This is a genomic window from Pantoea sp., from assembly GCF_032114055.1.
In the GTDB taxonomy this organism is placed as follows: Bacteria; Pseudomonadota; Gammaproteobacteria; order Enterobacterales; family Enterobacteriaceae; genus Pantoea.
The window spans coordinates 163,209-220,879 of record NZ_DAMCTB010000004.1; the positions used below are offsets into that span (position 1 = coordinate 163,209).

34 protein-coding genes and 1 tRNA gene (1 of these 35 only partly in view) are annotated in these 57,671 nt (G+C 58.5%); 17 read left to right on the forward strand and 18 right to left on the reverse strand.

Annotation, left to right across the window (positions count from 1 at the left end):
• The first annotated feature begins 975 nt into the window (after window positions 1–975).
• Window positions 976–3,828, forward strand: a complete 2,853-nt coding sequence (rcsC, locus tag RT657_RS09070; RefSeq protein ID WP_313653922.1) for a two-component system sensor histidine kinase RcsC — start codon at window positions 976–978, stop codon at window positions 3,826–3,828.
• 47 nt (window positions 3,829–3,875) lie between these two features.
• Here rcsC and rcsB read toward each other — a convergent pair whose 3' ends face one another.
• From rcsB to RT657_RS09085, 3 genes are read right to left on the reverse strand one after another with little or no spacing between them, the layout of a single operon-like run.
• A complete protein-coding gene (rcsB, locus tag RT657_RS09075) occupies window positions 3,876–4,526 on the reverse strand; it encodes a response regulator transcription factor RcsB (protein WP_313653924.1) in 651 nt (216 codons plus the stop codon).
• Window position 4,527: 1 nt separating this feature from the next.
• The gene (rcsD, locus tag RT657_RS09080; protein ID WP_313653926.1) at window positions 4,528–7,185 is read right to left on the reverse strand and encodes a phosphotransferase RcsD; all 2,658 of its coding nucleotides are present in this window, start codon (window positions 7,183–7,185) and stop codon (window positions 4,528–4,530) included.
• Between the two features lie 19 nt (window positions 7,186–7,204).
• Window positions 7,205–8,359, reverse strand: a complete 1,155-nt coding sequence (locus RT657_RS09085; protein WP_313653928.1) for an MFS transporter — start codon at window positions 8,357–8,359, stop codon at window positions 7,205–7,207.
• 735 nt (window positions 8,360–9,094) lie between these two features.
• Between RT657_RS09085 and RT657_RS09090 the strand changes: the two genes are divergently transcribed.
• The 5 genes from RT657_RS09090 (at window position 9,095) to ompC (ending at window position 34,152) form a co-directional block, all read left to right on the forward strand.
• On the forward strand, window positions 9,095–27,103 hold the full coding sequence (locus tag RT657_RS09090; protein ID WP_313653930.1) for an Ig-like domain-containing protein: 18,009 nt from the start codon (window positions 9,095–9,097) through the stop codon (window positions 27,101–27,103).
• 649 nt (window positions 27,104–27,752) lie between these two features.
• Window positions 27,753–29,108 (forward strand): TolC family outer membrane protein, encoded by a 1,356-nt coding sequence (locus RT657_RS09095; protein ID WP_313653932.1) that lies wholly within the window; start codon window positions 27,753–27,755, stop codon window positions 29,106–29,108.
• A gap of 16 nt (window positions 29,109–29,124) precedes the next feature.
• Window positions 29,125–31,269, forward strand: coding sequence for a type I secretion system permease/ATPase (locus RT657_RS09100; protein WP_313653934.1), 2,145 nt, complete (start codon window positions 29,125–29,127; stop codon window positions 31,267–31,269).
• The gene (locus RT657_RS09105; protein ID WP_313653937.1) at window positions 31,266–32,435 is read left to right on the forward strand and encodes an HlyD family efflux transporter periplasmic adaptor subunit; all 1,170 of its coding nucleotides are present in this window, start codon (window positions 31,266–31,268) and stop codon (window positions 32,433–32,435) included. Before RT657_RS09100 ends, RT657_RS09105 begins: the two co-directional genes overlap by 4 nt.
• Before the next feature lie 598 nt (window positions 32,436–33,033).
• Window positions 33,034–34,152, forward strand: a complete 1,119-nt coding sequence (ompC, locus tag RT657_RS09110; RefSeq protein WP_313653938.1) for a porin OmpC — start codon at window positions 33,034–33,036, stop codon at window positions 34,150–34,152.
• A gap of 17 nt (window positions 34,153–34,169) precedes the next feature.
• Here the strand turns inward: ompC and RT657_RS09115 are convergent, their stop codons facing one another.
• The gene (locus RT657_RS09115; protein WP_313653940.1) at window positions 34,170–34,361 is read right to left on the reverse strand and encodes a hypothetical protein; all 192 of its coding nucleotides are present in this window, start codon (window positions 34,359–34,361) and stop codon (window positions 34,170–34,172) included.
• Between the two features lie 149 nt (window positions 34,362–34,510).
• Entirely contained in the window at window positions 34,511–34,621 is a 111-nt protein-coding gene (locus tag RT657_RS09120) for a response regulator (protein ID WP_199559966.1), read from the reverse strand.
• A 168-nt stretch (window positions 34,622–34,789) separates the two neighbouring features.
• Between RT657_RS09120 and apbE the strand changes: the two genes are divergently transcribed.
• From apbE to RT657_RS09135, 3 genes are all read left to right on the forward strand, one after another.
• Entirely contained in the window at window positions 34,790–35,839 is a 1,050-nt protein-coding gene (gene apbE, locus RT657_RS09125; RefSeq protein WP_313653943.1) for an FAD:protein FMN transferase ApbE, read from the forward strand.
• Window positions 35,839–36,480: a DNA oxidative demethylase AlkB gene (alkB, locus tag RT657_RS09130; protein WP_313653947.1), complete on the forward strand. Its 642-nt coding sequence runs from the start codon at window positions 35,839–35,841 to the stop codon at window positions 36,478–36,480. The genes apbE and alkB overlap by 1 nt, the downstream gene beginning before the upstream one ends.
• 95 nt (window positions 36,481–36,575) lie before the next feature.
• The gene (locus tag RT657_RS09135) at window positions 36,576–38,228 is read left to right on the forward strand and encodes a multidrug ABC transporter permease/ATP-binding protein (RefSeq protein ID WP_313653948.1); all 1,653 of its coding nucleotides are present in this window, start codon (window positions 36,576–36,578) and stop codon (window positions 38,226–38,228) included.
• Between the two features lie 155 nt (window positions 38,229–38,383).
• Here the strand turns inward: RT657_RS09135 and RT657_RS09140 are convergent, their stop codons facing one another.
• The 5 genes from RT657_RS09140 to RT657_RS09160 form a co-directional block, all read right to left on the reverse strand.
• On the reverse strand, window positions 38,384–39,100 hold the full coding sequence (locus RT657_RS09140; protein WP_313653949.1) for a 4'-phosphopantetheinyl transferase superfamily protein: 717 nt from the start codon (window positions 39,098–39,100) through the stop codon (window positions 38,384–38,386).
• Window positions 39,101–39,171: 71 nt separating this feature from the next.
• Window positions 39,172–39,375 (reverse strand): hypothetical protein, encoded by a 204-nt coding sequence (locus tag RT657_RS09145; RefSeq protein ID WP_111138729.1) that lies wholly within the window; start codon window positions 39,373–39,375, stop codon window positions 39,172–39,174.
• 439 nt (window positions 39,376–39,814) lie between these two features.
• Window positions 39,815–39,891 (reverse strand) — tRNA-Pro (locus RT657_RS09150).
• 73 nt (window positions 39,892–39,964) lie between these two features.
• Entirely contained in the window at window positions 39,965–41,719 is a 1,755-nt protein-coding gene (gene yejM, locus RT657_RS09155) for an LPS biosynthesis-modulating metalloenzyme YejM (RefSeq protein ID WP_313653950.1), read from the reverse strand.
• A gap of 22 nt (window positions 41,720–41,741) precedes the next feature.
• Window positions 41,742–41,969, reverse strand: a complete 228-nt coding sequence (locus RT657_RS09160) for a YejL family protein (RefSeq protein WP_111138780.1) — start codon at window positions 41,967–41,969, stop codon at window positions 41,742–41,744.
• A 158-nt stretch (window positions 41,970–42,127) separates the two neighbouring features.
• On the opposite strand from RT657_RS09160, the gene yejK reads away from it, so the two are divergent.
• On the forward strand, window positions 42,128–43,132 hold the full coding sequence (gene yejK, locus RT657_RS09165; RefSeq protein ID WP_313653951.1) for a nucleoid-associated protein YejK: 1,005 nt from the start codon (window positions 42,128–42,130) through the stop codon (window positions 43,130–43,132).
• Window positions 43,133–43,251: 119 nt separating this feature from the next.
• Here yejK and rplY read toward each other — a convergent pair whose 3' ends face one another.
• Both rplY and RT657_RS09175 read right to left on the reverse strand, forming a co-directional pair.
• Window positions 43,252–43,536 (reverse strand): 50S ribosomal protein L25, encoded by a 285-nt coding sequence (gene rplY / locus RT657_RS09170; protein ID WP_111138735.1) that lies wholly within the window; start codon window positions 43,534–43,536, stop codon window positions 43,252–43,254.
• Between the two features lie 154 nt (window positions 43,537–43,690).
• Window positions 43,691–45,445, reverse strand: coding sequence for a DEAD/DEAH box helicase family protein (locus RT657_RS09175; RefSeq protein ID WP_313653954.1), 1,755 nt, complete (start codon window positions 45,443–45,445; stop codon window positions 43,691–43,693).
• A 155-nt stretch (window positions 45,446–45,600) separates the two neighbouring features.
• On the opposite strand from RT657_RS09175, the gene rsuA reads away from it, so the two are divergent.
• From rsuA to RT657_RS09190, 3 genes are all read left to right on the forward strand, one after another.
• Window positions 45,601–46,320 carry a 16S rRNA pseudouridine(516) synthase RsuA gene (gene rsuA / locus RT657_RS09180; RefSeq protein ID WP_313653956.1) on the forward strand — a complete coding sequence of 240 codons (720 nt, stop codon included), beginning with the start codon at window positions 45,601–45,603 and terminating at the stop codon, window positions 46,318–46,320.
• Between the two features lie 30 nt (window positions 46,321–46,350).
• Window positions 46,351–47,547, forward strand: a complete 1,197-nt coding sequence (locus RT657_RS09185) for a Bcr/CflA family multidrug efflux MFS transporter (RefSeq protein ID WP_313653958.1) — start codon at window positions 46,351–46,353, stop codon at window positions 47,545–47,547.
• Window positions 47,548–47,834: 287 nt separating this feature from the next.
• Entirely contained in the window at window positions 47,835–48,155 is a 321-nt protein-coding gene (locus RT657_RS09190) for a hypothetical protein (protein WP_313653960.1), read from the forward strand.
• Here the strand turns inward: RT657_RS09190 and RT657_RS09195 are convergent.
• The 6 genes from RT657_RS09195 to yeiP all read right to left on the reverse strand — a co-directional run bounded on the left by RT657_RS09195 (window position 48,142) and on the right by yeiP (window position 54,115).
• A complete protein-coding gene (locus RT657_RS09195) occupies window positions 48,142–48,501 on the reverse strand; it encodes a hypothetical protein (protein ID WP_313653962.1) in 360 nt (119 codons plus the stop codon). The two genes, RT657_RS09190 and RT657_RS09195, sit on opposite strands and share 14 nt — an antisense overlap.
• A gap of 365 nt (window positions 48,502–48,866) precedes the next feature.
• The gene (locus tag RT657_RS09200) at window positions 48,867–50,444 is read right to left on the reverse strand and encodes a cyclic di-GMP phosphodiesterase (protein WP_313653963.1); all 1,578 of its coding nucleotides are present in this window, start codon (window positions 50,442–50,444) and stop codon (window positions 48,867–48,869) included.
• Between the two features lie 219 nt (window positions 50,445–50,663).
• Window positions 50,664–51,239, reverse strand: coding sequence for a bifunctional murein DD-endopeptidase/murein LD-carboxypeptidase (mepS, locus tag RT657_RS09205; protein WP_313653964.1), 576 nt, complete (start codon window positions 51,237–51,239; stop codon window positions 50,664–50,666).
• A 511-nt stretch (window positions 51,240–51,750) separates the two neighbouring features.
• Window positions 51,751–52,458, reverse strand: a complete 708-nt coding sequence (locus RT657_RS09210) for a phosphatase PAP2 family protein (protein WP_313653965.1) — start codon at window positions 52,456–52,458, stop codon at window positions 51,751–51,753.
• 43 nt (window positions 52,459–52,501) lie between these two features.
• A complete protein-coding gene (locus tag RT657_RS09215) occupies window positions 52,502–53,470 on the reverse strand; it encodes a GTP-binding protein (RefSeq protein ID WP_313653966.1) in 969 nt (322 codons plus the stop codon).
• A 72-nt stretch (window positions 53,471–53,542) separates the two neighbouring features.
• Window positions 53,543–54,115: an elongation factor P-like protein YeiP gene (gene yeiP, locus RT657_RS09220; RefSeq protein ID WP_313653967.1), complete on the reverse strand. Its 573-nt coding sequence runs from the start codon at window positions 54,113–54,115 to the stop codon at window positions 53,543–53,545.
• Window positions 54,116–54,278: 163 nt separating this feature from the next.
• Here yeiP and RT657_RS09225 point away from each other — a divergent pair, with 163 nt between their 5' ends.
• From RT657_RS09225 to fruA, 4 genes are all read left to right on the forward strand, one after another.
• Window positions 54,279–54,533, forward strand: a complete 255-nt coding sequence (locus RT657_RS09225; RefSeq protein ID WP_313653969.1) for a YkgJ family cysteine cluster protein — start codon at window positions 54,279–54,281, stop codon at window positions 54,531–54,533.
• Between the two features lie 273 nt (window positions 54,534–54,806).
• Window positions 54,807–55,937, forward strand: a complete 1,131-nt coding sequence (gene fruB / locus RT657_RS09230) for a fused PTS fructose transporter subunit IIA/HPr protein (protein WP_313653970.1) — start codon at window positions 54,807–54,809, stop codon at window positions 55,935–55,937.
• The gene (gene fruK / locus RT657_RS09235) at window positions 55,934–56,872 is read left to right on the forward strand and encodes a 1-phosphofructokinase (RefSeq protein ID WP_313653971.1); all 939 of its coding nucleotides are present in this window, start codon (window positions 55,934–55,936) and stop codon (window positions 56,870–56,872) included. Before fruB ends, fruK begins: the two co-directional genes overlap by 4 nt.
• A 16-nt stretch (window positions 56,873–56,888) precedes the next feature.
• A protein-coding gene (fruA, locus tag RT657_RS09240; RefSeq protein WP_313653972.1) for a PTS fructose transporter subunit IIBC crosses the window boundary here: on the forward strand, window positions 56,889–57,671 show its start. 936 nt of this gene lie beyond the right edge of the window; 783 of the gene's 1,719 nt are visible here — the first part of the coding sequence; its start codon is at window positions 56,889–56,891; the stop codon falls past the right edge of the window.

Below are 57,671 nucleotides of genomic sequence, written 5' to 3' on the forward strand. Positions count from 1 at the left end.
CTGGCGTGGACGCTTTGCTCTTCGGGCATGGCGGGTCTTTCTGTTTCAGGCTTTTATATCGCTTTAAGAGGGCGGTTCCATACGGTCCGGGGCGGGGGATGAGGTGCTGTGAGCCGGGTGGTGCCGAAAGGCCCGCCACGCCCGATCGCAAAGGAGGCTCGCATCCCTGCGGATCGGCCACGCCATCCCTGGCGTGGACGCTTTGCTCTTCGGGCATGGCGGGTCTTTCTGTTTCAGGCTTTTGTATCGCTTTAAGGGGCCGGTTCCAGGCGGCCCGGGGCGGGGGATGGGATGCTGTGAGCCGGGTTGTGCCGAAAGGCCCGCCACGCCCGATCGCAAAGCAGGCCCGCATCCCTGCGGATCGGCCACGCCATCCGTGGCGTGGACGCTTTGGCTTCAGACGTGGCGGGTCTTTCTGTTTCAGGCTTTTGTATCGCTTTAAGGGGCCGGTTCCTGACGGTCCGGAGCGGGTGATGGGATGCTGTGAGCCGGGTGCTGCCGAAAGGCCCGCCACGTCCGATCGCAAAGGAGGCCCGCATCCCTGCGGATCGGCCACGCCATCCCTGGCGTGGACGCTTTGCGCTTCGGGCATGCGGGTCTTTCTCGTTGAGCTTTGGTGTCGCTTCAGGTGGGTTGGCGTATTGAGAAGGACTTGCAGTTGATGTGAGAGGGGATGAAGCACTTTGAGCCGGGTCTTTCTGGTTGTCGCTTGTGTGCCGCTTTCAGTAAGCCGGCTTTGGGCGGATCGTTCTCGTTTCAGAAGTCGCGTCGCTTTATATTGTTATAAATGGGTGTCTGTTACAGGGGCAGAAGCGACTGCCTGATGCAGACGTTAACGATGTTGTTACGCTGTCCTAAAAACGTCTCAAACCACCTGCTAAGCCTGCGGCTGGCTGGCTTTTTACGCCCGATAAAGCTAGTGTATGAGCATTAAAAATCGACGATGCGACTAACCTTGCCAACTGCGAGTTACCTTTGAAATATCCTGTCTCTTTCCGCACTACGCTTCGCATCTCGCGTTATCTTTTCCGCGCGCTGGCGCTGCTAATCTGGACGCTGGGCGCTGTTCTGACGGCGTTTTACATTATCAGCGTGCTGCATAATAAAGAGACGCAGGTTCGTCAGGAGTTTGCCAGCAACTACGGCACAATACAGTGGTATGTACGTCATTCAGCGGACATGGTACGCGAGCTGAAATATATCACTGAGAATCGCTTAACCAACGCCAGCAGCGGGCTGGACGTGCTGACAGGCATCATGCCGGGCAAAGCCACCCAGCCACAGTTTACGCCGCTGTTTTCCGATGGCGACTGTACCGCGATGAGTAACACCTGGCGCAATTCGCTCGACTCCCTGAGTTATTACATCAATTACTGGAAAAGTAACTTCGCCTCGTCGTATGAGCTGAACCGGGTGTTCTTTATCGGTGGCGAGAGTCAATGTCTGGCCGACTTCACCATCGGCAGCAGCAATGCCGACCGGGAGCGTAGTCTGAAATCGCTGCGTGAAAATGTGCTGCGCTACCGCAACAGCAGCGAGGAAGATCGTCGTAACCCGATGTACTGGATCAACAGCAGCGCGCAGCCAGGCGTCGGGACCTTTTATATGATGGTGCCGGTTTATGTGGCAAATAAGTTACAGGCGCTGCTGGGTGTTGAGCAGAATATCCGGCTGGATGAGTTTATTCAGCCTGGCAGCCTGCCTATTCTCGCCTCGATTACGGATGAAAATTATCGGCCGCTGCTGAATTCGCGACGTGGCGGACTGGGCTTCTCGCTCACTAATCTGCCTGATGATAAAACCTGGTTCGGCTACCTGAACGGGTATCGCCAGCTGGTGCTGAAAAAGCCACTGCCGCCTTCAGATCTCAACGTGGTCTGGTCAATCCCGACCGACGCGATGGTGGATCAGCTTAAGCTGATGATCATTAACGCGCTGCTGCTTAATATTTTCAGCGCCGTGATCCTGATTACTCTGGCCTGGATATTTGAGCGCCGGATGTTCCTGCCGGCGGAAGAGAATGCCCATCGGCTGGAGGAGCATGAGCAGTTTAACCGTAAGATTGTCGCTTCAGCGCCGGTCGGGATCTGCATTTTACGCACCAGTGACGGCACCAATATTCTGAGTAACGAGCTGGCGCACAACTATCTGACGCTGCTGACTCAGGAAGACCGACTGCGGCTGAATGAAATTATCGGCGGACAGCAGGTTAACTTTGTCGATGTGCTGACCGGCAGCAATACCAACCTGCAAATCAGTTTTGTTCATTCGCGCTATCGTAACGAGAACGTGGCGATCTGCGTGCTGGTTGATGTCTCGGCGCGTGTGCGGATGGAGCAGTCTCTGCAGGAGATGGCCCATGCGGCAGAGCAGGCCAGTCAGTCAAAATCGATGTTCCTTGCCACGGTCAGCCATGAGCTGCGAACGCCGCTCTATGGCATCATCGGAAACCTTGATCTGCTGCAGACCAAAGAGCTGCCCAGCGGGATTGATTCGCTGGTGACGGCGATGAATAACTCCTCCAGCCTGTTGCTGAAAATCATCAGCGATATTCTCGACTTCTCGAAAATTGAGTCGGAGCAGCTGAAGATTGAGCCGCGTCCATTTGCTCCGCGGGAAATTGTCACCCATATCGTCGGTAACTATCTGTCGCTGGTGGTAAAAAAGCGGCTGACGCTCTACTGCTTTATTGAACATGATGTTCCGCAGGTGCTGGATGGCGATCCGCTGCGCCTGCAGCAGGTGATTTCGAACCTGCTCAACAACGCCATCAAGTTCACGCACACCGGCTGTATCATTCTGCACGCCTATGTGGAGCAGGGCTATCTGGCGTTTCGCGTGCGTGATACCGGTGTGGGGATTTCGGCCAAAGAGCTGCCTCGCCTGTTTGACCCCTTCTTCCAGGTAGGGAATGGCGTGCAGCGTAATTTCCAGGGCACCGGGCTGGGGCTGGCGATCTGTGAAAAACTCATCAATATGATGGATGGTGATATCGAGGTCGACTCCGAGCCGGGCATGGGCAGCCAGTTCATCGTGCGCATTCCGATCTACAAAGGGCAGAAGCCGTCACTGCTGCTGCTGGAAGATTTGCAGGACAAGAAGGTCTGGCTGGCGATGCGCAACGACTACCTTGCTGCTTTCATTACGCGGCAGATCCAGCAGCAGGGCATCCAGGTGGCGGAGTACAACGGTAAGCCTGACCCCGATGATGTGGTGATGACCGACTACGATTTCGTACCCGATATGCCGCTGCGTGCGCTGGTCACTTTTGATGGATCGCATGTGGATATGCCGCGCGAACGTCAGCCCGGACACTGGGTCCACTCGACCGCCACGCTGCATGAGGTTCCGGCGCTGCTGGCACGCATTTACCGGATTGCGCTGGGACAGGATGCGGCGGATGCACTGCTGCTTGCCGTGCCGGTCGAAGAGAAGGTGCATAACGATGACATCATGGTACTGATTGTCGATGATCATCCCATCAACCGTATGCTGCTGTCGGAACAGCTGGGCACGCTGGGCTACCAGGTGAAGACCGCGCAGGATGGCGTCGATGCGCTGAATGTCCTCAGCCGAAATGAGATTGATATCGTACTTACCGACGTCAACATGCCCAATATGGATGGTTATCGTCTGACACAGCGATTGCGTCAGCTGGGCCATCTCTTCCCGGTTATCGGTGTCACGGCGAATGCGCTGGCGGAAGAGAAACAGCGTTGTATGGATGCGGGTATGGATAACTGCCTGTCGAAACCGGTGACGCTGGATGTGCTGAAAGGTTCGCTGGCGATCTATGCAGAGCGGGTACGTAAAACGCGGGCAAAATAGGGCAGGAGAGGAGAGAGACGGTACGGCTGTACCGTCTCCTGAACGCGTTACTCTTTTTCGACCTGCGTCTGGCTGACAGAAGACAGGTAGTTCAGCAGTGCGATATCGTTATCCACGCCCAGCTTCATCATTGCTGATTTCTTCTGGCTGCTGATGGTTTTGATACTGCGGTTCAGTTTTTTGGCGATTTCGGTCACCAGGAAGCCTTCAGCAAACAGACGCAGCACTTCGCTCTCTTTGGGTGACAGACGTTTGTCGCCGTAACCGCCCGCGCTGATCTTCTCCAGCAGTTTTGCCACGCTTTCCGGCGTATATTTCTTGCCTTTCTGCAGTGCAGCCAGTGCTTTTGGCAGATCCGTTGGTGCGCCCTGTTTCAGCACGATCCCTTCGATATCGAGATCCAGCACGGAGCTAAGGATCGCCGGGTTATTGTTCATGGTAAGAACAATAATCGAGAGGTCAGGATAGTGACGTTTGATGTATTTAATCAGCGTGATGCCATCGCCATACTTCTCACCTGGCATAGAGAGGTCGGTGATCAGGACGTTAGCGTCAAGTTTGGACAGATTGTTAATTAGTGCTGTTGAGTCTTCGAACTCACCTACAACGTTGACCCATTCAATTTGTTCCAGAGACTTTCGGATACCGAAAAGGACAATTGGATGGTCATCGGCAATAATTACGTTTAAGTTATTCATCTTATTGGTTACCTTGCTGCAGCAGTTGATTGACGTAAGCGTCAATATCACTGGTGGTATTTTTAATGTCTGAATCGTCACACACTTTAATGTGGTGTTCTAACTCTTCACAAAGCTGTTTGCCGGGCGTCAGATTGAGCATGGCAAACACGCCCTTCAGGCGATGCGCTGTCTGAGCAAGCGAAGCGTAGTCCTTTTCCGCCGACTCAGTATACAGTCTCTTCACATCATCCGGTACTGTCTCCGTAAACAGCTGGAAATAGCCGCCGCTCATCAATGGCGTGGCTGCGTCGTCTTCCGTGTCATTATCCATCACGTCATACGACAGTTGCTTCTCAATCAGGGCCAGCAATGCATCAAGCAGCGCATTGCTGAGATTGAAATTAACCCGATACTGCTGGTCATTGAGTGCATGATGCCCCAGTTCATCCTCTGCCAGCAGCAGCGCCCAGCCGCTGAGCTTCTGGGGATCGTCGGTGACCAGCACATCGTGATCCTGACCGGAGATACGCTCGTCGGGCGTCAGACAACGCGCTCCCCAGTTTTCCAGATGGCGGCAGACGATCTTATGCACGTCCTCTACGGTGATCTCCACCAGCGCGGTCACGCCATCCAGAATTTTTTCCTCTTCTTCTTCCTGCTTCTGCTCCAGAACCAGCGGCAACTGCATATTGTAGCGCGTGCCGATATCCGCTTTCGCCACAATATCGAGGCTGCCGCCCATCTGTTTGCAGAGCTGCTTGCACAGGAAGAACGCCATACCCGACGCCTGTCCGTAGCGATCCTGACTGGTGTCACCCAGGAACGGGAAATCAACGTTAGCCAGCTCATCCACCGTCAGTCCGGCTCCGGTATCAACCAGTTCGATGAGCAGTCTGTCGGGCTGCTTTTCTGTCGTCTTCACTTCCAGGGTGATTTTTCCCCAGCGGGTGGTTGTCAGCGCATAGTGCATCAGCGTGGTCAGCACCTTGCGCAGGGCGCGACGGTCGCCGAAGCGCATCTCGTCGTTCGCCAGATGGTTATTCACCACCAGCGACAGCCCCTTGCGGCGCATCAGCGGCAGGCTCTCCAGCGCGATCTCATCCAGCAGCTCCTGGAGGTTGAAGACGGTCGCATCCGGTGACCAGTCGTGCGCCTCCAGCCGGTTCAGCAGAACGATATCATCCACCAGTCGCACCAGTCCCTGGCTCTCATCGAGCAGATCCAGCACGGTTTCATCTGCGTCACGCTGACTCAGCTGCACCAGCTGGGCGACCATCTTCTCCAGCGGCTGATTCAGTGCATGGCCCAGATTATGCAGCAGTTGCTGCCGCATCTGATGGTTGCGATCCAGCACCTGTTGCGCCTTCTGCAGTTTTTTGTTCACCAGCAGCTCGCGATCCTGATCGCGCATCATAAACAGCTGCGTATGGGGCGACAGCACGCTGCGGGCGTGGCGGATCTCATACACTTCGTTGTTGATCGTGGCCTGGAGCACGCCCTGGTGCTGGTCGGACATATTGATAATCTTCTGCAGATTAAGATGCGGCAAAAGATGTTCGGCAATTTTATTGCTCAGCAGGGTGCGGTTGCTGGCAAAGTCATAGACCAGCAGCCCGACCGGCAGGCTGGCCACAATCTCTTCATTCAGTATCCGCAGCGAGTCGAGTTCCGCGCTCTGGTTTTCACTGGGACGCAGCGACTGCTGACGCAGCAGCACGATCCCCGCCAGCGACAGCAGGAACAGGAGCAGGTTAATCAGCAGCGGCCAGAGCAGATTGTAGAGACTGTCGAGGATCAGGCGGGTAATGGGCACCTGATAGACCAGCTGCAGCGAGGTGCTGGGCAGGGTCGCCGTGATCTCAATATTGGGGTTAACCAGCGAAATGCGGGTATTTTCCATCTCCTGCTGGTCACTGCTGCTGGCAGGCAGGGTGCTGTCCTGACGCAACTGGAAATTCTCCAGCGGCATGTTTTGCGGAATCAGGTCGTTAACCGGCAGATCAAAGGCGACCACTGTTGCCAGATGGCCCGGCTGATTAAAGGTCGTGCGCAGCGTAAAGTAGTGGTCGTTCTGAAAAGCGAGATGGCGCAGCGGCGAGAAACTTTCCCGTTCATCCAGCGCATTGGCCTGCTGCAGCATCTCCGCGCGGCGTCCATCAACCATGGAGTTGATAGCACTCTCTTTATAACGCGTCGCCATGTCTTTCAGCGGCAGGGTCGAGATCATAATCAGGCTGTTATCCTGACCGTTGAGAAAGTACATAGACCAGGTGGGATTTTCCGCGCCCCATAGGGTGTCGAGATAGTTCGACATCCGCATCGTCATATCCAGCGTGCTACTGTCGTGCGAGCCGAAAATCAGCGCTTCGGTTTTACGCCGGGTTTTTTCCAGGTAATAGACATCAGGACGCAGTCGCGTCTCCTGCAGATTGCTGCCGGGTGTCGCTCCCGCCGCGCTGGTGGAGAGATTTTCATAGATCTGCCAGGTCGCAAAGCGATAGGCGTCAATGCGCTTCTGCACGTCACGCGCCAGATCGTCCATGGCATACCGTTTTCCGGTGAGCCAGGCATTCACCGAGTTGTGCACCATGAAGCCCAGCGCCAGCAGGAGCACCAGATTGAAAACCACAAAAAAGCGGGTGACGTTGCCGGAGGTCAGTGGAAACTTATACAACATAGCGTGTCAGGTACCTGAATTATCGCGCAACTTTTCGCGCACTGGCGGCTACCGCTAACAGCAACAGGGCAATCACTAAAAATGCACCACTGAGGCTGATCCATTGCGAAATGAATCCGATTAAAGCCGGACCTGAGAGAATACCCGCATATCCCAGCGTTGTCATGGCAGAAATCGCCAGGTTCGCAGGCATATCCCGTTGATTACCCGCAGCATTGAACAACATCGGTACCGTGTTAGATAAACCAAAGCCGACCAGCAGGAAGGCGAGCAGGGCGATCGCCGGCCAGGGCAGCCAGACGGCCAGGCTCATGCCCACCGCCGCAGTCAGCGCACCCGTCAGCATCACCGGATAGCGGCCAAATCGTGAAATGACTTTATCGCCACTGAAACGCCCCAGCGTCATCGCTACCGAGAAGATCGCATAACCCAGTCCTGCATAAGCTGGCGTCATGGCCGGATTCTGCAGCAAAAGTAGTGCGCCCCAGTCCAGTACGGCGCCTTCTGCCAGGAACAGGATAAAGCAGAGCAGGCCAAGAAAGGCGACCCAGCCGCGCGGGATCACCAGCCAGGGCTGATCGGGCTGGTGCAGACGCTCATTCATCAATACCGGCAGTCGCCACAGCAGCAGTATCAGCATGACTGCCATGACCACCAGCGTGGCAGCCAGCGGGGTAAAGGACTGGCTCAGCAGCAGACTGACCGTACCTGCGCCCAGAATCCCGCCCAGGCTGAAAAAGCCGTGAAAGCCGGACATCATGGGTTTTCCGGCGGCCTGCTCGACTTGCACCGCCTGATAGTTCATCGCCACATCCAGCATGCCCAGCCCGGCACCAAACAGCATCAGCGCCGCCGCCATGACCAGATGCGAATCTGCCGTGGCCAGCAGCGGCATCATCAACAAAACTAACAGCGTCGAGAAGGCCATCACCCGGCGGCAGCCGAACCGCGCCACCAGTGTGCCAGTCACCGGCATGGCGGCAAGCGACCCGATTCCCAGACAGAGCAGCAAAGCGCCCAGAGAGGCGCCGCTGAGCTGCAGGCGATCGCGGGCAAAGGGAACCAGTGGTGCCCAGGCGGACATGCCTAACCCATTGACCAAAAAAATGGTGCGCGTGCCCCAGTTCAGGCGGCTCTGCTGTTTATGTTGTTGTGCAGCGTCCAGTGCGGTCATAGGTCAGATTCATCAAAGGTAAAGCGGAAAAGTGTAGCACTGGCCGTGAGTCAGGGGCCCCTGCACCTCTTATAAGACGTCGTGCAGCCACATCGAATAAACCATAAAACCGGGAGTTTACCGACTTTTACTGCGTCGCGAATTTTTTCCAGAACTTTCCTGGCATCGGGCAGCTTTGCGAATAGCGACTTAACACAAATTTCCTGCTCGTTTTTAACGGGTTGCTGTCGAACTGCCTAAACAGCGCCACGAATAAATGCTGGCTGACTCGCATATTTAGCAAATTTTTTTTAGCGCTATAAAGTTCCTGAAACGCTGCTTTTTTCATCTTTCAGCATCATTTATGGACACATTCAGCAATAAATTGACATGAAAAAACAAAGACGAAGCGCGTTTTCAGAAAATGATTTTCCGTTCCCTGCTTATGTAAAAAGTATTAAATCATAATAAAATCTGCACATTGAAATTGATTTTTCATCCAGCTACGTTAAAAATCAATCTGTCAGAACCGGTACGTCCCCCGCGAGTCTGCAAGAAAAATTCAAACAAAAGTAGCAATACCTCCCGGTTATAATCGGGTCTTTGCCATATTTTTGCTGTGCTGTTTCTCTGGTCACCAGGTGGATATGCCTTCCTTTTCCGGGAGGGTAACCCTAATGTGAAAATCATAAGCATAAAAATAATTTATGTTTTTTGATTCAGTATATTAGCCAATCTGGTGGAATAGAGGTTAAAATGGCAGAACTCACGCAAACCCGTGTCGACATCATCTCGCGCGAAAATGGCACACTTATCTCACAATCAGTTAGCGGTTCATCCCAATCCATTAACCTCACCGAGCCCAGCGTCGTACGTATCAATGGTACACGCGCCGTGGTCACCCAGTATGAGCGCCAGGGCAACGATCTGGTTCTGCACATGCGCGACGGCAGCACCGTTCGCTATCAGAAATTCTTCCTTGACGATGCCGATGGCCAGCATAGCGAGCTGGTATTCGACGATGGCGTCAATCCGCCGGAACATGCGCTCTTCCCGCAGACTGCCGAGGGAGCTGAGCTGGCCTCCAGTTCGGTCACGCCAACCTATGAATCTCTGGACAGCGTAGAGCCGCTGCTGCTGGCCGATAACACCAACACCTCGATGGGCGTGATCACGGCGGGCGGTCTGGGCGTGCTGGGCTTAGCCGGGCTCGCCGCGGGCCTGGGCGCTGGTGGCGGCGGGGGTGGCGGCGGTGGCGACGGCGGTGGCACCGATCCCGGAACCCCGGTGACGCCAGGCACACCTTCCATCACCCTGAACACCTTTGCCGGCGATGGCGTACTGGATAACGCCGAGAAAACCCTCGATCAGGTGGTGAGCGGGACCACCAGCAATGTCGAAGCGGGCCAGATTGTCACCGTGACGCTGGGCGGCCAGACCTATAACACCACCGTCGGGGCGGACGGCAGCTGGAGCGTCACGATTCCGGCCGCTGCTCTGGCGGCACTCCCGGCGGGCAACACGACCATTGATGTCAGTGTGGCCAACGGCGCGGGCACGACAGCGAGCGGCAGCCTGCCCGTCACCGTGGCCGCACCCGATCCCGGCACGCCCGCAACGCCTGCCATCAGCCTCAATCCCTTTGCCGGCGATAATCTGCTGGATAACAATGAAAAAACTACGCCGCAGACCCTCTCCGGCACTACCAGCAACGTCGAGGCCGGACAGATCGTAACCGTCTCGCTGGGCGGGCAGACTTATAACGCCACCGTTGCCGCAGATGGCAGCTGGAGTGTCTCCATTCCGGTCGCCGCGCTCTCCGCGCTGGCCGCAGGCAGCAGCACCATCGCCGTCAGCGTCACCAGCGCCGCCGGCACAACGGCGTCCGCTACCCTGGGCATTCAGGTGCAGGCACCGGATACTACGCCAGGCGTACCCGCCCTGACCATCGCCCCGTTTACCGGCGATGATGTGCTGAGCAACGCTGAAAAAACCACGCCGCAGACCCTCAGCGGCAGCACCAGCAACGTCGAAGCCGGACAGATTGTCACGGTCACGCTGGGCGGACAGAGTTACAGCAGCACGGTCAACGCAGATGGCAGCTGGAGCATCACCGTGCCTGCCGATGCGCTGGCGGCACTGGCCGCTGGCACAGTCACCGCCACGGCAACTGTCGCCAGCCAGGCGGGCACCATTGCCAGCGGAAGCCTGACTTTCACCGTTGAGGCGCCGGTGACTCAGCCGGGTACGCCGGTTATTACCATCGATCAGTTTGCAGGGGATGACATCCTCAGCAACAGCGAGAAGAACAGTGACCAGTTGCTGAGCGGCAGCACCGCCAATGTGGAGGCGGGGCAGATTGTAACTATTACGCTGGGCGATCAGACTTACAGTGCGGTAGTGGATGCGCAGGGCAACTGGCGTGTCACGCTCTCGTCTGCGGCGCTGAATACGCTGGCCGCCGGATCGGTTGCAATCGCTGCCGTTGTCACTAATCAGGCAGGCACGCAGGCCAGTGAAAACCGTACGATTAGCGTCGACACGCCAGTCGTGACGGGGCCGCCAGCGATCACGCTGGATGATTTCACTGGCGACAATCAGCTGAGCAACGCGGAGAAAAGCACCGACCAGACCGTGACCGGCAGCACCAGCAACGTGGAGCCGGGTCAGCTGGTGACGGTAACCCTCGGCGGACAGAGTTACAGCGGCACCGTGGACGCGCAGGGTAACTGGAGCGTGACGCTGCCGTCGGCGGCCCTGAGCGCCCTGGCAGCAGGCACGACGACCCTGACGGTATCGGTCAGCAATGCGGCCGGTGACACGGCGACCAGCAGCCTGCCGCTGAATGTCGAGGCCCCGGCTACACAGGCGGGCGATCCTGTGGTCACTATTGGTCAGTTTGCCGGGGATGACATCCTGAGCAATGACGAAAAAGGCACCAACCAGACGCTCTCCGGCACCACCACCAATGTCGAGGCGGGCCAGACGGTGACCGTCACCCTGGGCGGGCAGACTTACCTCGGCACCGTGGATGGCAATGGAAACTGGAGCGTGAGCATTCCGGCCGCCGCGCTGGAGAATCTGCCTGCAGGATCCAATGCGATCGCCGTGTCAGTCAGCAACGCCGCGGGCGTTATCGCGACTGAAACCCGCGACATTGCGGTGGAAGCCCCGGCAACGCAGCCGGGCGAGCCAGACCTTATCCTGGATAGCTTCGCCAGCGATAACCTGCTGAGCAACGATGAAAAAGCGGTCGGGCAGGCGGTCAGCGGCACAACCACCAATATTGAACCCGGCCAGATTGTCACGGTTACCCTGGGCGGGCAGACTTACAGCACCAGCGTGCAGAGTGATGGCCGCTGGAGTGTTACGGTGCCCCCCGAAGCCCTCAATGCGCTGGCGGCAGGCGGTACCACGCTGACCGTGACAGTCGCGAACGCGGCGGGTGACAGCGTGACTGCCACACAGCCGATTACCGTCGAGGCCCCGGCAACGCAGCCGGGAGCCGCCACCCTCACTATCGACGCTTTTGCCGGAGATGACATCCTCAGCAACAGCGAGAAAGCCAGCGATCAGCTGCTGAGTGGCGCCACGACCAATATCGGCGAAGGCCAGCAGGTCACCCTCACCCTGAATGGAGAAACTTTTACGGCCACGGTTGGCGCGGATGGCCGCTGGAGCGTCACCATTCCCGCCAGTTCGCTGGCGGCGCTGAACGCCGGAAGTGCGACCCTGAGCGCCACGGTCAGCGATCAGAGTGGCACGGCGGTCAGTGAAACGCGTGACTTCCTGGTTGAGGCCTCGGGCACCGCGCCTGACGCGCCGACCCTGGTGATTAATGCTTTTGCCGACGACAACATTCTGAGCAACGACGAGAAGCTGGAGGCGCAGGCGGTCTCCGGCAGTACGACTAACGTCGAGGCGGGCCAGCTTGTCACGGTGACGCTGGGCGGTCAGAGCTACAGCGGTACGGTCAACGCCGACGGCAGCTGGAATATTGCCATCCCGGCGGATGCACTGGGTGCCCTGGCCGCAGGGACGGCCTCCCTGGTGGCAACGGTCAGCAATGCGGCGGGCGAGACCGTCAGCAGCAGCCTGCCAATCACCGTTGAGGCGCCGGTGACCCAGCCGGGCGAGCCCGTTATCACCATTAATCAGTTTGCCGGTGATGATGTGCTGAGCAACGATGAGAAAACCAGCGAACAGCTGCTCAGTGGTACCACCTCGAATGTCGAGGCCGGTCAGATTGTGACGGTCACACTGGGTGACCAGACCTACAGCGCCACGGTCAACAGTGATGGCAGCTGGAGCCTCAACGTCCCTGCCAGCGCACTGGCTGCCCTGGCGGCGGGGAGTGCGACCATCACTGCCAGTGTTACCACGCTGACCGGGGTTGTGGCGAATGAAGATCGGTCGATCATAGTAGAGACCCCGCCACAGCCGGGCGTACCAACGGTCACGATCGCCGTGTTTGCCGGTGACGACCTGGTGGACAACAGCGAGAAAGCGCTGGATCAGATTCTCTCCGGCAGTACCAGCAATGTTGAAACGGGCCAGACAGTCTTCATTACGCTTGGCGGCCAGAGCTACAGCAGCACGGTCAATGCAGACGGCGACTGGAGCGTGTCGATCCCCTCTGAGGCACTCAGCGCCCTGGCGGCAGGCATCACTACCATTGCGGTCAGCGTCTCAACAACGGCGGGGCTGCAGGCTACCGACGGCCGCGACATCAATGTTGAGCCAGCGCCAGGTCAGCCGGGCGTCATCACAATCACTGAACCTGTCAGCCTGGATGGCTTCCTCAATCTGCAGGAGCTGAGCAGCGACCTGGTTATCAATGGCTCTGCGGTCGGCATCAATCCGGGGCAGGCGGTACAGGTTGATTTCAACAACAACACCTACAGCGCCGTGGTGAACAGCAATGGCTTCTGGAGCGTCATCGTGCCAGCGGGCGATCTGGCGGGGATCACTGACGGCATCAAAGTGATTTCGGCGACCGCTACGGACACCAGCGGCGCTCTGCTGACCGACGCCGCCCAGCTGAACGTGGTGGTGAACACGCTGCCACAGATTACGCTCGCGGAGAGCGCCATCAGCGATGGCATTCTTAACCAGCTGGAGGCAGGCAGCGATCTGCTGCTCAGCGGCAGCACTGGTAAAGCCGTGGCGGGCCAGCAGGTTGAGCTGCAACTCAACGGCAAAACGTACAGCACTATTGTCAATGATGACGGAAGCTGGAGCCTGTCGCTGCCGGCCAGCGATCTGGCTTTACTGCCGAAGGGCGCCAACAGCCTGACGATCGCCGCGATCGATGAGGCGGGCAACCGCGTGGACGATACGCTGAACTTCAGCGTCAACACGCTGCCACCCACGCTGATTGTCGGGGAGATCGCGGGCGGCGATGGCATCCTTAATAACCCTGAAGTGGCGGCAGGTGTGCCGGTCAGCGGTTCAGGTGCCCGGCCAGGCGAGAGTGTTTCTGTCTCACTAAACAATCAGACCTACACCGCCACCGTGGATGCAGACGGGAACTGGCAGGTGAATCTGCCTGCCTCTGCACTGCAGGCGCTGGCGGATGGCAGCAGCTATCCGCTGACCGTTACGCTGACTGATGCCAGCGGGAATACGGCTTCGCAGACTGAGAATCTGACGGTCAGCACACAGCTTCCGGTAGCGACCGTCAATGCGCCGGGCGGTGATGGCGTACTGACAAACAATGAACTGACGGTGCCGCTGCAGATCAGCGGGACCGGTCAGCCGGGCGACAGCGTGCTGGTGACGCTCAATGACAAAACCTACAGCGCCCTGGTGGATGTTAACGGAAGCTGGAGTGCCACTGTGCCGGTTGCCGATCTGGCTACGCTGCCGAATCAGACGCTGCCCGTAACGGTCACGGTGACCGATCCGGCCGGAAACAGCAGCACTCAGAGCACCGAACTGCGGGTGGCGACGACGCTGCCTGCGCTGACGCTGGACGAGGCGGACCCGGATGGCGTGATCGACGTCGGCGATGCGCAGCAGCCGCTGATCGTCAGCGGCACCGGCGATGAAGGAGATATCATCCGTGTCAGCTTAAACAACCTGACTTACTCCGCTGTCGTGGCGCAGGATGGCCGCTGGAGCGTGACCGTTCCGGCTTCCGATCTGACCCGTGTACCTGACGGCACACAGCCGATTTCAGTCGTGGCGACCGACGCAGATGGCAACAGCACGCAGACCACCACTTCGCTGATTTTTGCCACCACGCCGCCGCTGCTGGAACTCTTTACACCGGCCAGTGATGGCTATATCAACATCGCGGAACAGACTCAGGATCTGGTGATTGACGGACGCGGCGGCGCGCAGGGCAACCTGGTCAGCGTTACCTTCAACGATGACACCTACACGGCGACCGTGCGCACCGACGGCCAGTGGAGCGTGACGGTGCCTGCTGCGATCGTCAGCCAGCTGGGCGATGCGACCTACCCGATTGATGTGGTGCTCAGCGACGCCTATGGCAACAGCAGCACCCTGGCTTCCAGCGTTACGGTGCTGGTGGACAATCCACCAGTACTGACTATCGATCCCGTGACCGGCGATAATCAGATCGACAGCGCCGAACAGCTTACGGATATTCTGGTGACGGGACGTGTCACGAATGTTCCGGCAGGTCAGCCGGTGCTGCTGACGATTAACGGGCAGTCTTACGATGGTGAAGTCGGGGCTGACGGCAGCTGGCGTGTTACGCTGCCTGCCGGATCGCTGGGCGGAGCGGGGGATAAACCCTTTACCGTCACGATTTCAGATCTGGCCGGTAACCCGGCGCAGCCTGCCGCGGGCCAGCTTACTGTCGTCGTCTCCGGTGAACCTCTGCTCTCACTTGCGCCGATCAGCGATGATGGCACGCTGAATGTGCTGGAAGCCCAGAGTGAACTTGTCCTCAGCGGCGCGTCGGCGAACCTGCCTGCAGGCAGTCCGGTCAGTGTGACCCTGGTGCCCGGCGGTACTGCCTATACCACTGTGACGGATGTAAACGGTGCCTGGACGCTGACCGTACCGGCCGCCGATCTGGCGAATCTGCCGCAGGGCACTATCACGGTGACCGCGTCATCGGGTGCGGTGCAGACCAGTCAGTCGCTGCTGGTGGCAACCGTACTGCCGGACGTCCCGCAGGTGGATACGCCCTTTACGGATGGCATCCTTAATACGGCTGAAGCCAGCGTGGCGCAGACGCTGACCGGCTCCGTTGAACCGGGTCAGGCGGTCAGCGTGACCCTGGGTGACATCAGCTATCCGGCCACGGTTGATGCGAATGGTGCCTGGAGCGTGACGCTGCCGCCGTCCGTTCTCCAGGCGCTGGCACAGGGCAGCAACCCGATTACCGTGACGGTCACTGATGCCGCAGGCAACAGCAACAGCATCAGCGTACCGCTGACGGTCGATACCGGACTGCCTGTGCTGACCGTCGATCCCATTGCGGTCGATGGCATTATCAGCGCAGCGGAAGCGGCAGCCGATCTGACCCTCAGCGGCACTGTGACGCCGGGCAGCAGCGTCAGCCTGACGCTGAACGGTGAGTCCTACGACGCGGTAGTGGACGCCGCTGGCCGCTGGACCGCCACGCTGCCCGCAGCCGACCTCCAGTCGCTGCCCGATGGGCGTTATGATCTGAACGTGACCGTGACCACGGCGAACGGCAATGTGGCTACCACGCCGTTCCCGGTTACTGTCGACACCGCCGCCCCTGACTTCAGCCTGAATCCGCCTGCCGGAGATGGCATCCTGAATAACGCCGAGCAGGCCGCCGGCTTCAGCTTCAGCGGTACGGGCAGCGCGGACGACCGCGTCAGCGTGACGCTGAATGGCGTGACCTACACCAGCACGGTTGATGCTACGGGTAACTGGTCACTGCCGGTACCGCCTGCAGCGCTGGCTGGCCTGACCAATGGCAGCAGCTATCCGGTGGTGGTGACGGTGACCGACGCGGTCGGTAACAGCAACAGCCAGAACAGCGTGCTGACGATAGACACCACGCTGCCGCCACTGAGCGTCGCGCCAATCGGCGGTGACAACGCCCTGAACAGCAGCGAAGTGCTGCTGCCGCTACAGGTCAGCGGCAGCGGTCAGAATGGCGACATTGTCACCGTTCAGCTCAATGACCAGCTCTACAGCACCACTGTCGGTGTCAATGGGCAATGGACGCTGCAGATTTCGCCTGATGCGCTGGCCGCACTGCCACCTGGCATCCTGCCCGTCACCGTCACCGAAACCAGCGTGAACGGTAATCAGAGCAGTCAGGTGGTCGATCTCAACGTCGCCACTGCGCCGGAGGTACAACCGCTGCTGAGTGTTGACAGTAGCACCTTTGCCGGCGACGGCATCGTCACGGCGGCTGAGCAGCTGCAGCCGATTACGGTCAGCGGCAGCAGCAGTAATGTTGAGGCGGGTCAGCAGGTGGTCATCTCCCTGAACGGCACCGACTACAGCGGTGTCGTCGGGGCCAGCGGCAACTGGAGCATTATTCTGCCTGCGGGCGCACTTTCTGAGCTGGGTGAGGGTAATCAGAGCCTGAGTGTCAGCGTGTTCAATGCGGTGGGTAACAGCGCCGCCAGCCCGCTTACGTTTACTGTCGACAATACGCTACCGTCGCTCGCGCTGGCCCCGGTCAGCGGCGACAACTACCTTAACGCGCTGGAGCGAAACGAGCCTGTCGCGGTCAGCGGCAGCACCAGCGGTCTGCCTGCAGGTACTCTGGTTACCGTGGTCGCCAGCGGCGCGTCGGCCAGTACGACCGTCAACGCCGATGGCAGCTGGAGTCTGACACTGCCGCCGGAAACCTTCAGCACGGCAGCCGATGGCCCGCTGACGATCACCGCGACCGCCAGCGACGCGAATGGCGTCACGCTGGTCACCAGTGATGCCACCCTGACCGTGGTCGCCAGCACGCTGCCAGTTGCCACACCCGGCGTGGCCTTTACGGATGGCATCCTCAACGGCGACGAAGCCGTTGCCGGTGGTGCGATCGTCGGCAACAGCGGCGTGACAGGCGACGGCCAGACCGTCAGCATCACGCTGAATGACATCAGTTACAGCGGCACAGTCGATGCCGCAGGCAACTGGCAGGTGGCGATTCCGCCCCAGGCGCTGGCTGCGCTGCCGCAGGGCAGCAACGCTTATACTGTGGTCGTCAGCGATGTCGCGGGCAACAGCACTCAGGCGGCTGGCAGCCTGCAGGTGGATACGCTGCCGCCGGTGCTGAATGTCATCACCCCCTCCGATGGCATCATCAATGCGGCGGAAAGCCAGCAGCCCCTGACGCTGAATGGCAGCAGCGATGCCAATGCGCTGATCGTTGCCAGCTTCAACGGTACCAGTCTGAGCACTACCGCTGACGTCAACGGCAACTGGTCGCTGGCACTGCCCGCTACCGTTTACAGCGGGCTGAATAACGGCAGCTATCCGCTGACGGTCACTGCCACTGATGAAGCCGGAAACAGCACCACCAGCAGCCGCGATCTGGTGCTGAAAGTGGAGCCTGCCAGCCTGCCAACGCTGACGCTGGATGCCTTTACGGGTGACAATGTGGTGGATGGTGCGGAACGCCTGACCGACCAGCGTCTGAGCGGCACCACGACCAATGTCGAAGCGGGCCAGCTGGTCACGCTGGCGTTTGGGGGTGCGGTTTACAGCGGCGTAGTACAGGCCAGCGGGGCATGGAGCCTGATCGTGCCAGCCGGTGCGCTGGCCGCCATTGCCGATGGCAGCGCCACCTTTACCGTGGCCGTCAGCGATGTGGCGGGTAACACCACCACCCGTGATCTGACCTTTGACATCAACAGCAACGCCTCTGGCCTGTCGCTTGACGCCATCAGCGGTGACAATTATCTGAATGCACAGGAGCTGGGTCAGCCGCTAATCGTGACCGGCAACGCCGTTAATGTGCCGCAGGAGGGTGTGATCACACTGCTGTTTAACAATGTCAGCTATACCGCCCAGGTGTCGGCCGGAGGACGCTGGAGTGTTATCGTTCCGGCGGAGGCACTGACGGCGCTGGCTGATGGCCCTTACACGCTGACGGTCAGCGCCACAGACAGCGGGGGTGCCGCCCTGAGCAGCGAAGCCTCGCTCAGCGTACTGACCACGCCGCCTGTACCCCAGATCGTGTCAGCTTTTGGTGATGGCACGCTCAACAGCAGCGAGATTGCCACCGCCCAGACGCTGAGCGGCACCACCGGTGTCACAGGCGATGGTCAGACGGTCAGCGTGCTGCTGAATGGTCTTACCTACACCGGCACGGTCGACAGCAATGGCAACTGGCAGGTCAGCGTGCCCGCCACGGCGCTGGCCGATCTGCCGGAAGCGGACGTGGACTATACCGTGACGGTTCAGGATGCCGCTGGCAACACCGGCAGCAGCCAGGGGAGTGTAACGGTCGATCTGACGCCACCGACCCTGACGCTGAATGCCGTCGCGGATGACAACATCGTCAATATTGCTGAAAGCCTCGCCCCGATTGAACTGAGCGGCAGCAGCAGTGCAGAGGCCGGTCAGCGGGTCACTGTAACCCTCAATAACCAGATCTGGACCACCACGGTCACCCAGGATGGCGACTGGAGCCTGACCCTGCCTGCTGGCGCGCTGGCGGGCATTCCGGCCGGGGCTTATATCCTGACAGTGACAGTCAGCGATGCGGCGGGCAATCCGGTGACCGAAACGCGCGAGATCAGCGTGGCAACCGGCGATCTCCAGGTCACGCTTAACACCCCGTTCGGCGACGGCTATCTCAGCCTGGCTGAATCGGCGCTCAGTCAGACACTGAGTGGCACAACCGGCGTAGCAGGCAGCGGCCAGTCGGTAACGGTGACGCTGGGCGGAAATGATTACCCTGCCACGGTTGATGCAGCGGGCAACTGGACGCTGAGCTTAACGCCGGAGCAGGTGCAGCTGCTGGCCGAGGGCGTCAATGCGCTGGAGATCACCGCCAGCGATGCCGCCGGTAACAGCGGATCGCTGATCAGTGCGGTGACGGTGGATCTGACGCCGCCGGTACTGACCCTGACCCCTGTCGGCGGCGACAACATCATCAACTCACTGGAGGTTCTGGAACCCGTCATCATCAGCGGCAGTGCCCCGGCTGAGGATGCCGGACAGACCGTGACCGTCAGCTTCCAGAATGTTGACTACACTACCCTGGTTCTCTCTGACGGCACCTGGCAGGTCACACTGCCAGCCAGCGTTATGCAGGGGCTGACAGACAACAGCTATCCACTGACGGTGACGCTGACGGATGCAGCAGGCAACCCGACCACGATAACGCAGAACCTGACGCGTGATGCGGACAGTGTGAATCTGCCCACCCTGACCATCGATCCCATCAGTGGCGATAACTTCCTGAACCAGGCGGAGGCGCAGCTGGATCTGGCTGTCAGCGGCAGCAGCACCAACCTGGCGCCGGGCCAGCTGGTAACGGTGACGCTGAACGGCATTCAGTACAGCGGCACGGTGGACGGAGAGGGTCTCTGGACGGTAACCGTACCTGCCGCCGATCTCGCGAATCTGCCGGATGGCGACCAGCTGCTGGTTGTGGGCTCCGCTGATGCGTCGGGCAATCCGGCCAGCAGCAGCGCCTCTCTGGTCGTGCTGGCGAGTGCTCAGGTTCAGCCGACGCTGACGATCGACGTAGTCGCAGGGGATGATGTGATTAATGCCCTTGAGGCCGCGGCGGATGTGGTGATCAGTGGTGGCAGTACCCAGCTGGCAGCCGGATCGCCGGTCACCGTGTCGTTTAACGGCAATGATTACCCCACCACCCTTGACGCTGATGGCAACTGGAGCGTGACAGTGCCGTCCGGCGCCTTTGCGGGCCTGGCGTCTGGTAGCACGCAAACCTTTGTCGTGACGGCCAGCGACGTTGCGGGTAACCCGGCCACCGTGAGCCAGGCGGTAAGCTTCATTACCACACCACCGGCACTGAACGGCATCACAGTCAGTGCCGGTGAGGTCCTGGATATTGCAGAATCGCTGCAGGATCTTACTATCGTTGGCACCACCACCGGCGCATTCCCGGTCACGGTGACGCTTAACAACGTCAGCTATACCACCACGGCCGGAGAAGGGGGCAACTGGTCAGTTACTATTCCGACCGCCGATCTGCAGCAGCTGGCTGATGGGCAGAACGGCATCAGCGTTTCGGTCACCGACGCCGCGGGCAACGTCACGACGGAGAACGATCTCTCGCTCAACGTGGCATTTAATGCGCCGCCAGCCCTGACGCTGGAGACACCGTTTGGTGACGCGCTGGTCAGTGCGGCTGACAGTGCGGGCCCGTTAACCCTGAGTGGCGGCAGTGCCAACCTGGTGGCAGGTACTGTAGTAAGCATCACTGTCGGCACGGAAGCGTTCAGCACCACCACCGATGCCAGCGGCAACTGGACGCTGGATCTGGCCCCGGACGCGCTTGATACGTTAGTTGATGGCGTGACGCAGGTTGTCGTTACCGCCGCAGATGCAGCAGGCAATCCGGCGCAGGCGACGGCAGGCGTGGAGATCCTGAAGGCGGCGCCGGTGCCGGCGACTTTTGCCGCGATTCAGTTCGGCGACAACATCATCAATATCAGTGAAGCCGGCGTGGTTCAGCAGGTCACCGGCACCTCTGCGGTGGTCGCGGGTCAGACCCTCAGCGTCACCGTTGGCGATCAGAATATCCCGCTGACCGTCACGGTCGACGCCAGCGGCAACTGGACAGCCAGCCTGACGCCGGACGTGATCGCCAGCCTGGGGGCGGGTGAACACACGCTGACCCTGGTGACGACTGACCGGGCAGGCAACACCAGCCAGGCAACCAAAACGTTTACCTCGGCGATTACGCCACTGGCGGAACCGACGCTGGATACGCCCTTCACCGATGGCCGTATCAACGCCGCAGAGGCGGCCGCAGGCGGCGTTCTGACCGGGGCTGTGGTCAGTGAAAATGCTGACAGTGTGACGGTAACCCTCAATGGTACACGCTACACCGCGGAGCTGAATGCGGAGGGATCGCGCTGGTCGCTCGACCTGCCTCCGGCCCTCCTGCAAACCCTGCCGGACGGTAACTGGCCGGTGACCGTGACCGTCACCGACGTTAACGGCAACAGTGCCAGCACCAATGGCACGGTGCTGGTGGCCATCAACACGCTGCCGGATGTCACACTGAATCTGCCCTTTGGCGACGGTGCGCTCAACGCGGCAGAGGCGGCCAGTGCGCAGATCCTGACGGGCTCCACCGGCATTACCGGCGCCGGTCAGACGGTGGCGGTAGCGATTTCCGGTTTCAACGGCGGTCAGCCGCTGGCGGCTACGGTGCAGAACGATGGCAGCTGGTCGCTGACACTCTTACCAGAGCAGTTAGCCACCCTGACCACCGGCAGTCACACCATCACCGTGACCGCCACGGATATCGCGGGGAACAGCGACAGCACCGCGCTGAACGTGGTGACAGCGGTTACTCTGCCGGTGCCGACCTTCAGTGCCGATACGTTTGGCGGAGATAACCAGCTGAACATCAGCGAAGCCGCGGCCGGGGTTACCCTGACCGGCACCACCGGCAGTACGGGGGCAAACCAGGCGGTCAGCATCAATGTTGACCTCAACGGCAGCCGCTATTCCGGCACGGTGGATGCGGATGGAAACTGGACGGTGGCGATTCCTGCCAATGCCCTGAACGCGCTGCCTGATGGCGCGCAGACGCTGACGGTTAACGTTGTGGATGCAGCGGGCAACAGCGCGTCAGCGCAGCTGCCATTCTTCGCCGACCTTACTGCACCGAAACCGGCCGTCAGTCCGGCGTTTCTGGGCAGCTATGTCAACGCCGGAGAGGCGGCCGCCGGCATTGACCTGAGCGGCACCACTGGCGAGTCGGGGCCGAATCAGCGTGTAGAGCTCACGCTTGGCGGTAACCTCTACACCACCACAGCCGACACCAATGGTAACTGGACGGTGCCGCTGACAGCGGCCCAGCTTTCGGCGCTGCCGGATGGCACCTATCCGGTCACCATCACGGCCATCGATGGCGCGGGGAACAGTTCGACGATTAACAGCTCGCTGGTGCTCGACACTACGCCACCGGTGCTCAGCGTCACGGACTTTACCGGCGACAACGTGCTGAATTACAGTGAGAGCATTCAGCCACAGGTGCTCAGCGGCACAGCAGCAGGCGCCGAACCGGGATCGGTAGTCACGGTTTCGCTGAACGACACGCTGCTGGGAACCGCGATTGTGGCGGCCAATGGCAGCTGGAGCGTGACGCTGACGCCAGAGCAGATGGCGACCTTTGGCACCACGACGACCCTGGCGCTGGCGGTGACCGATCTGGCCGGCAATACCGGCACGGGCTCGGTCAGCCTGGCCGTCGATCTGACACCGCCGCCAGGTCCACTGGTAGCGCTGGGCACCGTCTCAGGTGACAACATCATCAGCACCCAGGATCTTGCGGGCGGGGTGGTCGTAAGCGGCACCTCGCTCGGTCTGGGGGCCGATGGTGTGGTGACGGTCGTGATTGCGGGTCAGAATTACAGCACCACGCTGGATGCGCAGGGCAACTGGTCAACGGTGGCCCTGCCGGTCAGCGCGTTTGGAGGGGCGGACGGCAGCGTGGCGATTACGGTGAATGCGACCGGCGGCACGACACCCGTCAGCACCAGCGGCAACGTCCTGATCGACCTGACACCACCAGCGCTGTCTATCAACAGTTTTGCCGACGACAATCAGGTGAATGGCAGCGAAAGTGGTGTCAGCCAGGTCATCAGCGGCACCACTGATGCCAGTGAAGCGGGTCGCCTGGTCACCGTCACCTTTGATAATCAGAGCTACAGCGCCATCGTGCAGAGTGACGGAAGCTGGTCCACAACCGTGCCCGCCAGTGCCATGCAGGCGCTGACCGACGGCACGACGCCTACGATCACCGCGCAGCTGGCCGATCTGGCGGGTAATGTGGCCACCGCCAGTCAGCCGGTGACGGTCAATACCTCTGCGCCGCTGGTGCAGGTAGATGCGTTCCTCGGTGACAACGTCATCAACGCCGCTGATCTGGTGACCAGTCAGGTGCTGACCGGCAGTGCGCAGGGGGCGGCGGGCCAGACGATTGGTCTCTATGTGGGCGATGCGGCGCCTGTCGCGACCGCGACCGTCGGTGCGGATGGTCGCTGGAGCATTAACCTGACGCCGGAGGTGCTGTCGGGGCTGACGGAGGGCGCGCTGGTATTTGGCGTGCGGGTCAGTGACAACGCCGGAAACCAGACGGACGCCACGCTGACGGTCAACAAAGTGGTCAACAGCGCACTGACGCTGGTGGTCGATTCGGTGTTTGGCGACGGCACGCTTAGCGCACTGGACGCTACTGTAGCACAGACGATTTCCGGGGTAGCCACCTCGGCGGGCGTGGGTGCGACCGTATCAGTGGTGCTGGGCGGAACAACGCTCTCGGCCAGCGTGGGTCAGGATGGAAAATGGGCCATCGTCGTCCCGCCGTCGGTGCTGGGTCTGTTAGGTGATGGCTCTCTGACATTCGGCGTTACCCTGACGGATGGCGCGGGCAACACCCGTACCGTGGGTGAAACGGTCACGTCGATCATCAATGCGGTGCCGGTGGTGGGTGAACTTACCGGGCTGTTTGGCGGTGATAACCTGCTGAACATCGCAGAAGCCACGGCCGGTCAGCTGGTCGGCGGCGTGATCCAGAATGCGGCGGCGGGTTCTCAGGTCACGGTTACCTTTGGCAGCAAGAGTTACACCACCACAGTGCAGGCGGGCGGTGCCTGGAGCGTTAACCTGCCGGGCAGCGATCTGACCACATTACTTGATGGCAACCTGTCGCTGGGCGTCAGTGTCAGAGACGTGGCGGGCAACGTGGCTTCCGGCAGCGCAACTATCGGCGTCTTTACTCAGGCACCGTCGATTTCGCTGACGTCGCTGTTTGAAGATGGCGTGCTGAATCTGGCCGACATCGCCACCGGACAGGTGATCAGCGGCGTGGTGAACAATGTTGCTCAGGGCGGTACGGTAACGCTCACGGTGGGCAGCAGCCAGGTCATCGCAACGGTAGGCGCAGGCGGGGCGTTCAGTGCCACGATCACGCCGGATATTCTGGGCACGCTGGCGCAGGGCAACCTGACCGTCGGGGCCTCGGTGACGGACGCGGCGGGCAACACGGCGTCCACCAGCGCCGGATTCCGGGTCGACACGCTGCTGCCGACGGTTACCATTAATCCGCTCTTTGGCGACGGTCTGCTCAACGTGGCGGATGCGCTGGTCGCTCAGACGATCGGCGGGGTGATTGGTGGGGCGGAAACAGGATCGCGCGTGGTGGTTTCTGTCGGCGCACAGCAGTTTGTCACGACGACGGCTGCGAACGGTACCTTTAACGTTCCGCTGTCGCCAGCCCTGCTGCAGGGACTTGCCGATGGTACGCTGACGGTCGGTGTCAGCGTGACCGACAGCGCCGGTAATACCAGCAGCGCGAATGCCACCGCCCTGGTCGGCATTCATAATCTGCCAAAAGTCACACTCAATCCGCTGTTTGGTGACGGCGTGCTGAACCTGGCAGAGTCGCTGGTGACACAGACCATCAGCGGCACCGTCTCCGGTGTCGCGGCAGGCAGCCGCGTCACGCTGGCGATTGGCAATACCACCGCTACGGCACTGGTCAACGCAGACGGCAGCTTCTCAACAACCGTTTCGCCTGCGGTGCTGTCGACGTTACTGAACGGTAACTTCACCGTCAGCGCGTCGGTCACTGACCTGGTCGGCAACGTCAGCAGCACCAGCGCAGGCGTGTCACTGGGACTGGTTCAGCCTACGCTCTCCGTCAATACGGTATTTGGTGACGGCGTACTGAGCGCGGCGGATCTGGCCTCTAACCAGACGCTGAGCGGCACCTCCAGTCTCTCTGCGGGCTCTGTCGTCAGCGCCACGCTGAATGGCCTGACCTATACCACTAAAGTGGTCAGCGGCGGGAACTGGAGTATCAGCGTACCGAAAGCGGATCTGACGGCAATCACTGATGGCACCAAAACCGTCACGGTGACCGGTACGGACGCCTACGGCAACGTGGTCAACAGCAGCGGCACACTCAGCGTCATCAGTCAGTCGACGCCGGTGGTCGCGATTACCTCCCTGTTTGGCGACAGTGCCCTGAGCGCCGTGGATGTGAAAACGGCTCAGACCATCAGCGGCACTGCCAGCAACGCCGAGGGATCGGTGGTGCGGGTGACGCTGGGCGGACAGACCTACAGCACGACGGTCAGCAGCAACGGCAACTGGAGTCTTTCGGTGCCGGCGGCTAACCTCGCCGCCATCGCGGATGGCCTGCAGACCGTGACTGCCAGCGTGATCAACGGCGCAGGCAACACCGGTACGGTGTCGTCGTCGCTGGCTGTGGTCAGTCACACGCTGCCGACAGTGAGCGTAAACAGCTTCTTTGGCGGCGACGGTTATCTCAACATCGCGGAAGCGAACAGCAGTGAAACCATCCGTGGAAGCAGCACCAACGCAGTGGGTGGCACGGTCACAGTTAACGTGGCGGGCGCTGTCCTCACCACGACAGTCAGGGCGGATGGCACATGGAGCGTCAGCGTGCCCTCCGCAACGCTGAAAGGGATCGCGGACGGCAGTCATCCGCTGACCGTGACGGTGGCGGATATCGGTGGCAATACCGCCAGCAGCAGCAGCAGCTTCACCGCGCTGTCGCATAATCAGCCGCTGGTCGGGGTCGATCCGGTGCTCAGCCTGGTGACTTCTGCGCTCACGGGACTGGTGGTGCAGGGCGGTTCGCTGAATGCGGCCCAGGGCTCAAGGGTCAGTGTGACGCTGCTGCTTGCCAATGGCAGCAACGGGCCGACGCTGAACACCACGACTGATGCACTGGGACGTTACGCCGTTAACTTCTCACCGTCGCTGCTGTCGGTCGGAGGCCTGCTGCTGTCGCTGAATACCCTGGCAAAAGTCTCGATTGTTGACGTGGCCGGAAACAGCTACACCACCACCAACACGCTGCTACTGGGCTCGCTGCTGCCGGTGACGCTGGCGGCCACCGAGTCGGTTGCCCTGTTCTCCGTTGTGGATGACAGCGCCACGCTCGCCAGTGTCGGCGCTGAGACGACACATACGGCCAGCACCAGCAATGATGAGAACAGCGGCACGGTAGCCGTGGCCTCTACGCTTGTCACGGACGCGGATAGCGTGACGCCGGTCAGCAGCAGCGAAAACGTTCCGGTCAGTGAGACGATGACGGCGGCAGCAGCCGCGCCGGCAGAGGAGGGGGCCTACACCATTGGTGGCGTGGTCATCACGCTGGCAGATGGCAGCACGGCGGAGGGGGCCTCGGTGGTCGGCAGCAGCGGTGCGGATATCGTGACGGTCAGCGACCTTAACTTTACCCACATCGATGGCGGTGCAGGCACCGATACCCTGGTGCTCAACGGTGAAAATCTGACTCTGGATCTCACCGCGCTGGGCCTGAAGGTTGAACATATCGAGGTGCTTGACCTGGGCAAAACCGGCACCAACGCCGTGAAGCTGGATCTTAATGAGGCACTCAATATCACGGATAAACAGAGTGACGATCTGCTGGTCAAAGGGGCGGATGGCAGCCAGGTCATGCTGGCTAACAGCAACGGCGGGATCTGGGAAGTCAGCGGCGAGCGTACGGTAGATGGCAGAGTCTTTGAGATCTACCACAACTCGGCGCTGAGCAGCGATAACACGCTGGGAGATGTGCTGGTGCAGCAGAATCTGCAGGTTCATGTCGTCTGACGACCACCAACCCTGTCAGGTCAATCGGTGAAGCGGGTGCGAAAGCACCCGCTTTTTTTCGTGACGCCATTATTCCCTTTTCCAGACTAACGCCACTATCCATTAACAGCCTGAAAGATTAGGGTAAGCGCAGCAAACGGCATGGTGCCATACGTCTCCATTCCGGCCGGATTTCACTCTGCATCAGCCACTCACACGCGCAGGCCAGACGGCCCCGGGTAAGCCTGACGGATGCGGTTGTAGCCCTTTCGGGCGGCGGACACAGGACAGCGCCACGCCGGGGCTTCTGGCCAGCCACCCTGGCTGTTCTCCGGCTGTGATGGCCGCAGCAATGCCCGTCGCCTGATGCGAACATATTAAAAAGATCACTCTCTTCTGCGCTGATCTGTTAAGTCTGTCTGATGTAGTAAGCGGTTTTTTGCTGGCTATTTTTCAGGCGAATGGCAGAAAGAGTAACGATTTCATCTGTTTTTAGCAGGAATCTGTGTGTGAATTGATCTAATAATGTCAGATATCGTGAAGTGTCAAAATCAGAAAACATAAATATAAAATTTAAAAAGCCCTATCAGGCTCTGTGTAGCGCCCCTTTTGCCTGCTTTGTTCACCGGGAAAAACACCATGATGATAAGAACCTCTGTTGGTATGGATAATGAACAAAGCGCGATTAACTATTTTGCTGTACGCCCTGAGTGGCGTTGTCACTCCCGCGGTCCTGGCCGCACCCTTACCTAAAGCCGAATTTAACTGGCGTGCCGCGCCCAGCGAAGAGCAGATTGCCAGCTTAACGCTGCGTGACGCCATTCTCCGCGCCTTCGCCCGCAATCCGAAAATCTCGGAGGCGGCGGCACAGATCCATGTGGGGCAGGGCGACCTGGATGCCGCCCGCAGCGCCTGGTATCCGCAGATTTCCCTGCAGGGTGCGGCAGGGCGATCGCATCAGACCGACTCTGCCGGCAGCCTGAACAACAACGGGTCCGGCGGGATTACGCTCAGCCAGCTCCTTTATGACTTTGGTCGCACCGGCAGTGCTATTGATGAGCAACATGCGCTGTCGGATGCCTATCGCTTTGGCCTGTTCGACGCCATGACCACCGTGGCGGAAGATACGCTGCAGGCCTATCTCGAAGTCAAACGCTATCAGGCGCTGGCCGACACGGCGCGCACCAATATCGCCTCGCTGCAGCGGGTGCGCGATATTGCAAAACTGCGCGCCGATGCCGGACTCAATTCGCAGTCAGACGTGCTGCAGGCGGAAACCCGCATCGCCGCCATGCAGGCGACGGTGGAGCAGTATCGCGCTCAGCTCCGCTCTGCCACTGCGCAGCTGACCGTGCTGACCGGCGTCGTCCCCGCTACGCTGCCTGAACTGCCCCAGGCGCTGCTGAAACAGCAGATCACCCTCGACCGGATCGCCTACGAAAGCAGCGCGGCGGTGCGCAGCGCCCAGGCGAAGCAGGAGGCGGCCCGTGAGCGGGTGCGTCAGGCCGAATCGGGCCACTGGCCGACCATCAAAGTGCAGGCGGGCCGGACCCGCTATGAAAACGATCGCCAGTCCTACTGGGATGATGAAGTCCAGCTGCAGGTGGAAGCCCCGCTTTACCAGGGCGGCATGGTGAATGCCAAAACGCAATCAGCCGAGGGGGATCGTGAAGCGGCTCAGGCGGCGGTTCAGCAGGCCAAGCTGGCCATCAACCAGAACGCCTCGACGGCCTATGCCGACATGATTGGCGCACAGCAGCGGCAGGCGGCCGGGGAAGTGCAGCTGGCCAGCGCCGACCATACCCGAAATGTCTACGCCGATGAGTATCGCCTGAGTAAGCGCAGCCTCAACGATTTGCTCAGCGTAGAGCAGGATGTGTTTCAGGCTGACAGCGCGCGCATTACCGCGCTCTACGATGGCTGGGACGCCACGGTGCGTTATGCCGCCGCGGTAGACAATCTGCTCGACATCATGGGTATCGATCGCCAGCAAAGCAGCGGCGATCTCCTTCCTTCGCTGCAATAGGGATAAGGCTTTAATCATGAGTATGAATACGGACAACTGGATCGCCGCCATGCTGCGAGTGGCCGCGCGATTCGGCAAACCTGCCGATGGCAAAACCCTGCGCCAGCAGATGCGCTGGTTTGAACATCTGCCGGTGGCACAGCAGCTGGAACGGCTCGCCGGGCTGCTGGGCCTGCATCTGACAATGGTGCCACAACATTCGCTGCGCTGGCGTCAGGAGATTACACCGATAGTGCTGGTGCTGGAAAACGCCAGCGTGGCGGTGCTGGAGGATATTGATGCCGATGAGAATGCGCGTTACTGGCTCAGCGAAGGCGGCGATGTCGTGCGTGAAAGCCCCCTGTCAGAACTGCTGGCGCGCGCCCAGGGCAATGTCGGCGTCGTTGGGGTAGCGGCCCGCGGTCGCGATGCGCGCATCGACGAGTTTGTGCAGCCGTATGAACCACACTGGTTCTGGAAAAATTTTCGCGGCATGGGGCGGCGGATCACCGAGATCTCTCTGGCCTCGGTGGTCAGCAACGTGCTGGCGCTGGCCGGGATCCTCTTTTCAATGCAGGTCTACGATCGGGTCATTCCGGCCCAGTCTCAGTCCACGTTGTGGGTACTGTTTGTTGGGGTGCTGATCGCAGCGGCCGTTGAGTATCTTATCCGGCTGATGCGAACTCAGGTTTCCGACCTGATGGGAAAACGCATCGACCTGAAAATTTCGTCCATGCTATTTGCCCGGGCGATGAGCATCCGTAATGAGGCGAGGCCAAAATCGACCGGCTCGTTTATCTCCCAGCTGCGTGAGATTGATCAGGTGCGCGAGCTGCTGACCTCGACGACGGTCGGGGCGGCTGCCGACCTGCCGTTTGTCATCCTGTTCCTGTTTATTATGTCGTTTGTCGGCGGCTGGCTGGTTTTGATCCCGCTGGCGGCGATCCCGCTGATCGTCATTCCCGGCCTGCTGGTGCAGATCCCGATGGCGCGACTGGCGAAAGAGGGGCTGCGGGAAGGGGCGCTGCGCAATGCGGTGCTGGTGGAAACCATTGAAGGGATCGAGGACATTAAGGCACTGCAGGCCGAACCCTACTTCCAGCGTCAGTGGGAGCAGACGCACGAAGTCAGCGCCTCAATCAGTAATCAGCAGCGGTTGTGGGGCGCGCGTCTTACCGGCTGGGCCTCAACCGTGCAGCAGCTCACCTACGCAGGAATGCTGGTGTTTGGTGTCTATCTGGTGCTCGACTCGCAGATTACTACCGGGACACTGGTTGCCTGCAGTCTGCTCTCCTCGCGCACCATCGCGCCGCTGATGCAGCTCACCATGGTTTTCTCGCGCTGGCAGCACGCCAAAATGGCGATGAAAGGGCTGGATGAGCTGCTGAAAAAGCCGCTCGATCAGCCTGACAGCGCGACGCTGGCACACTGTCCAACGCTGACCGGCCAGTACGATCTGCGCAATGTGCATTACAGCTATGACGAGGAGAACGAAAAGAGTGTGCTCAATGTGCAGCAGCTGCAGATTAAGCCTGGCGAGAAGATCGCCATTCTGGGCAAAGTCGGGGCAGGTAAATCGACGCTGCTGAAGATCCTGGCCGGTCAGGCGCAGGCGACGCAGGGCAAGGTCATTGTTGATGGCGTCGACATTGAACGTATCGATCCTGTGGATTTACGCCGTCAGCTTGGCTGGCTCTCGCACGACTCCCGTCTCTTCTTTGGCACGCTGCGGCAGAATCTGATGCTTGGCAATCCCCACGCCAGCGAACAGGAGATGCTGCAGGCGCTGCGCATCAGCGGCGCGCTGTCGTTGATCCAGCAGGATGCCGCCAGCCTGGATCGCATTATCAATGAAGGCGGACGCGGCCTCTCAGGCGGGCAGCGGCAGATGGTGATGCTGAGCCGCATGATCCTGCGCCAGCCGCAGGTGGTACTGCTGGATGAACCCACTGCGGCGATGGATGAGCAGCTTGAGGAGTATGTGATTCGTCAGCTCCAGGGCTGGATCAGCGGCCGGACACTGCTGCTGGTCACACACCGTCCGGCGCTGCTGAAAATGGTCGACCGTATTGTGGTGATGGATAATGGCCGGATCGTGGCCGATGGTCCGCGCGACGAGATTCTGCGCCGCGCGACGGTGCCCGCGACATCGCCATCAACAGGTAAAGGAGAGGGCGTATGAGCCTGGTTATCGTGGATAAAGATCTTGCCCGTCATGAACGCCGCACCTCGGCAATTATCTGGATCTGCACGGCCGCGCTGGGAATTTTCCTTATCTGGGCGCACTTCGCGATTCTGGATGAGGTCACGGTCGGCACCGGCAAAGTCACGCCCTCCAGCCGTGCGCAGGTCATCGACAGCCTGGATGGCGGCATCGTCAAACAGCTTAATGTCCATGAGGGCGATATTGTCGAGAAAGGGCAGGTGCTGGCGACGCTCGATCCGACCCGCTTTCAGTCAAATTTCGGCGAGGCGCAGGCTAAAGTGCGCACCCTGCGTGCCTCCTCAGAGCGACTGGAAGCGGAGCTGGCCGGCACGCCCCTGACCTTCAGCGCGGAAACTCTGAAGGAACCGCAGCTGGTGCAGCGGGAACGCCAGCTCTATGAATCACGACGTCGCAACCTGACGGAAACCATCAGCAATCTGCAGCAGTCGCTGCGGCTGGTGCAGGATGAGCTGCGGCTTACCGAACCGCTGGTGGCGAAAGGGGCGGCAGGGCAGGTTGAGGTGATCCGTCTGCGTCGTCAGGTCAGCGATCTGCGTGGCAAAATCGATGAGGCGCGCAACGACTATCTGGTTCGCGCTCATGAAGAGCAGGTAAAAAATAACGCGGAACTGGATGCGCAGCTGCAGGTGGCCGCCGGTAAAGAGGATCAGCTGACGCGCGCCACGCTCTATTCACCCGTTCGTGGCATCGTAAAAGATATTCAGGTCACCACGGTGGGGGGCGTTCTGGAGCCGGGCGGCAAACTCATGGAAATTGTGCCGCTGGAGGATCAGCTGCTGATTGAAACGCGCATTAACCCCCGTGATATCGCCTTTATCCGGCCAGGACTGGCGGCAATTGTCAAAGTAACCGCCTATGACTCTTCCATCTATGGCGATCTGCCCGGTGAAGTAGAAACCGTCTCGCCAGATACCCTGCAGGATGAGGTAAAACGCGACCAGTATTACTATCGGGTCTACGTCCGGACGCAGAAAGCGGAGCTGACCAACCGCGCAGGGCGAAAATTCCCGATTGTGCCTGGCATGGTGGCCAATGTGGAGATTAAAACTGGCCAGAAATCAGTCATGGACTATCTGATTAAGCCCCTGAATAAAGTCAAAGAATCGCTGCGCGAACGCTGAGTATCCGGCAACGCTATGATAGCGCCATGTTAATTACGCCTGTAAATTAACATGGCGAATATTCCACCACGGTGTTACAGAAAAGGGCCTGAATTTATCAATCTGTGCGGAAACCACCGGGCGTTATTTTAACCCGGAGAAAAAAGTTTACGGAGTAATAGCGAAACGGCGAAGAATGGGCAAAAAAAAGCCGGACAACATGTCCGGCGGGAAATATTAAGTTGTACATCTCATTCGGGGAGAATGAAGGTAATAATGGAATAAATGATGATAGCGGGAGCTATTCTATTCCCGGATGAGGCATAAGTTTTATCATTCAGTGCTTCGGAATGGTCCGATATAACTCCTTGATAATCATAATTTCCAATCCGGGTTAGCCATTCGTGCGGCGTTTTTTATCGTTACGTGCTGCTGATAAGTTCCCCAAACAACACATCCGGAAATAACTGTTTTGCATTGTGAAACAGTTTCGGAAATTTCGTAGCATTTTCCTGATGGATTATTACCCGGCATATAACAACAATGGCCTGCCGGTTGAATTTTTAAGCGTTCAGCTCGCAGTGGCAAATAATAAAGGCACATAACAGAGGGTAATAAAATGAAACGTCGCGTTCTCTCCCTGATGATCCCTGCATTGCTGGTTGCAGCGGGATCAGCAAACGCAGCTGAAATCTATAATAAAGATGGCAACAAACTGGACCTGTTCGGAAAAGTGGATGGCCTGCACTACTTCTCTGACGACAGCAGTGCGGATGGCGACCAGTCCTATGTTCGCTTTGGTTTTAAAGGGGAAACCGAAGTCAGCGATCAGCTGACCGGCTACGGTCAATGGGAATACCAGGCGGCGCTGAACAACTCTGAAGATGAAGGCACTGCGAACAGCTTCACCCGTGTGGGGTTCGCCGGGGTGAAATTTGGTAATGCAGGCTCGTTCGACTATGGCCGCAACTACGGCGTGGCCTATGACATTGGCGCATGGACCGACGTGTTACCAGAGTTTGGCGGCGACACCTATGGCGCGGATAACTTCATGTATCAGCGCGGTAACGGCATGGCGACCTACCGCAACAACAACTTCTTCGGCCTGGTGGATGGCTGGAACTTTGCCGTGCAGTATCAGGGCAAGAATGGCAACAGCAGCGAATCGCCAAATGGCCGTGACGTGCTGGGTCAGAACGGCGACGGCTGGGGGCTGAGCACCACTTATGATCTGGGTTCAGGCTTTGGCATTGGTGCCGCGACCTTCCAGTCCGATCGCACCAACGACCAGAACAGCGCCACCTCTGGTATCCTGGGCCGCGGCGACAAAGCCCAGGTGTACACCGGCGGTCTGAAATATGATGCCAATAACGTCTATCTGGCGGCGATGTACTCGCGTTCCCTTAACGCAACCCGCTTCGGCGACAGCAGCAACGACGCTTCAGCCTACGGTTACGCAGATAAAGCGGATAACTGGGAAGTCGTTGCACAGTATCAGTTTGACTTCGGCCTGCGTCCTTCACTGGCCTATGTCACCCAACGCGGCACCGACATTCAGAACTGGGGCAAACAGAATCTGAAAAAATATATCGACGTTGGCGCGACGTACTATTTCAATAAAAACATGTCTACCTACGTGGATTACCAGATCAACCTGCTGGACGACAACGCGTTCACCGACGCAGCCGGTATCAATACCGACGATGTCGTGGCATTGGGCCTGGTTTACCAGTTCTGAGTTGTCAGGGCGCGCGATTACGCCTGCGCGCCCGCCTGATTCTGCTGGCGAGAGGCATCTGCCTTTCGCCATTTTGTGGCTTCCTCAGCCACGGTCGCCGGCGGCACGCAGCCGAAACGCGCGCCTTCAAACGCCACGCCTGCCAGGGTGAAGGCTGAAAAGTTCAGCCAGTGCTGCCAGACCAACTGCCACGTCTGTGACTTTTTCATTCTGCACCTCTCAGAGATAAACACTGTTTCAACAGTGCAGAATCCATGCCAGCTCTACCGCTCTCACAGCCACAGACATTTCGCCCGTTTTGGTACACTTGCCGCGCCTGTCACGGCTACGTTGCCCCAGACAGGTGCAGTGAAGCCTGTTAATGGCGCGGACGTGACGGGGCCATGTGGCGATGACGGCGCTGTTCAATGGCTTTATAACTGCCAAAAACAAACAGGCCGAGGGCGATGGCGAGAATCATATAGATCATCTGCTGCTCCTTTATGTGATTCAGAGAGACCGTCTGTCGACAGGCGGGCTCAGGATAGATGACGGGTGAATGTTCTCGTGGTTCGGGGGAAGATTCAACGCTCTTTAAGCTAATTTACCCGAAGTTTATGCTTTGTAGTAGCTATTGATAAAGTGTTACATGCGAGGAATGATGCGTTATAAGATTAATCTGCTGTTTGGGCCGCTGCTGGCGCTGATGCTGACCGGCTGCGATAAACCTGCGGCGACCTCCGCGCTGGTGCTGGAAGGCAAAACCATGGGCACCCTCTGGCGGGTAAGCCTGGCTGGCGTGGACAGCGAACGTAAAACAGAGCTGCAGCAGCGCATCCAGCAGTTACTGGATGCTGACGATGCCGAGCTTTCCACCTGGAAGCCGGACTCCGTGCTGTCGCGCTTTAACCAGAGCCGCGATCTATCTCCCCAGCCAGTCAGTGAAAACATGGCGGATATCGTCACCACTTCCCTGCGGATTGGCCGTAAAACCGGTGGCGCGATGGATATCACGGTTGGCCCGCTGGTCAATTTATGGGGCTTTGGCCCGACGAAACAGCCTCTGCATACGCCGGACGCGGCAGAGATCGCGGCCGCCCGGGCAGAGACCGGATTACAGCATCTGCGGGTGCTGCAGGGCGCGGACGGACAGTGGCTGCAAAAAGATCTGCCGGGCCTCTATGTCGATCTCTCCACGATGGGGGAGGGGTTTGCCACCGATCACCTGGCGCGACTGATGGAGCAGCTCGGGATAAATAACTATCTGGTGTCGGTGGGGGGCGCCGTGCTGAGCCGCGGCCTCAATGCGCAGCAGCAGCCGTGGCGGGTGGCGATTCAGAAACCCACCGACCGGGAGAACGCGGTTCAGGCGCGTGTGGATCTGCAGGGTCATGGGATCAGCACCTCCGGCAGCTATCGCAACTATTATGAACTGGACGGCCGCCGCATTTCTCATGTCATCGATCCCGTTACCGGACGACCGATTGAGCATAAACTGGTATCGGCCACGGTCATTGCCACGACGGCGCTGGAAGCCGACGGCTGGGACACCGGGCTGATGGTGCTTGGCACCGAGAAAGCTAAAGCACTGGCGACACAACAGCATCTGGCGGTCTATCTGATCAGCAAGCAGGGCGATAAGTTTGTCAGCTGGATGTCGCCACAGTTTGCTGCTTTCCTGATCCCCGCCGAATCCGGAGAAAACTGATGTTAGATCTTTTCAGTGAAGAGCAACCCTGGCAGGAGACGCTGGCTGACGGTGCAGTCATCCTGCGACGCCGGGCGCATGCCGACGCAGAGGCGCTTTATCAGCAGCTGCTGGCGATTGCCGAACAGAATCCCTTTGCCCATCGCATCACGCCTGGCGGGCATCGCATGTCGGTCGCCATGACCAACTGCGGCGATTTTGGCTGGTCGGTGGATTCGCGCGGCTACCGCTATCAGCAGGAGGACAACCTGAACGGACGCCGCTGGCCGGCCATGCCGCCGCTTTTCCGGACGCTGGCGCAGCAGGCCGCTTCGGAGGCGGGCTTCGCCGGATTTAATCCGGATGCCTGCCTGCTTAACCGTTATGAGCCGGGGGCGAAGCTGACGCTGCATCAGGATAAAGATGAGAAAGATATGCGCCAGCCTATCGTGTCGGTGTCGCTGGGCTTACCGGCCGTCTTTCAGTTTGGTGGCTTTGAACGTGGCGATGCGACTCAGCGTGTGTTACTGGAACATGGCGATATTGTGGTGTGGGGCGGGCCGTCACGCCTGCGCTATCACGGTATCCTGCCGCTGAAACCGGGCGTTCATCCGCTGGTCGGGCCCTGGCGCTATAATCTGACGTTCCGCCGCGCCTTTTAATCCGTCGTGACGACAGCGGCATGATGCGAATAACTATTGCTATCATTTAGCATCCTATTACACTGCAGGCAGTTTTAAGCTGATGGATTGTCTGCATGACGTTGCTAAGCGTTGTTTTTCGCCAGTTCCGCTGGCCTTTTATCGGGGTGATTGCGCTGACGCTGTTCAGTGCCGTGCTGGGAATCGGCATGATCGCCTTTATCAACCGCGAAATGATTGTCGCCATAAACACCTCGTTTGCTGTCCTGCCGCAGTTCTTGCTGCAGCTGGTGGTATTGATGGCGGTGACGCTGGCGTCACAGCTGGCGCTGACGATGCTCGGCCATCAGTTTGTCTGGCGGCTGCGCGGCGAGTTTATTAAGCGAATTCTCGATACCCGGATTGAGCGTATTGAGCAGCTCGGCAGCGCCCAGCTGCTGGCAGGGCTGACCAGTGACGTACGGGCCATTACGCTGGCCTTTGTACGCCTGCCAGAGCTGTTTCAGGGCGTCATCATTACGCTTGGTTCGGCGATCTACCTGGCCTGGCTCTCACCTGCAATGTTACTGGTCACCAGCCTCTGGCTGGGCGTGATGCTGGTGGGCGGCTGGATGCTGGTGTCGCGGGTCTACCGGCACATGGCGAAGCTGCGCGAAATCGAAGATAACCTCTATCGCGATTACCAGACGGTGATCGAAGGGCGCAAAGAGCTGCAGCTCAATCGCTCACGCGCGCAGCAGGTCTATGACACCGTCTATCAGGAGGATGCCCGCGCCTGGCGTCACCATATCGTGCGCGCAGATACCTATCATCTCAGCGCCGTTAACTGGTCAAATATTATGACCCTGGGCGCTATCGGCATGGTCTTCTTTATGGCTAACAGCCTGGGCTGGGCCAACACCGCCGTCGCCGCGACCTTTTCCCTGACGCTGCTCTTTCTGCGCACACCACTGCTTTCGGCGGTCGGTGCACTGCCCACACTGCTCAGCGCCCAGGTTGCTTTCCGTAAGCTCAACGCCTTTGACCTCGCCCCCTGGCAGCCGGGATTCCACACGCCTTCCGCCACCGCCGAGTGGCAGACGCTGGAACTGCGCGATGTTGCTTTTCACTATGGCGACAACGGTTTTCAGGTCGGGCCGGTTAATCTGACGCTGCGCCGGGGAGAGCTGGTGTTCCTGATCGGCGGCAACGGCAGCGGGAAATCGACACTGGCGATGCTGCTGACCGGACTTTACCGGCCTCAGTCCGGTACGCTGCTGCTGGATGGCAAACCGATCACAGCGGACGAACTCGATCGCTGGCGCAGCCACTTCTCGGCGGTCTTTACCGATTTACATCTGTTTGACCGGCTCATCGGACGCGAAGGCGTAGCGGCGAATCCCGCGCTGGTTCAGCAGTGGCTGGAGCGGCTGAAAATGCAGGATAAGCTGAAGATTGAAGGCAACAGAATACTGAATCTGCGGCTCTCCAAAGGGCAGAGCAAACGGCTGGCGCTGCTGCTGGCTGTGGCAGAGGAGCGCGATGTGCTGCTGCTGGATGAGTGGGCAGCCGATCAGGATCCCCATTTCCGCCGTATCTTCTACCGTGAGTTGCTGCCATGGTTACAGCAGGCAGGGAAAACCGTGCTGGCTATCAGCCATGACGACCACTACTTCGTGCATGCCGATCGGCTGCTGGAGATGCGCGAAGGCCAGCTGACGGAGCTGACAGGCGGGGAGCGCGATCTTGCCACGCTCGACGCGGTAAAACGCACCGATACCGGGCTTTGACAGCCGCTGGCAAAACGTAGCGGAAAAGCGTACTGGCGTGCTGCGCGTCAGACAGGCTACTTTAGCAATCATCAGAAACGTCAGTTTCTGCCCTTCTGAAAGCGCTTCTTTCGTCTCGGTTTACCCCGGCTAAATACTCTTGTTTAGCCGGTTTTTTAAAGCCGATGTGAAACCAGGGTGATCACCTGACTCTCCTGCCAGATAAAGTCCGCGTCCAGTAACGTCCCTCTCGCAAAACGCTCGCCGAAGTGCTGAGTCAGTCGCAACGTCGCGCGTTGTTGCGCGACATCTACGGATACCAGTGCCGCATCCAGAAAGTCCATCGGCTGATGCAGTTGTGGCCATAGTGCTTTATATACGCTCTCTTTCAATGAAAAGAGCAGGGTTGCGGCCGCACTGAAGGAGACGGGCAGCGTCCGCAACAGCTGCTGTTCCTGCGTATTCATCAGCAGCGTTGCCGTCTCCTGTGCCGTGGTTTCCGACATCAACTGCTCGACATCGATACCAACTGCGCAGGGCTGACGTGTAGCCGCCACGACAACGACACCGGCGCTGTGGGACAGTGACGCCTGAATGCCAGCAGGCCAGAGGGGAGATCGGTCAGGCGCATTGGTCAGAATGAAATCATCAACGCCCAGTTCTGCCATTACTGACCGGGCAAGTACCCGGCTGGCGAGGTATTCCGCACGTCTTTTATTGACCGCCTGCTGCAGTCGGACGGGCAGCGGAATACCCCATTCAACAGCCAGCGCGTCATGATATTTTTGTGGGGCAAAGTAACTCACCGCCAGCAAAGGATCGCTGTGGTTAAGATGACAGGAAAGAATAAAGCCGCCTGAAACAGGCGGCAGCGGCCGATCGGGAAAGTGCATGCGAAACCGTGACAAGGGCTAAAAAGCCATTAAATCAGGCGCAGCAGAGCAGGGCAAGGTGCCCGCGGCGATCAGTCGTTAGGCGGGATGGCAAAACTCTTTAGGGAAACGACGAAATGGTGATGACCTCTGCTGATGCGCGCGCCCCTGTCGCACCAGTGGCTTGCGAGACGAAAGAAGTCGTCGCTGCCAATGTCATACGCCAGTTCCACTTTGCTGATGCCTGAGTGCAGTAACGCTTCTGCATCTTTCAGGCTTTTCGCTTTGATCGGCATGATAATTATCCATCAATGACTGGGACATCCAGAGTAAGTATTTTCTGTGACATTTTTGTTTCAGTTTGATGAAAATGCGCTGAACGTGGCGAAATTTGTGAGGCGGATCAGGTTGAAACTGACAGGCTAACCTGCTGTTCAGGAAGGAAATATCAGTTAAATGGGAAAGCTCTGAATCTGTCATAAAGCCGGAGAGGAAACAGAAAGGCCGCGTCCGACGCGGCCCTGTGGGTTACTTCTCGTCTGGCGGGGAAGGTTGCTTATCGCCAGATTCCGGTGCTTCAGTTGGATCGTCTTTTTCAATAAAGGTCATAAACTCTCCTCTGGTTACCCACTCACACTTAAGTGTAGAACGGATTGCGCAGGGTGCGAAAAAAATGACCTTCTGATAACAGAAACGAAAAAAGCAGCCGTAAGGGCTGCTTTTTTCGGGATAGATTGGTCGGCACGAGAGGATTTGAACCTCCGACCCCGGACACCCCATGACCGTGCGCTACCAGGCTGCGCTACGTGCCGTACACTGGAGGATTAGTCTACTGGTTATCGTCATGAATGCAAGATACCTGTCGACTATTTGCCTGATAATTAATCAGTTAGCGATAAATCGCTTCTCCTCGGTCAGAACCTGCAACAGCAGCGTCAGTTCTGGCTTGTGATCTTTCAGCGCGTTGCCCTGCGCATCATACGCCCGATAGCTGCCGTTGTTGTTCAACACCAGCGTCACCTGTGGTGTGGTAATCACCAGTTTGTTCTCTTCACTGCTGGCGACCCAGTCATGGCGACGACGTGCTGCAAACAGATCTTCACCCTGCGAGTAGTTCACCGGACTGGTCCGCACATGCAGCAGTCGCTGCATCAGCGTGGTCATGACATCCTGATGATCGGAAAGGCGATCAACGGTTTGCGCAGGCGTGTCGGGCCAGTGAATGACGAGCGGCACCTGCAGTGCCTGCCGGTTACCTGCGCTGTCAGGATTGCCATCCAGCGCCAGACCGCGCTGTGCGGTGATGACCACCACGGTGTTCTTCAGCAAATCACGCGCCTGCAGGTCGTTAAGCACGGCGCGAATCTGATCGTCCACCGCCGGTGCCTGGCGCAGATAGCTACGCTGGCGTGCCTTCGCGCTCTCACCGGTTACGTCAGGGCCGTTCAGGGTAATCCATGAGAACCATGGCGCCTGGGAACCCTTCTGTTTGTCCAGCCAGGTCTGCCATTGCGTCACCGTACTGGCATCAGGCTGACTGGCGGTGGCTGGCAGCGAATAATCGGTCAGCAATGCCTGACGATAAAGCGGCGCGTTAAAGCCTTCCGATGAGAAAAGACCAAACTGATACCCCTGGCTGCTCAGCGCACCGAGCAGGGCGGACGGCGTCCGGGAGGCCAGAATGCCGTTCATGTAGCTGGAAGAGATGCCGTAGAACAGGCCAAACAGCCCTTTCTCCGGCGTATCGCCCGCGCTGTAATGCTGCGTGAAGCGCACGTTCTCGCTGGCAAACTGATTCAGTGCCGGCAGCGCCTTAGGCAGTGTGGCATTGTTCAGACCATCGACCGTCAGCACCAGCAGGTTGTTGCGTGTGCCGCCATCGCGGAACGTAATATCACTAAGCGGATACTCCACCGCCAGCGCCTCCGGATCACCCTGCTGCACCAGCCGGCGCTGATACTCCTGCGCATCCAGCAGGCCATGACGCTCAAGGAAGCGTCGCGCGGTCATCGGGTAGGAGAGCGGCAGGTTGGCGCGCTGCATCGTAATCGGGCGATAGAAGTTGGCATCAGCCCAGATATACATCAGGTGGCTGGCAAAGAAGGCGCTGATGAACAGCGCCGCCAGCGGCTTACCAAACGAACGGCGGTTCAGGCTGCGCAGTTTCTGCCAGCTCCAGGTCGCAAACAATATCTCGACCAGGAAAATCAGCGGCACGCTGATAAACATCAGCTGCCAGTCGCGCGCCATCTCGCTCTGGTCGGGGTTAATGACCAGCTCCCACACCACCGGGTTCAGGTGCAGGTGGAAGCGGCTGAAGACCGCACTGTCGACCATTACCAGCGTCAGCCCGGCGGTAGCGACGACGGCCGATAATACCCGCATCAGTCGTTGCGACATCACCACAAAGGTCAGCGGGAAGATAATCAGCAGGTAAGCAGCAAAAACGATAAAACTGAAGTGGCCTGTCCAACTGGTATAGGCGTAGATACGCCCCGCCAGAGAAGAAGGCCAGTCGGCGACCAACAGGTAGCGACTGCCTAAAATCAGCGCGAATAGGATATTAAACAGAGCAAACCAGTGCCCCCAGCTAATCATCTGGGAGACTTTTTCGCGGTAGCGCTGCCGGTTGGTTACCATATTATGAAATCAAATCAGCTAATTAATGGGCGTTGTCGTCACGCACGGATGCCTGCAGGGCATCGGCGAAAGAGCGGGCCAGTGAACGACGTTGCGCGGGAGCGACGTCGCTGTTGATTAAGTTAGTCACCATATTTCCCAGCACCATCAGGGAGAGGTCGGTGGGGGCTTTGTCCTTGTGCAGGATTTGGGCCAGATCCGCGAGGAGTTGCTCCACGCGTTCGTCACTGTAACGGGATGATTGTGCCATATCGTCGTCTGAGCTCATTTTAAAAGGCGGTATATTACCGGAACAACGCACTTTTTACCGCAATTTTATCGAAAGCAGCGCGTTCACCTTACGCATGGAGTTGAAAGCCGATGCTGGCGGTGTTTGAATACGCGCCTGTGCTAAAAGGAGAGTCTACCATGAGTCTGGATATCGACCAGATTGCCCTGCATCAGTTAATCCGACGCGATGAAAACCAGCTTGACGTGGCGCTGCGCGATTCGCTGCTGCCTGCGACCCAAACCGTCAACGCGATGGTGGAGGAGTTACACCGGGTTTACAGCGCAAAAAGCAAAGCCTATGGCCTGTTTAATGCAGAAAGTGAACTGGCAGAAGCCCTGCGTAATTGCCGTAAGGGCAACGATGATTTTCTTGCTTTTAGCCGTGCCGCGACGGGCCGCCTGCGTGACGAACTGTCAAAATATCCCTTCGCTGAAGGCGGCGTGGTGCTGTTTATCCACTACCGCTATCTGGCCGTGGAGTATCTGCTGATTGCGGTGCTGAACAGCCAGTCCAGTATGCGGGTGAACGAGCAGCTGGATATCAGCAGCACTCACTATCTCGACATCAATCATGCCGATATCGTCGCGCGCATCGATTTAACCGAGTGGGAAACCAATCCGGCGTCGACCCGCTACCTGACCTTCCTGCGCGGCCGCGTCGGCCGGAAAGTGGCGGACTTCTTTATGGACTTCCTCGGCGCCGAAGTCGGGCTGGACACCAAGGCGCAGAACCGTGGGCTGCTGCAGGCGGTGGATGACTACTGCAACGAGTCGGCGCTGGATAAACAGGAGCGGCAGAACTATCGCCAGCAGGTCTATAGCTACTGCAATGAGCAGCTGCAGGCGGGCGAGGAGATTGCGCTGGAGGCGCTGTCGGGCGAGCTGCCTCCGCTGGGCGAAAAAAGCTTTCAGGCGTTTACGCAGGAGCAGGGCTATGAGCTGGAAGAGAGTTTCCCGGCCGACCGCTCGACGCTGCGTCAGCTGACTAAATTTGCCGGCAGCGGCGGGGGACTGACGCTGAACTTTGATGCGATGTTGCTGGGCGAACGTATTTTCTGGGATCCGGCAACGGACACCCTGACGATCAAGGGGACGCCACCGAATCTGCGCGACCAGCTGCAGCGCCGGACCAGCGGCAAATAAAAAAGCCGGGCTGAGCCCGGCTTTTTTTAGCACTCACGGCGATAATTTTCACCGGGAGGCGACCAAACAAAAGGGCCGGTTTCGCAACCGGCCCTTCTGCTTTTCAACTCTGTCAGCGATTAAGCGCGAACGAAGTCGATATGGAACAGTTTTGGCTTGAACGGGTGACGCTGAACAGCCTGAACTTTCACTTTGGTTTCTTTACCGTCAACAACCAGAGTCAGCACTTCTTCGTAGAAACCAGGCTTAGCCTGCATGTTCATTACGGAGTCGTGATCCAGGTCGATGGCAACAGCCGCTTCAGAACCACCGTAAACGATAGCCGGGAAACGGTTAGCTGTACGCAGGCGGCGGCTCGCACCCTTACCCTGCTCTTTACGTTCTACTGCATTGATAGTGAACATTAATACGTCTCTTTATATAATTCCTGCTACAGGCGACCCAGTAACAGGCAGGTTATTCAACACTGCTGATGCACATGCAAAAGCGGGCGGCATTATAGCCGCAATGCCTGGCGGTAGCAAACAATATACCCATCCGCTCGGGGGGGCAGGACGGTCAGCGCAGCTCATTGGCCCGGCGATAGCGCCCCTGATAGTCGAACATTTTCTCGCGGATCTGCCAGTACTGGCCTTTGGCGCGCGCCACCACAAAGTCGGGATGACGTAACAGCGGCTGCAGCGCCACGACATCAGCGGCACTCTGCCAGCCCAGCGGCACGCCGGGTGCGCGCTGGTGCGGACGCATAAACAGCTGCTCAAAGGCTTTGCGCTGGGCTGGCGTCTGCAGGCGAAACCGTTCGCTGACGCTGGTGCCGTCCTCGTCATAGTAGGTCGCCTTCAGCCATTCGCCTTTGGCATCCGCGCCCTGTTCCAGCGTCATGCCGCCACAGCGCAGCACCAGCGCATCTTTGAGTTTCAGCGCCGCTTTAAGCATATCGTCCGGGTCGACCAGAATCTTGTCGCACTGATGGCAGCGCCGGGCGGCGATATCGTTCTCAGCGCCACAGTCCGGGCAGCTCTTAAAGCGGAAACGAAAGTCACACTGCTCGCGTTCGCCCTCGTCATCTTCCAGTATGCCCTGACAGCGCCGGCCAAAATGCTCGATCACCATGCCATCTTCTGTCGCTTTGCCCCAGAAGGTGTTGGCGAAACCACAGGCCGGGCAGAAGACCTGTACCGGCTGGTTGTCGCTGGCCCCTTTAGGCGCGCCGACTTCCGGCGTGAAGAGATCGTGCGGATTACCGGCGTAATCAAGGATCAGGCAACTGGTTTTACCGGGCGAAAGCCGCAGGCCACGTCCGACAATCTGCTGATAGAGACTGACCGACTCGGTGGGCCGCAGGATGGCGATCAGGTCAACGTGCGGCGCATCAAAGCCGGTGGTCAGCACCGCGACGTTCACCAGGAATTTCAGCTGCTGCGCCTTGAATGCCAGAATCAGCGCGTCGCGCTCCCGGGCGGGCGTGTCAGCGGAAACCAGTGCGCTGTTATCGGGCAGCAGCCGCAGGATTTCATGGGCATGGTCCACCGTGGAGGCGAAAATCATCACCCCGAGCCGGTCCTCCGCAAACTCCACAATCTGACGAATGATATGCGGCGTCACGCGCTGCTGCTGTTTCAGCTCACGATTAAGATCGGCTTCGCTGAACAGGCCGCTGGACTGCGCCGTCAGCCGGCTGAAGTCATACTGCACCACCGGCATATCCAGTCGCTCCGGGGGCACCAGAAACTGATGTTTAATCATGTAGCGCAGCGGCAGTTCATAGATACAGTCGCGAAACAGCGACTTTTCGTCGCCGCGCACCATGCCGTGATAGTGGAATTGATAGATCCAGCCTTTGCCCAGCCGGAACGGCGTGGCGGTCAGGCCCAGCAGGCGCAGTTGCGGATTATGCTGCCGCAGATGATTGAAGATCTGCTGATACTGGCTCTCTTTGTCATCGCCAATGCGGTGACACTCATCGACGATGACCAGCGAGAAGGCGCTGTCAAACTTGTCAAGGTTGCGCGCGACCGACTGCACGCTGCCAAAAACCACTTTACGCTGACTCTCTTTACGCTGCAGGCCCGCCGCAAAGATGTCGGCTTCCAGCCCGTAAGCCTGATATTTGCTGTGGTTCTGCGCCACCAGCTCTTTGACGTGCGCGAGCACCAGCACCCGGCCACGTGCCAGCCGGGCCAGCTCAGCAATGACCAGACTCTTTCCGGCACCGGTCGGCAGCACAATCACCGCAGGCTGGTGATGACGACGAAAGTGCGACACGGTGGCATTCACCGCATCCTGTTGATAGGGGCGTAAGGTAAAAGACATGTTGCTCACTTTTGCAAAACTGGTGGCAATTATGCCACGAAAGGGCGGTAAACGCGCTGTCAGGCTGGCGCGGATCACGTTATACTTCCCGTACATTTTCAACGGTTAACCAGACCGTTTCAGATTCCCTCCGCAGTAACAGGCAAAACGAATTCATGCGACTCGACAAATTCATCTCTCAGCAACTGGAAATCAGCCGCGCCATCGCCCATCGCGAGATCCGTGGTCAGCGTGTCACCGTTAACGGTGAAGTAGTGCGCGATACCGCGTTTAAACTGCTGCCCGATCATGAAGTGATGTATGACGGCAACCTCCTGCAGATGCTGACCGGCCCACGCTACTTTATGCTGAACAAGCCTCAGGGCTACGTCTGCTCCACCGACGATCCCGATCATCCCACCATCCTCTATTTCATTGAAGAGCCGATGTCCTTTAAGCTGCACGCGGCAGGGCGGCTTGATATCGATACCACCGGACTGGTACTGCTGACGGATGATGGCCAGTGGTCACACCGCATTACTTCGCCACGTCATCACTGCGAGAAGACCTATCGCGTCACCCTGGAGTCGCCGATTGCGGACGACACCGCGGCACAGTTTATGGCGGGTGTGCAGCTGCACAACGAGAAGAGTCTGACCAAACCGGCTCAGCTGGAGGTGATGACGCCGACAGATGTGCGGCTGACGCTGAGCGAAGGGCGCTACCATCAGGTGAAACGGATGTTTGCCGCCGTAGGCAACCGAGTCGTGGAGCTGCATCGTGAGCGTATCGGCGAGATCGTGCTGGATGAGGATCTGGAACCGGGTGAATACCGGCCGCTGACCGAAGAGGAGATCGCCAGCATCGGTCTGCCAAAAGAGCTGCAGGCAAAATAAGGTCCGCGTCAGGAGAAGAGAGGAGAGGGCGTGCGTAAGGAAAAAAATTCGCCAACGGGATTAATCGTTATCCTGGGGCTGTTAGCGATGCTGATGCCGTTATCGATAGACATGTATCTGCCCGCCATGCCGCAGATTGCCCGTGAGTTTGGCGTCTCTGCCGGCAGCGTCCAGATGTCGCTCAATCTCTACATCCTGGGCTTTGCGTTCGGTCAGCTTATCTACGGTCCGCTGGCCGACAGCTATGGCCGCAAGCCGGTGATCGCGCTCGGCACCCTGATCTTTGCCTGTGCCGCCGCGGCCTGTGCGCTGTCACAATCGATCGACCAGCTCATCCTGATGCGCTTCCTGCATGGTCTGTCGGCTGCCGCCGCCAGTGTAGTGATCAATGCGCTGATGCGGGACAGTTACTCAAAAGAGGACTTCTCGCGCATGATGTCCTTTGTGATGCTGATTACCACCATTGCGCCGCTGCTGGCCCCGATTATCGGCGGCTGGCTGCTGGTGCTCTGGAGCTGGCATGCCATTTTCTGGGCGCTGGCCGGGGCCGCGTTAGTGACGACCGTGCTGGTGACGACCCAGATCCGCGAGACCCTGAAGCCAGAGCAGCGGCAGCGCTTTCATCTGCGCACCACGCTGGGCAATTTTGTCACGCTGTTTCGGCATAAACGCGCTTTCAGTTACATGCTGTCGAGCGGCTTCTCCTTTGCCGGGCTATTTACCTTCCTGAATGCCGGTCCGTTTGTGTACATCGAGCTGAATCACGTCTCGCCACAGAACTTTGGCTACTACTTTGGCCTTAACGTGGTGTTTCTGTTTGTGCTGACGCTGATCAACAGCCGCGCCGTACGCCGTTTCGGGCCGGTGGCGATGTTCCGGCTGGGGCTGCTGATTCAGTTCTGTATGGGAATCTGGCTGCTGCTGGTCAGCGCATTGGATCTGGGCTTTCTGCCGCTAGTGATGGGCATTGCAATGTTTATCGGCTGCGTGTCGATGGTCTCTTCCAACGCGATGGCAGTGATCCTGGATGAGTTTCCGCATATAGCAGGCACGGCATCGTCGCTGGCGGGTACGCTGCGGTTTGGCGTCGGCGCGTTTGTCGGTGCGCTGCTTTCCCTGCTGAGTTTCAACAGTGCCTGGCCGATGGTCGGTACCATCGCGCTCTGCGCCTCCCTCTCTCTGCTGCTCTTCTTTTACGCTTCCCGCACGCGCACGGCGTCCCGTTAATCCGATACAGCATTGCTGCCCGCCCTGCAGGGCGGCGGGAGACGCGCCATCGACTATGTTTATTTAATGTGAAGATTTTTAGTTAAAAAAGTAACCGTATTGCGACTAAAATGATTGTTAACGGCGTGTGAACGCGGTAAATATAGCCTGAAGTGCGACGTAAGTCGCAAAAATGCGCTTCTGCAGTTCGCACAGCAGAGAGATTCTGTCCGGATCCCGCCGTCACCGGCCGTTTTCGCGTCAGTGCCTGTGCGTTGCGACATACACTCATCCGGGGAGAGTAAACTATGCTGCAACTTTCAATCGTGCATCGCCTGCCGCAGCGTTTTCGCTGGGCCAGCGATCACCACAGTGCCATCGAGTCGGATGACGCTGTGCTGGATGATCAGGAATTTGTGGCGCTGCGACTGATCAGCCATGACGGCATGCCAGCATGGGAGATCCTGCAGCAGCTTAAAGAAGTGCTGGCCGGTATCCAGGTCGACTGCAAAGTGGCCGAGTGTGAAGGGCAGCCCTGCCTGTTTATCCAGCGTCGTGACGAAAGCGCGACCAACTGCTGCCTGAAAAATCAGGGTGTGGCGATTGCCGAAACCTTTATTGCTGGCTGACAGGCATGGCCTGCAGCAGCGCCCGGGTATCCGCTGTCGCAGGTGATGTAATTAACTGTTCACATTCCCCCTGTCCCACTATTTTCCCCTGTCGCAGTACAATAAGCGGGTGACACAGGGCCCGTACCACATCATGTTCGTGACTGATAAACAGTGCCGCTGCTGCTGTGACGGCGTAAAGCCTCAGGATCGGTTGCTGTTCCAAACGGTCCAGCGATGAGGCTGGCTCACCGGCAATCCACAGCGGAGGCTCTGTCAGCAGCGCCATCCCGATCGTTGCCCGCTGACGTTTCCCGTCCGACTGCGGGTGGGGTAAATCACTGAGCCAGGCGGCGGGCTGGCGCATACCGACCCGTCCGGGCACGCTCAGAATCTCAGCTCGTGATGCAGCGGCAACACGTCATAACGTTGGTTCTGCACGCTGTACAGCGGATTGAGCGACACCATCGGCTCCTGAAACATCATCGCAATCTGGTTGCCGCCTGTGACGTGCAGTCACTGCCCGGCGCTGTACCTCAGGATCATACAGGCGTCAGGCAGCACGGGATCCCGCGTCCGCAGCGCACCGGGATTGCCCGGATGTGCGACAATCTGCTCTGCGTAAAGGCGTCGCTCTGCAGTACGGTCACAGCCTGCAGTGGTCCACCGGGCAGGGCGCAGAGTAGCAGACGTCCGGAACGAAACCGCACGGGTCTGCTTTGCTGTCAGCGTTCAGGAGCGAGACGGTTCAGCGTGATAACGCCGGAAATAGTCTGTCAGTGTTTCCGGTCGCAGCGGACGGCTGAAGATATAACCCTGAAGATGCGTTACGCCGCGATTGATCAACCAGGCTGCCTGCTCGCTGGTTTCGACCCCTTCGGCCACGCTCTTCAGGTTGAGTTGCTTTGCCAGCTGCAGCACGGAATCCAGTACCGGTGAAGCGAGCGTCTCCGCTCTGATACTCTGTACAAAACCGCGATCGATTTTCAGGTAATCAAACGCATAACGTTCCAGATAAATCAGCGCGCTGTGGCCGGTACCGAAATCATCGATCGCGATATGAATCTGCTGCTGATGGAGCCAGTCAAACTGTTCGCCAACGTTTCCGTCGCGCACCATGGCGCGTTCGGTGATCTCAAACACATAATTAAAGTGAGCCGCAGGCATGGTATCCAGCCAGTGCAGGACATCCTGACGGAAACTGCTGTCAGTCAGATGCAGTGGCGAAATGTTGAGACTGAGACAGGCATTGCGGGGAATGGTATGGCAGAGCAGATGTGCATCGCGGGACACCAGCTGAAACAGATGCCGGGTCAGTGGGATAATCAGGCCATGTGACTCGGCATAGTGAATAAACATATCGGGCGGAATCGGGCCTCTGGTCGGATGGGTCCAGCGCAGTAATGCTTCCATGCCATAGGGCTGACCATCGCGGGAGGTCACCAGTGGCTGATATTCAACATGAAACTCGCCGCGCTTCATGCCCTGAATCAGTGCTTTGCCCGGATGCAGATAGCTCGACAAGAGCAGCCAGCAGCCCCCGGCGACCAGCAGCGACAGCAGCAGACTGCTCAGCAGGATAGCCTGATAATCACTGAACGCCAGCGTGGAGCCGTAGAGTGCCAGCCGCAGCGGATAGCCTGCCAGCCCCTGCTGGTCCAGTGGTGCCGGCAGACTCTGGCTCTCCATGATACCGGGTTGCCAGCTGGTCAGGGCGCTGCGCGGATCGAACAGCGCCACACCGGTAATTTCAGGTCGCATCGACGCCATCAGCTGATAGGGCGCCAGCGTGATATTCAGCGTGGCGAAGACGCCTGACTGCAGGCTGCCCGGATTTTTAATCCACAGTGCGAGCGCCGGTTTATTGGGCTGTAGCGGTGTGCCGGGCATCAGCCGCAGATCAAGATCGCGCGAGATATCGCTCAGCGGTGCAATCACACTTAGCGGCAGACTGAAGCTCCCGGTGGCCGAAGAGCAGAAAGCATTGCCGTTATTGACCAGCAGGATAGCGCGGAGATTCCCGGCGAAGGCGGCGCGTGAGGTGAGTTCACGATTAATGGTATGGCAGGCGGTCTGGGTAAACGGAAGCAGGGGGCTGAGGGTACTGTTGAGCAGCGAAGAGAGCGTCTGCTGTAATGCCGTGCGGCTTTTTTCCAGCAGTTGCTGATGCTGCTGTTCGCGTTTCTGCCAGGTCTGATGAAGCGATAGCGTGGCAAATAAGAGAAAAAATAAGCCGCCCGCCATCGCGCTACTCCATGCGATACGGCGAGGATAGTTGGTATGGCGCCGCAGCGCCCCCGACAGTGGCATGAGGAGCTTCCCCTGATCAAATTATTATTATGTTATTGCGCACGACTGCTTCGGTTTAAGCGACCGAGAATATAACGAGATCGTCCGTCATGTCTTGTTATTATTTTGAAATACAATGCTTTTATCTTATGTCACGGTTGCTGCTCAGAACAGGCAAAAAAAAACGCTGCATAGGCAGCGTTTCCTGTTCTCTGGCTGAGAGAAGATCGAAGGTGATTATCAGCTCGGGTTACGGCTCAACACACGGCGTCCTTCACGGTAACGTTTCTTCCAGTAGTCATCATTGAGACTGGAGATCATTACACCACTGCTGGTCGAGGCATGAACGAAGTTATCATTGCCCAGATAGATGCCCACATGGCGGCCGGTTGAGCCAGCGCGGAACATCACCAGATCGCCAGGACGCAGTTTACTGCGGGTAATCTCTCTGCCGCTGTCCTGCTGCTCAGAGGTGGAGCGTGGGAGTTCTAAGCCAAACTGATCGCGGAAGGTACGCTGAACAAAGGCGGAACAATCAATCCCGCGTTTGGTATCGCCGCCGAGGCGATAGCGCACACCTTTCCAGACGGCGTATTGTTCCATGATACGCGACTTCACGTCGACATTGCGCACCATTTCTTCAAACTCATCCTGAGACGCCTGAAGTAAAAAACCATTCTGGTTGTTAACTTCATGATTCTCGTTATTCGCGTTTTGACTACTATGGGTACTGCTACAAGCTGAGAGGAGTGTGGCCAGCGCCAGTGCGGGCACGATCCGCAAAATATATCTCAGTATTGGTTGAGACTTGACCATTATTCGGGTTTTCCTTCGGGTTCCTTACGACACAATTGTCGTCAGCCAGATGACAAAGCAGGGAGATTAATAAGCGAAACAGACTAAGACAAATCCTTAATTACTAAAATGTGTTAATGGACACATTTTAATGTAAAAAAACTGGCTTTTCTGACGCTGTGGCCTCACTGCGACTGAGGTTAACTGATTACAGACGCTGTGGCGAGTGCTTTTAATCAATTTCACATAGGTTTTTTTGATGAGAATCAAAACGTAACACAATGACTAATTTAGCGACAATTATGAGCGAATAATGGTGAGAACAGGCGGTGAAACGGGCGTCAATTCAGGGCATAGCCGCATTTCCGGGATTTTCTGAATGGACAATAGCGTGGGGCGACGATTTAACCGGTTTGCGGAAAAGATAACCTTTTCCTTTCGCCATATTAATTAGCAGGCTAATAGTGAGGAGCTGTTTTTTATAAGCGCGGCAGGTTCAGCGTATTTCGATTAAACCGACCGCGCTTATCATTTACATCACGGGCTTATATTTACCGGGTAATTTGCGATTAAACCAGTTAACCAGCACGTCGCTGGCTGGCGTTAATAACCACCAGCTCAGACCGACCAATACGACCGATAGCGATCCGACGGCAATATCAGTAAACCAGTGTGCGCCAGCCATGACGCGCGGCAGGGAAAATAGCACCACGATGGCGAGAGCAATTAAAAACCGGCGGAAGCCAAAATAGCGCCACATAAAGCAGGCAAAAATAATCAGCATCATACCGTGGTCGCCAGGGAAGCTATCTTTCGACGCATCCTTCGCCGGGATACCGGTCAGTTCGCTGACGCGATGTACATTCTCAAAGAACAGCGTCGGGCTGGAATGTTTCACCGGCAGCAGGTGGCCCAGCTGGTTAAGGATAACGGCCGTCAGCAGCATGGTGATGCCGATCGCCAGCATCCGACGGCGCGCCGGAGGTGTCTCCTGCCGCCAGATTGACAGATAGAGCAGGCCCATCGCCAGCAGTGATACCACATCAAAACCCCGGAAGTTGGTGATCGCGACAATCAGCGCAAACAGGGGGTGGGTCACCATCTGGTTATTGAAGCCATAAAAGATCGCTTTATCGATGCCGAACCAGAAACCGTGTTGCGGCGGCAGATACCAGGAGAGAAACAGCACTACACCCAGTGCATTAAGCAGCAGGATGGTAACGAGGCGGGTTGCGCGCATAAGTAAACTCATTTCAAAAAAATAACCGCCGACAATACCTTTACTAGCGTAAACGGCACTTCAACAATGCCGATTGTAGTCGATTCCAGTCAGTCTGATGAGAATGAATGATTTCAATACGGCTATCGGGTGGTGACACAGCAGAAGTTTCACTGTGCAGCGCTTTTGCCTCGCCGTTAATACGCATTGTGCCTTCGGCCGTGTGCATGACGCCTTTTATCCGATCGACCTGCGCCTGCTGCGCCCACGCCAGCAGGGCGGCGCTGTCGAACCGCGTATCGCCATCGAACAGCCAGCCGCAGGCGCTGTAGCCCCGAGTCTGATTCAGCGACCGCCGCCAGCGTGCGCCACCCTCCAGTCGCAGTGCCGCTACGCCGCTGGCGGGAACGGCCGGATGATGATGGTGCGGTAGGGGAAGCTCGCGAGGTTGATGGGGCGCATCAAGCAGATGAAGGGGGATGCGACCAAACTCTGTTTCTGCCACGGGACGTGTCGGCTGGCTCTGCTGCAGCCAGTCAGTCAGCCGCTGGCGATCCTGCCTGTTCCAGCAGTCACGCTTGCTGGCGATAATGACATCGGCGGCGGCCAGTTGATCGCGAAAGTTTTCATTGGCTGTGATACGAGGATCGGCGAGCTGACGGGGATCGAGCAGGGTCAGGGTGGCGTTCAGCTGCAGCCAGTCCTGATAGGCCGGGGCCTGCAACATCTTCAGAATCTGGCGCGGATGGCCCAGACCGGTGGGCTCGATCAGCAGCCGGTCCGGTTTATTCTTCAGCAGCAGATTCAGCCCGACCTGCATCGGCAGACCATTCACGCAGCACAGGCAGCCGCCGGGGATCTCTTTGACTGTCGCGCCGCGATCGGCCAGCAGCGCCCCATCAATTCCGACCTCGCCAAATTCATTGACCAGCACCGCCCAGGTTTCATTCTGCGGCCGGGCGGCCAGCAGGTGGCAGAGCAGCGTGGTTTTTCCGCTGCCCAGAAAACCGGTGATAAGATTAACGCGTGTCATAGTGCGGGCTCCTGCCTGAAATTGCTCATTAATGTTATATTATAACACTTTTGCGCCCGCACCCGTGACGGATTAATCAGCACGACCCATGTAGCGGCGTTCAGCGATGTGAATACGGATGCGATCGCCGTTGCTGAGGTATTCCGGCACCTGAATAGAAAGACCGGTACTCATCACGGCGGGTTTGGTGCGGGCGCTGGCGGAAGCGCCTTTGATACCAGGCGAGGTATCAACAATTTCCATATCCACTGTCTGTGGCAGTTCCAGTGCCAGCACCTGGCCATCCATCGTCAGCACATGAATGCCGGGGATACCACCTTCAGGGATAAACAGCAGCTCCTCTTCGATCTGATCCTGCTTAAAGGAGTAGGGCGTGTAATCCTCATCATCCATGAAGATATATTCGTCACCATCTATATAAGAGAAGGTGACGCTGCGACGGCTGAGCGAAATCGCATCGATAATCTCGTCGCCCTTAAAGCGCTCTTCCACTTTTAAACCGGTGCGGACATCGGTAAAGCGCATTTTGTAGAGCGTCGCCGCACCGCGTGCGCTGGGACTCTGGACATCAATATCTTTAACCAGCAGCAGTTTGCCGTTGTGCGTGACGGCCATCCCTTTTTTAATTTCATTGGCTTTTGGCATTGCTGTTCTCGCTATCATGAGAGTGAAGTGCGCGCAACGTTACTCGTGCCAGGGAAAACTGGCAATATCGCGGGTGCGAAATTTTGTGTCAGGCCGTGGCTTTCATGGTAATTGCCGTTCCGGACTGCTATTGTCAGCGCCTCTTTTTCTGCCGGAGCACAGCATGCAATGCCGAAGCCAATGCGGTGCCTGCTGCACAGCACCCTCTATTTCGTCGCCTATCCCCGGTATGCCTGACGGCAAGCCCGCCAACACGCCCTGCGTTCAGCTGGACGACGATCTTCGCTGCAAACTGTTTGGTTCGCCGCTGCGGCCTGCCGTCTGCGCTGGTCTGCAACCCTCATTCAGCATGTGTGGCCAGTCGCGCCAGCAGGCGATGACTTATCTGCTGAAACTTGAAGCTGACACTGCGCCCTGAAAAGCTGATGTAGCTGACGCCGTTTTGTCCGCTCCGCCGGGCGTGACAGCAACAGCGTCAGCCAGACTCTCCGCTGGTCCGCTTCCTGCCCCCGAAATGTGCGTAATGTCAAAAATCTGTTACGCCGTTTACGCATTTACTTGCCTGGCGAAAGCCGCTGCATCACAATTCCTGAAACGTTTCAGCGTTGACGACGTCAGCAGGCACCGGCGGCATGGTGCTGAAATCTGTCTGTTAGCTGAAACGATTCAATCTCAGCAAGCGAGGAGAATTATGTTCCAGCTCGAATTGCAGGCCATCCATACCGGAGCCAGCGCCCAGAACAAAGAAGAGGCCATTCGTCAGGTTGCTGCTGCGTTAACCGCGGCGGGCAATGTGGCTGAAGACTATGTCAACGGCATGCTGGCGCGCGAACAGCAGACCTCAACCTTTCTTGGCAACGGCATCGCCATCCCGCACGGCACCACCGACACCCGCGATCTGGTGCTGAAAACCGGTGTTCAGGTGTTTCAGTTTCCGCAGGGCATTGCCTGGGGAGAGGATCAGACCGCCTATGTCGCTATCGGGATTGCCGCAAAATCGGATGAACATCTGGCGCTGCTGCGTCAGCTGACCCATGTGCTCAGCGATGACACCATTGCTGAACAGCTCAAAACCGCCTCTGCTGAAGATCTACGTGCGCTGCTGATGGGTGAAAAACAGGCCGCCGAATTCAGCTTCGACACCTCACTGGTCACGCTTAACGTCGCCGCCAGCGATCTCATTACCCTGCAGGCGATGAACGCCGGCAGACTGCAATCCGCAGGCGTGGTTGATGCCAGCTACGTCGCCGATGTCGTCTCAACCCCGCCGCTGAGCCTGGGGCAGGGCATCTGGCTCAGCGACAGCAGCCTGGGCAATCTGCGCAGCGGCGTGGCCGTCAGCCGAACCGAACACGCCTTTGAACATCAGGGCGAACCGGCGTCGATGCTCATCAGCGTGTCAGCCACCGATGAACGTCCACTCGAAGTGCTGGGTTATCTGAGCGCATTGCTGCAGCAGGGCAAAGCTGACCGTCTGCTGAAAGCTGATGCGGCGGGTGTTTACGCCCTGCTGACCAGTGAAGTCGATGAGCAGGCTGAAGTCCTGACCGCCGAATTTACCATCCGCAACGAACATGGCCTGCATGCCCGTCCGGGCACGGCGCTGGTTAGTGTGATCAAGCAGTTCAACAGTGACATCACCGTGACGAATCTCGACGGCAGCGGTAAGCCGGCCAACGGTCGCAGCCTGATGAAAGTGGTGGCGCTGGGCGTGAAGAAAGGCCACCGCCTGCGCTTTACTGCCAGCGGTGAAGATGCCCAGCAGGCGCTGAACGCGATTGAAGAAGCGATCACTAGCGGTCTGGGTGAGGGGGCAGCATGAGCAGACGTGTCGCCACCATTACGCTGAATCCGGCGTATGACCTGGTGGGATATACCCCTGAAATTGAACGTGGCGAAGTCAATCTGGTGAAAACCACCGGACTGCACGCGGCGGGCAAGGGGATCAACGTCGCCAGAGTCCTGAAAGATCTGGGTATTGATGTCACCGTCGGTGGCTTCCTGGGAAAAGAGAATCAGGATGGCTTTCAGCAGCTCTTCAGCGAGCTGGGTATTGCCAACCGTTTCCAGGTCGTCCCTGGCCGGACCCGTATCAACGTCAAACTGACCGAACAGACCGGTGATGTGACCGATCTGAATTTCTCCGGTTTTCAGGTCACGGCGCAGGACTGGGATCGTTTTACCAGCGATTCACTGACCTGGCTGGGCCAGTACGATATGGTCTGCGTCAGCGGCAGCCTGCCAGAAGGTGTGGATCACGAGGCTTTTACCCGCTGGATGACCGAACTGCGTACCCACTGCCCCTGCATCATCTTCGACAGCAGCCGCGAGGCGCTGGTGGCGGGTCTGAAAGCCGCGCCGTGGCTGGTGAAACCTAACCGCCGTGAGCTGGAGATCTGGGCCGGTCGTAAGCTGCCCACGTTGCAGGATGTGATTGGCGCGGCGCACGAGCTGCGTGAGCAGGGCATCGCCCATGTGGTGATCTCGCTGGGCGCAGAAGGCGCGCTGTGGGTCAACGCATCAGGCGAGTGGATTGCGAAACCGCCGGTGTGTGACGTCGTCAGCACCGTCGGTGCAGGTGACTCAATGGTGGGCGGGCTGATCTATGGCCTGCTGATGCGTGAATCCAGCGAGCACACGCTGCGTCTTGCGACGGCGGTGGCGGCCATGGCCGTCAGCCAGAGCAACGTTGGTGTGTCCGATCGTACTCAGTTGGCCGCGATGATGGCGCGTGTCGACTTACAACCCGTTAACTGACAGCAGGAGAGCGATAATGAAAACGCTGCTGATTAAAGACCCTACACTGGGACTGGCTTCCGCCTTTATGGCGCAACAACGTCTGGCTGCCGCTGCAGCGGCGGCGGGCCTGACCCTGACTGAAAATCCTGCCGACGCAGAACTGGCGATTGTGCTGGGCAACAAGGTGCCGGACGATGCGGCGCTGAACGGCAAGCTGGTCTGGCTGGGCGATCTCCAGCTGGCGGTCCGCGAGCCGGAAAACTTCCTGAACCGGGCGAAGGCGGAAGCCAGAGCCTGGCAGGCGCCGGCTGCGGCGGTAACACCTGCGGCAGCGTCAGCCGCAACCCCGGCGCAGGCGGGGGCACCGAAACGTGTGGTTGCCGTGACGGCCTGTCCGACCGGCGTCGCGCATACCTTTATGGCGGCCGAGGCGATCCAGGCCGAAGCGACCCGTCGCGGCTGGTGGGTCAAGGTTGAAACCCGCGGTTCCGTGGGTGCCGGTAACGCTATCACGCCAGAAGAAGTGGCGGCGGCCGATCTGGTGATCGTGGCAGCGGATATCGAAGTGGATCTGGCAAAATTTGCCGGTAAGCCGATGTACCGTACCTCCACCGGACTGGCGCTGAAGAAAACTGCACAGGAGCTGGATAAAGCGGTCGCAGAAGCGAAGCCTTATAAAGTCGCTGCCAGCGGTCAGAGCACAGCAAACAGTGAAGAGGATAAGAAGCAGGGCGGCGCGGGTGCCTATCGTCACCTGCTGACCGGGGTTTCTTACATGCTGCCGATGGTGGTGGCGGGTGGTCTGAGTATCGCCCTG

What these genes read in the sequence shown, in the direction of transcription:
- RT657_RS09095 (WP_313653932.1), top strand. Translation starts at nt 27,753, where the DNA reads ATGAACAAAGCGCGATTAACTATTTTGCTGTACGCCCTGAGTGGCGTT.
- RT657_RS09210 (WP_313653965.1), bottom strand. Translation starts at nt 52,458, where the DNA reads ATGCGCGCAACCCGCCTCGTTACCATCCTGCTGCTTAATGCACTGGGT.
- rsuA (WP_313653956.1), top strand. Translation starts at nt 45,601, where the DNA reads ATGCGACTCGACAAATTCATCTCTCAGCAACTGGAAATCAGCCGCGCC.
- ompC (WP_313653938.1), top strand. Translation starts at nt 33,034, where the DNA reads ATGAAACGTCGCGTTCTCTCCCTGATGATCCCTGCATTGCTGGTTGCA.
- RT657_RS09135 (WP_313653948.1), top strand. Translation starts at nt 36,576, where the DNA reads ATGACGTTGCTAAGCGTTGTTTTTCGCCAGTTCCGCTGGCCTTTTATC.
- alkB (WP_313653947.1), top strand. Translation starts at nt 35,839, where the DNA reads ATGTTAGATCTTTTCAGTGAAGAGCAACCCTGGCAGGAGACGCTGGCT.
- RT657_RS09140 (WP_313653949.1), bottom strand. Translation starts at nt 39,100, where the DNA reads ATGCACTTTCCCGATCGGCCGCTGCCGCCTGTTTCAGGCGGCTTTATT.
- RT657_RS09105 (WP_313653937.1), top strand. Translation starts at nt 31,266, where the DNA reads ATGAGCCTGGTTATCGTGGATAAAGATCTTGCCCGTCATGAACGCCGC.
- apbE (WP_313653943.1), top strand. Translation starts at nt 34,790, where the DNA reads ATGATGCGTTATAAGATTAATCTGCTGTTTGGGCCGCTGCTGGCGCTG.
- rcsB (WP_313653924.1), bottom strand. Translation starts at nt 4,526, where the DNA reads ATGAATAACTTAAACGTAATTATTGCCGATGACCATCCAATTGTCCTT.
- yejM (WP_313653950.1), bottom strand. Translation starts at nt 41,719, where the DNA reads ATGGTAACCAACCGGCAGCGCTACCGCGAAAAAGTCTCCCAGATGATT.
- RT657_RS09195 (WP_313653962.1), bottom strand. Translation starts at nt 48,501, where the DNA reads ATGCGCCAGCCCGCCGCCTGGCTCAGTGATTTACCCCACCCGCAGTCG.
- rplY (WP_111138735.1), bottom strand. Translation starts at nt 43,536, where the DNA reads ATGTTCACTATCAATGCAGTAGAACGTAAAGAGCAGGGTAAGGGTGCG.
- RT657_RS09100 (WP_313653934.1), top strand. Translation starts at nt 29,125, where the DNA reads ATGAGTATGAATACGGACAACTGGATCGCCGCCATGCTGCGAGTGGCC.
- RT657_RS09190 (WP_313653960.1), top strand. Translation starts at nt 47,835, where the DNA reads ATGCTGCAACTTTCAATCGTGCATCGCCTGCCGCAGCGTTTTCGCTGG.
- fruK (WP_313653971.1), top strand. Translation starts at nt 55,934, where the DNA reads ATGAGCAGACGTGTCGCCACCATTACGCTGAATCCGGCGTATGACCTG.
- RT657_RS09200 (WP_313653963.1), bottom strand. Translation starts at nt 50,444, where the DNA reads ATGCCACTGTCGGGGGCGCTGCGGCGCCATACCAACTATCCTCGCCGT.
- RT657_RS09085 (WP_313653928.1), bottom strand. Translation starts at nt 8,359, where the DNA reads ATGACCGCACTGGACGCTGCACAACAACATAAACAGCAGAGCCGCCTG.
- yejK (WP_313653951.1), top strand. Translation starts at nt 42,128, where the DNA reads ATGAGTCTGGATATCGACCAGATTGCCCTGCATCAGTTAATCCGACGC.
- RT657_RS09115 (WP_313653940.1), bottom strand. Translation starts at nt 34,361, where the DNA reads ATGAAAAAGTCACAGACGTGGCAGTTGGTCTGGCAGCACTGGCTGAAC.
- fruB (WP_313653970.1), top strand. Translation starts at nt 54,807, where the DNA reads ATGTTCCAGCTCGAATTGCAGGCCATCCATACCGGAGCCAGCGCCCAG.
- mepS (WP_313653964.1), bottom strand. Translation starts at nt 51,239, where the DNA reads ATGGTCAAGTCTCAACCAATACTGAGATATATTTTGCGGATCGTGCCC.
- yeiP (WP_313653967.1), bottom strand. Translation starts at nt 54,115, where the DNA reads ATGCCAAAAGCCAATGAAATTAAAAAAGGGATGGCCGTCACGCACAAC.
- RT657_RS09225 (WP_313653969.1), top strand. Translation starts at nt 54,279, where the DNA reads ATGCAATGCCGAAGCCAATGCGGTGCCTGCTGCACAGCACCCTCTATT.
- RT657_RS09175 (WP_313653954.1), bottom strand. Translation starts at nt 45,445, where the DNA reads ATGTCTTTTACCTTACGCCCCTATCAACAGGATGCGGTGAATGCCACC.
- RT657_RS09120 (WP_199559966.1), bottom strand. Translation starts at nt 34,621, where the DNA reads ATGATCTATATGATTCTCGCCATCGCCCTCGGCCTGTTTGTTTTTGGC.
- RT657_RS09215 (WP_313653966.1), bottom strand. Translation starts at nt 53,470, where the DNA reads ATGACACGCGTTAATCTTATCACCGGTTTTCTGGGCAGCGGAAAAACC.
- RT657_RS09160 (WP_111138780.1), bottom strand. Translation starts at nt 41,969, where the DNA reads ATGGCACAATCATCCCGTTACAGTGACGAACGCGTGGAGCAACTCCTC.
- rcsD (WP_313653926.1), bottom strand. Translation starts at nt 7,185, where the DNA reads ATGTTGTATAAGTTTCCACTGACCTCCGGCAACGTCACCCGCTTTTTT.
- RT657_RS09090 (WP_313653930.1), top strand. Translation starts at nt 9,095, where the DNA reads ATGGCAGAACTCACGCAAACCCGTGTCGACATCATCTCGCGCGAAAAT.
- RT657_RS09145 (WP_111138729.1), bottom strand. Translation starts at nt 39,375, where the DNA reads ATGCCGATCAAAGCGAAAAGCCTGAAAGATGCAGAAGCGTTACTGCAC.